This is a genomic window from Mesorhizobium sp. B2-4-1 (assembly GCF_006442185.1).
Lineage (GTDB): Bacteria > Pseudomonadota > Alphaproteobacteria > Rhizobiales > Rhizobiaceae > Mesorhizobium.
The window spans coordinates 387074-441800 of the sequence record NZ_VFVN01000002.1 but is presented as its reverse complement, the minus strand read 5'-3'; the positions used below and the strand labels follow the sequence as shown (position 1 = coordinate 441800).

At 63.3% G+C, this 54727-nt stretch carries 62 protein-coding genes and 2 tRNA genes (2 of these 64 cut by a window edge); 34 read left to right on the top strand and 30 right to left on the bottom strand.

The features are described from left to right. Positions 1–1559, top strand: the 3' portion of a protein-coding gene (locus tag FJ949_RS06795) for a molybdopterin oxidoreductase family protein (RefSeq protein WP_140494376.1). 550 nt of this gene lie to the left of the window's left edge; only the last 1559 of its 2109 coding nucleotides appear in the window; its start codon lies beyond the left edge, outside the window; the stop codon is at positions 1557–1559. Positions 1560–1584: 25 nt separating this feature from the next. On the opposite strand, the gene FJ949_RS06790 is transcribed toward FJ949_RS06795, so the two are convergent. Together FJ949_RS06790 and FJ949_RS06785 are read right to left on the bottom strand one after the other, a co-directional pair. Beyond that, positions 1585–2709 (bottom strand): NAD(P)/FAD-dependent oxidoreductase, encoded by a 1125-nt coding sequence (locus tag FJ949_RS06790; protein WP_140494374.1) that lies wholly within the window; start codon positions 2707–2709, stop codon positions 1585–1587. A 69-nt stretch (positions 2710–2778) separates the two neighbouring features. After that, positions 2779–3264, bottom strand: a complete 486-nt coding sequence (locus FJ949_RS06785) for an Lrp/AsnC family transcriptional regulator (protein WP_181165174.1) — start codon at positions 3262–3264, stop codon at positions 2779–2781. 96 nt (positions 3265–3360) lie between these two features. On the opposite strand from FJ949_RS06785, the gene FJ949_RS06780 reads away from it, so the two are divergent. The 3 genes from FJ949_RS06780 to FJ949_RS06770 are packed head-to-tail and all read left to right on the top strand — an operon-like array spanning position 3361 to position 6968. After that, the gene (locus FJ949_RS06780) at positions 3361–4569 is read left to right on the top strand and encodes a diaminopropionate ammonia-lyase (protein ID WP_140494370.1); all 1209 of its coding nucleotides are present in this window, start codon (positions 3361–3363) and stop codon (positions 4567–4569) included. After that, positions 4566–5792 (top strand): Zn-dependent hydrolase, encoded by a 1227-nt coding sequence (locus FJ949_RS06775; RefSeq protein ID WP_140494369.1) that lies wholly within the window; start codon positions 4566–4568, stop codon positions 5790–5792. The genes FJ949_RS06780 and FJ949_RS06775 overlap by 4 nt, the downstream gene beginning before the upstream one ends. A gap of 18 nt (positions 5793–5810) precedes the next feature. Then, a complete protein-coding gene (locus FJ949_RS06770) occupies positions 5811–6968 on the top strand; it encodes a M20 aminoacylase family protein (RefSeq protein WP_140494367.1) in 1158 nt (385 codons plus the stop codon). A 213-nt stretch (positions 6969–7181) separates the two neighbouring features. Here the strand turns inward: FJ949_RS06770 and FJ949_RS30255 are convergent, their stop codons facing one another. Continuing rightward, positions 7182–7322 (bottom strand): hypothetical protein, encoded by a 141-nt coding sequence (locus FJ949_RS30255; protein WP_181172055.1) that lies wholly within the window; start codon positions 7320–7322, stop codon positions 7182–7184. Between the two features lie 110 nt (positions 7323–7432). Between FJ949_RS30255 and FJ949_RS30250 the strand changes: the two genes are divergently transcribed. From FJ949_RS30250 to FJ949_RS06745, 6 genes are all read left to right on the top strand, one after another. Further along, positions 7433–7606 (top strand): hypothetical protein, encoded by a 174-nt coding sequence (locus tag FJ949_RS30250; RefSeq protein WP_181165130.1) that lies wholly within the window; start codon positions 7433–7435, stop codon positions 7604–7606. A 69-nt stretch (positions 7607–7675) separates the two neighbouring features. After that, a complete protein-coding gene (locus FJ949_RS06765) occupies positions 7676–9769 on the top strand; it encodes an ATP-dependent helicase (protein WP_140494365.1) in 2094 nt (697 codons plus the stop codon). A gap of 8 nt (positions 9770–9777) precedes the next feature. Further along, positions 9778–10551 (top strand): 4-hydroxy-tetrahydrodipicolinate reductase, encoded by a 774-nt coding sequence (dapB, locus tag FJ949_RS06760; protein WP_140494363.1) that lies wholly within the window; start codon positions 9778–9780, stop codon positions 10549–10551. 504 nt (positions 10552–11055) lie between these two features. Then, complete coding sequence (locus FJ949_RS06755; protein ID WP_140494361.1) at positions 11056–11259, top strand: DUF680 domain-containing protein; 204 nt, start codon at positions 11056–11058, stop codon at positions 11257–11259. Positions 11260–11303: 44 nt separating this feature from the next. Continuing rightward, positions 11304–11531, top strand: coding sequence for a DUF680 domain-containing protein (locus FJ949_RS06750; protein ID WP_140494359.1), 228 nt, complete (start codon positions 11304–11306; stop codon positions 11529–11531). Positions 11532–11721: 190 nt separating this feature from the next. Next, positions 11722–11961 carry a DUF680 domain-containing protein gene (locus FJ949_RS06745; protein WP_140494357.1) on the top strand — a complete coding sequence of 80 codons (240 nt, stop codon included), beginning with the start codon at positions 11722–11724 and terminating at the stop codon, positions 11959–11961. Between the two features lie 47 nt (positions 11962–12008). On the opposite strand, the gene FJ949_RS06740 is transcribed toward FJ949_RS06745, so the two are convergent. From FJ949_RS06740 to purM, 5 genes are all read right to left on the bottom strand, one after another. After that, on the bottom strand, positions 12009–12518 hold the full coding sequence (locus FJ949_RS06740) for a histidine phosphatase family protein (RefSeq protein ID WP_140494356.1): 510 nt from the start codon (positions 12516–12518) through the stop codon (positions 12009–12011). A gap of 51 nt (positions 12519–12569) precedes the next feature. Beyond that, positions 12570–12911 (bottom strand): type II toxin-antitoxin system HicB family antitoxin, encoded by a 342-nt coding sequence (locus FJ949_RS06735; protein WP_140494354.1) that lies wholly within the window; start codon positions 12909–12911, stop codon positions 12570–12572. Continuing rightward, positions 12908–13141: a type II toxin-antitoxin system HicA family toxin gene (locus FJ949_RS06730; protein WP_224646402.1), complete on the bottom strand. Its 234-nt coding sequence runs from the start codon at positions 13139–13141 to the stop codon at positions 12908–12910. Before FJ949_RS06730 ends, FJ949_RS06735 begins: the two co-directional genes overlap by 4 nt. An 81-nt stretch (positions 13142–13222) precedes the next feature. Continuing rightward, positions 13223–13936, bottom strand: coding sequence for a phosphoribosylglycinamide formyltransferase (gene purN, locus FJ949_RS06725; protein WP_140494350.1), 714 nt, complete (start codon positions 13934–13936; stop codon positions 13223–13225). Next, positions 13933–15009, bottom strand: coding sequence for a phosphoribosylformylglycinamidine cyclo-ligase (gene purM, locus FJ949_RS06720; RefSeq protein WP_140494348.1), 1077 nt, complete (start codon positions 15007–15009; stop codon positions 13933–13935). Before purM ends, purN begins: the two co-directional genes overlap by 4 nt. A 172-nt stretch (positions 15010–15181) precedes the next feature. Between purM and FJ949_RS06715 the strand changes: the two genes are divergently transcribed. The 3 genes from FJ949_RS06715 to hdaA are packed head-to-tail and all read left to right on the top strand — an operon-like array spanning position 15182 to position 17637. Beyond that, positions 15182–15739 (top strand): CDP-alcohol phosphatidyltransferase family protein, encoded by a 558-nt coding sequence (locus FJ949_RS06715; RefSeq protein ID WP_140495033.1) that lies wholly within the window; start codon positions 15182–15184, stop codon positions 15737–15739. Continuing rightward, the gene (locus FJ949_RS06710) at positions 15711–16898 is read left to right on the top strand and encodes an AI-2E family transporter (protein WP_140494346.1); all 1188 of its coding nucleotides are present in this window, start codon (positions 15711–15713) and stop codon (positions 16896–16898) included. The genes FJ949_RS06715 and FJ949_RS06710 overlap by 29 nt, the downstream gene beginning before the upstream one ends. Positions 16899–16932: 34 nt before the next feature. Next, positions 16933–17637, top strand: a complete 705-nt coding sequence (gene hdaA, locus FJ949_RS06705; RefSeq protein WP_140494345.1) for a DnaA regulatory inactivator HdaA — start codon at positions 16933–16935, stop codon at positions 17635–17637. Positions 17638–18033: 396 nt separating this feature from the next. On the opposite strand, the gene FJ949_RS06700 is transcribed toward hdaA, so the two are convergent. The 4 genes from FJ949_RS06700 to FJ949_RS06685 all read right to left on the bottom strand — a co-directional run bounded on the left by FJ949_RS06700 (position 18034) and on the right by FJ949_RS06685 (position 21111). Continuing rightward, positions 18034–19047, bottom strand: a complete 1014-nt coding sequence (locus tag FJ949_RS06700) for an ABC transporter substrate-binding protein (RefSeq protein WP_224646410.1) — start codon at positions 19045–19047, stop codon at positions 18034–18036. Between the two features lie 24 nt (positions 19048–19071). Continuing rightward, a complete protein-coding gene (locus tag FJ949_RS06695; RefSeq protein ID WP_140494342.1) occupies positions 19072–19860 on the bottom strand; it encodes an ABC transporter permease in 789 nt (262 codons plus the stop codon). Next, on the bottom strand, positions 19857–20726 hold the full coding sequence (locus tag FJ949_RS06690) for an ABC transporter ATP-binding protein (RefSeq protein WP_140494340.1): 870 nt from the start codon (positions 20724–20726) through the stop codon (positions 19857–19859). Before FJ949_RS06690 ends, FJ949_RS06695 begins: the two co-directional genes overlap by 4 nt. A gap of 308 nt (positions 20727–21034) precedes the next feature. Beyond that, a tRNA-Pro gene (locus FJ949_RS06685) sits at positions 21035–21111 on the bottom strand. Between the two features lie 141 nt (positions 21112–21252). Between FJ949_RS06685 and FJ949_RS06680 the strand changes: the two genes are divergently transcribed. The 5 genes from FJ949_RS06680 (at position 21253) to FJ949_RS06660 (ending at position 24555) form a co-directional block, all read left to right on the top strand. Next, positions 21253–21558 (top strand): ETC complex I subunit, encoded by a 306-nt coding sequence (locus FJ949_RS06680; RefSeq protein WP_140494338.1) that lies wholly within the window; start codon positions 21253–21255, stop codon positions 21556–21558. A 58-nt stretch (positions 21559–21616) separates the two neighbouring features. Continuing rightward, positions 21617–21693, top strand: a tRNA-Arg gene (locus FJ949_RS06675). Between the two features lie 289 nt (positions 21694–21982). Next, positions 21983–22207: a hypothetical protein gene (locus FJ949_RS06670; RefSeq protein ID WP_140494336.1), complete on the top strand. Its 225-nt coding sequence runs from the start codon at positions 21983–21985 to the stop codon at positions 22205–22207. A gap of 185 nt (positions 22208–22392) precedes the next feature. Continuing rightward, entirely contained in the window at positions 22393–23181 is a 789-nt protein-coding gene (locus tag FJ949_RS06665) for a GGDEF domain-containing protein (RefSeq protein WP_140494334.1), read from the top strand. Positions 23182–23334: 153 nt separating this feature from the next. Next, a complete protein-coding gene (locus FJ949_RS06660; RefSeq protein ID WP_140494332.1) occupies positions 23335–24555 on the top strand; it encodes an anion transporter in 1221 nt (406 codons plus the stop codon). Between the two features lie 103 nt (positions 24556–24658). On the opposite strand, the gene FJ949_RS06655 is transcribed toward FJ949_RS06660, so the two are convergent. From FJ949_RS06655 to FJ949_RS06635, 5 genes are all read right to left on the bottom strand, one after another. After that, complete coding sequence (locus tag FJ949_RS06655) at positions 24659–24979, bottom strand: cupredoxin family copper-binding protein (protein ID WP_140494330.1); 321 nt, start codon at positions 24977–24979, stop codon at positions 24659–24661. Beyond that, positions 24976–25500: a DUF4142 domain-containing protein gene (locus FJ949_RS06650; protein ID WP_140494328.1), complete on the bottom strand. Its 525-nt coding sequence runs from the start codon at positions 25498–25500 to the stop codon at positions 24976–24978. Before FJ949_RS06650 ends, FJ949_RS06655 begins: the two co-directional genes overlap by 4 nt. 116 nt (positions 25501–25616) lie before the next feature. Beyond that, on the bottom strand, positions 25617–26285 hold the full coding sequence (locus FJ949_RS06645) for an RNA polymerase sigma factor (protein WP_140494326.1): 669 nt from the start codon (positions 26283–26285) through the stop codon (positions 25617–25619). Between the two features lie 90 nt (positions 26286–26375). Then, positions 26376–27464, bottom strand: coding sequence for an HPP family protein (locus tag FJ949_RS06640; RefSeq protein WP_140494324.1), 1089 nt, complete (start codon positions 27462–27464; stop codon positions 26376–26378). Positions 27465–27676: 212 nt separating this feature from the next. Then, positions 27677–28861 carry a cystathionine beta-lyase gene (locus FJ949_RS06635; RefSeq protein WP_140494322.1) on the bottom strand — a complete coding sequence of 395 codons (1185 nt, stop codon included), beginning with the start codon at positions 28859–28861 and terminating at the stop codon, positions 27677–27679. Positions 28862–29452: 591 nt separating this feature from the next. Between FJ949_RS06635 and FJ949_RS06630 the strand changes: the two genes are divergently transcribed. The 5 genes from FJ949_RS06630 (at position 29453) to FJ949_RS06610 (ending at position 34493) form a co-directional block, all read left to right on the top strand. Next, positions 29453–30481, top strand: coding sequence for an amino acid ABC transporter substrate-binding protein (locus FJ949_RS06630; RefSeq protein ID WP_140494320.1), 1029 nt, complete (start codon positions 29453–29455; stop codon positions 30479–30481). 65 nt (positions 30482–30546) lie between these two features. Beyond that, positions 30547–31734, top strand: coding sequence for an amino acid ABC transporter permease (locus FJ949_RS06625; protein WP_140494318.1), 1188 nt, complete (start codon positions 30547–30549; stop codon positions 31732–31734). A 4-nt stretch (positions 31735–31738) separates the two neighbouring features. Further along, positions 31739–32896, top strand: a complete 1158-nt coding sequence (locus tag FJ949_RS06620; RefSeq protein WP_140494317.1) for an amino acid ABC transporter permease — start codon at positions 31739–31741, stop codon at positions 32894–32896. A gap of 15 nt (positions 32897–32911) precedes the next feature. Beyond that, positions 32912–33715 carry an amino acid ABC transporter ATP-binding protein gene (locus tag FJ949_RS06615; protein WP_140494315.1) on the top strand — a complete coding sequence of 268 codons (804 nt, stop codon included), beginning with the start codon at positions 32912–32914 and terminating at the stop codon, positions 33713–33715. A 115-nt stretch (positions 33716–33830) separates the two neighbouring features. Next, a complete protein-coding gene (locus tag FJ949_RS06610; protein ID WP_140494313.1) occupies positions 33831–34493 on the top strand; it encodes a TIGR02117 family protein in 663 nt (220 codons plus the stop codon). A gap of 34 nt (positions 34494–34527) precedes the next feature. Here the strand turns inward: FJ949_RS06610 and FJ949_RS06605 are convergent, their stop codons facing one another. Next, positions 34528–35751, bottom strand: coding sequence for an FAD-dependent monooxygenase (locus FJ949_RS06605; protein WP_140494312.1), 1224 nt, complete (start codon positions 35749–35751; stop codon positions 34528–34530). 18 nt (positions 35752–35769) lie between these two features. After that, the gene (locus FJ949_RS06600; RefSeq protein ID WP_140494310.1) at positions 35770–36015 is read right to left on the bottom strand and encodes a zinc-finger domain-containing protein; all 246 of its coding nucleotides are present in this window, start codon (positions 36013–36015) and stop codon (positions 35770–35772) included. A gap of 200 nt (positions 36016–36215) precedes the next feature. Here FJ949_RS06600 and FJ949_RS06595 point away from each other — a divergent pair, with 200 nt between their 5' ends. Next, positions 36216–38408, top strand: coding sequence for an RNA degradosome polyphosphate kinase (locus FJ949_RS06595; RefSeq protein ID WP_140494308.1), 2193 nt, complete (start codon positions 36216–36218; stop codon positions 38406–38408). Next, on the top strand, positions 38408–39943 hold the full coding sequence (gene ppx, locus FJ949_RS06590) for an exopolyphosphatase (RefSeq protein ID WP_140494306.1): 1536 nt from the start codon (positions 38408–38410) through the stop codon (positions 39941–39943). Before FJ949_RS06595 ends, ppx begins: the two co-directional genes overlap by 1 nt. A gap of 296 nt (positions 39944–40239) precedes the next feature. Here ppx and FJ949_RS06585 read toward each other — a convergent pair whose 3' ends face one another. The 4 genes from FJ949_RS06585 to FJ949_RS06570 form a co-directional block, all read right to left on the bottom strand. Further along, positions 40240–40644 carry a DoxX family protein gene (locus tag FJ949_RS06585; RefSeq protein WP_140494304.1) on the bottom strand — a complete coding sequence of 135 codons (405 nt, stop codon included), beginning with the start codon at positions 40642–40644 and terminating at the stop codon, positions 40240–40242. A gap of 171 nt (positions 40645–40815) precedes the next feature. Further along, positions 40816–41238: a DoxX family protein gene (locus FJ949_RS06580; RefSeq protein WP_140494302.1), complete on the bottom strand. Its 423-nt coding sequence runs from the start codon at positions 41236–41238 to the stop codon at positions 40816–40818. A gap of 179 nt (positions 41239–41417) precedes the next feature. Beyond that, positions 41418–42815 (bottom strand): class II fumarate hydratase, encoded by a 1398-nt coding sequence (gene fumC / locus FJ949_RS06575; RefSeq protein WP_140494300.1) that lies wholly within the window; start codon positions 42813–42815, stop codon positions 41418–41420. Positions 42816–43191: 376 nt separating this feature from the next. After that, the gene (locus FJ949_RS06570) at positions 43192–43974 is read right to left on the bottom strand and encodes an NIPSNAP family protein (RefSeq protein ID WP_140494298.1); all 783 of its coding nucleotides are present in this window, start codon (positions 43972–43974) and stop codon (positions 43192–43194) included. Between the two features lie 119 nt (positions 43975–44093). On the opposite strand from FJ949_RS06570, the gene FJ949_RS06565 reads away from it, so the two are divergent. The 8 genes from FJ949_RS06565 (at position 44094) to FJ949_RS06535 (ending at position 48916) form a co-directional block, all read left to right on the top strand. Further along, complete coding sequence (locus FJ949_RS06565; RefSeq protein WP_140494296.1) at positions 44094–44759, top strand: TetR/AcrR family transcriptional regulator; 666 nt, start codon at positions 44094–44096, stop codon at positions 44757–44759. A gap of 113 nt (positions 44760–44872) precedes the next feature. Then, the gene (locus FJ949_RS06560; protein WP_140494294.1) at positions 44873–46006 is read left to right on the top strand and encodes a metallophosphoesterase; all 1134 of its coding nucleotides are present in this window, start codon (positions 44873–44875) and stop codon (positions 46004–46006) included. Positions 46007–46495: 489 nt separating this feature from the next. Further along, positions 46496–46705 (top strand): cold-shock protein, encoded by a 210-nt coding sequence (locus FJ949_RS06555; protein ID WP_010915421.1) that lies wholly within the window; start codon positions 46496–46498, stop codon positions 46703–46705. Positions 46706–47039: 334 nt separating this feature from the next. Continuing rightward, the gene (locus tag FJ949_RS06550; RefSeq protein WP_140494292.1) at positions 47040–47267 is read left to right on the top strand and encodes a hypothetical protein; all 228 of its coding nucleotides are present in this window, start codon (positions 47040–47042) and stop codon (positions 47265–47267) included. Then, entirely contained in the window at positions 47267–47671 is a 405-nt protein-coding gene (locus FJ949_RS06545) for a hypothetical protein (protein ID WP_140494290.1), read from the top strand. The genes FJ949_RS06550 and FJ949_RS06545 overlap by 1 nt, the downstream gene beginning before the upstream one ends. 1 nt (position 47672) lies before the next feature. Further along, positions 47673–47840, top strand: a complete 168-nt coding sequence (locus FJ949_RS30245; RefSeq protein WP_181172054.1) for a hypothetical protein — start codon at positions 47673–47675, stop codon at positions 47838–47840. 51 nt (positions 47841–47891) lie between these two features. After that, complete coding sequence (locus FJ949_RS06540; protein ID WP_140494288.1) at positions 47892–48227, top strand: YkgJ family cysteine cluster protein; 336 nt, start codon at positions 47892–47894, stop codon at positions 48225–48227. A 77-nt stretch (positions 48228–48304) separates the two neighbouring features. Beyond that, a complete protein-coding gene (locus FJ949_RS06535; protein WP_140494286.1) occupies positions 48305–48916 on the top strand; it encodes a LysE family translocator in 612 nt (203 codons plus the stop codon). Positions 48917–49016: 100 nt separating this feature from the next. Here FJ949_RS06535 and FJ949_RS06530 read toward each other — a convergent pair whose 3' ends face one another. The 4 genes from FJ949_RS06530 to FJ949_RS06515 all read right to left on the bottom strand — a co-directional run bounded on the left by FJ949_RS06530 (position 49017) and on the right by FJ949_RS06515 (position 51287). Continuing rightward, complete coding sequence (locus FJ949_RS06530) at positions 49017–49295, bottom strand: hypothetical protein (protein ID WP_140494284.1); 279 nt, start codon at positions 49293–49295, stop codon at positions 49017–49019. Positions 49296–49401: 106 nt separating this feature from the next. Further along, positions 49402–49776, bottom strand: a complete 375-nt coding sequence (locus FJ949_RS06525) for a nuclear transport factor 2 family protein (protein WP_140494282.1) — start codon at positions 49774–49776, stop codon at positions 49402–49404. A 17-nt stretch (positions 49777–49793) separates the two neighbouring features. Further along, positions 49794–50240: an OsmC family protein gene (locus FJ949_RS06520; RefSeq protein WP_140494280.1), complete on the bottom strand. Its 447-nt coding sequence runs from the start codon at positions 50238–50240 to the stop codon at positions 49794–49796. Positions 50241–50276: 36 nt separating this feature from the next. Beyond that, complete coding sequence (locus tag FJ949_RS06515) at positions 50277–51287, bottom strand: NAD(P)-dependent alcohol dehydrogenase (RefSeq protein ID WP_140494278.1); 1011 nt, start codon at positions 51285–51287, stop codon at positions 50277–50279. Positions 51288–51384: 97 nt separating this feature from the next. On the opposite strand from FJ949_RS06515, the gene FJ949_RS06510 reads away from it, so the two are divergent. Beyond that, positions 51385–51996 (top strand): TetR/AcrR family transcriptional regulator, encoded by a 612-nt coding sequence (locus FJ949_RS06510; protein ID WP_140494276.1) that lies wholly within the window; start codon positions 51385–51387, stop codon positions 51994–51996. 100 nt (positions 51997–52096) lie between these two features. Here FJ949_RS06510 and groL read toward each other — a convergent pair whose 3' ends face one another. The 3 genes from groL to FJ949_RS06495 form a co-directional block, all read right to left on the bottom strand. Next, positions 52097–53752 (bottom strand): chaperonin GroEL, encoded by a 1656-nt coding sequence (gene groL / locus FJ949_RS06505; RefSeq protein ID WP_140494274.1) that lies wholly within the window; start codon positions 53750–53752, stop codon positions 52097–52099. Between the two features lie 69 nt (positions 53753–53821). Further along, a complete protein-coding gene (gene groES / locus FJ949_RS06500) occupies positions 53822–54118 on the bottom strand; it encodes a co-chaperone GroES (protein ID WP_006203049.1) in 297 nt (98 codons plus the stop codon). Between the two features lie 393 nt (positions 54119–54511). Next, on the bottom strand, positions 54512–54727 hold the end of the coding sequence (locus FJ949_RS06495; protein WP_181165128.1) for a TetR/AcrR family transcriptional regulator. Its footprint extends 411 nt past the window's final position; only the last 216 of its 627 coding nucleotides appear in the window; the start codon falls outside the window, past its right edge; its stop codon occupies positions 54512–54514.

Sequence of the window (54727 nt, the reverse complement as noted above, 5' to 3'; positions counted from 1 at the left end):
AGGTCAACGTCATGACCCACGCCATCAAGGCACGCAAGGAGCGCGGTGCCAGGATCGTGGTCATCGACGTCTATGAGAACGCCACGATGAAGCAGGCCGATATGGGCCTTGTCCTGAAGCCTGGCACCGATGGCGCGCTGGCTTGCGCGGTCATGCATGTGCTGTTCAGGGAAGGCTTGGCCGACCGCGCCTATCTCGAGAAATACACCGATGACCCGAAAGGTCTGGAAGCGCATCTGCGCACGCGCTCACCCGAATGGGCGGCCGCGATCACTGGACTGACTGTGGCCGAGATCGAGAACTTTGCCCGTCTCGTCGGCATGACCAGGAAAACCTATTTCCGCCTCGGCTACGGCTTTGCCCGCCAGCGCAACGGCGCGGTCAACATGCATGCCGCCTCCTGCATCGCCGCCGTCACCGGCGCCTGGCAATATGAGGGCGGCGGCGCCTTCCATTCCAATTCCGGCATCTTCAAGCTCAACCAGGAGGTGCTGGAGGGCACGCGCATGCGCGATCCCTCGATCCGCTTTCTCGACCATTCGCGCATCGGCCCGGTGCTGACGGGGGCGCCGGATGCGCTCTATGGCGGGCCGCCGGTGACGGCGCTGCTCATCCAGAACACCAACCCGGCCAATGTCGCGCCCGAGCAGCGACTGGTGAAGCAGGGTTTCTTGCGTGAGGATCTGTTCACCTGCGTGCACGAGCAGTTCATGACCGACACGGCCAAGCTCGCCGACGTCGTGCTGCCGGCAACGATGTTCGTCGAGCATGACGACATCTACAAGGGCGGCGGCAACCAGCACATCACGCTCGGCCCGAAGCTGATCGAGCCGCCGGAAGGGCCGCGCACCAACCATTTCGTCATCGAGCAATTGGCTGAGCGCCTCGGAGTCGCCGACAGGCCGGGCTTCGGCCTCACCGAACAGCAGCATATCGACATCATCCTGGGCAAGCGCGGGTTGGGCAGCTTTGCCAGCCTGAAGGAGCAGAAATGGGTCGACCTGCAGCCGGATTTCGAAACCGCGCATTTCACCAAGGGCTTCGGCCATGCGGACGGCAAATTCCGCTTCCGCGCCGATTGGACCGGACAAGCCGCCCCCAATAGGCCGCCGAAAAGCATGGGCCTGTTCGGCCCGGTGGAGCAGTTGCCGCAATTTCCTGATCATGTCGACCTGATCGAGGTTGCCGACGAGGCGCATCCGTTCCGGCTGGCTACGTCGCCGGCACGCAACTTCCTCAACTCGACCTTTTCCGAAACGCCGGTGTCGAGGGCCAAGGAGGGCCGGCCGGAATTGCTCTTGCATCCCGACGATGCCGCCGCACACGGTTTGGCAGAGGGCGACCGTGTCGAACTCGGCAATGCGCGCGGCGAAGTGGTGTTGCATGCAAAGCTGTTCGACGGCATCAAGCGCGGCGTGGTGATTGCCGAAGGCATCTGGCCGAACAGCGCGCATGAGCGCGGCGAGGGCATCAACGTGCTGACTGGCGCCGACGCGCCCGCACCCTATGGCGGCGCGGCATTCCACGACAACAAGGTGTGGCTGCGCAAGGCGGGGTGATCGCCAGCTCACACCGGCAGGGCTTCTACGTCCTTTTTCTGTTCTGCCGGAGACGGATGTCGTCGGCGATCGCCTGGGCTTCGATTCCGATTTCGCGCAGCAGGCCGGTGACCGAATTGTGGAAGCCGACGAGATAAAGACCGAGTTCCGAAGCGCGCGCATTGACGCCGCTGGCGCCAGGCTCGACGCCGGGCTGGAGGAATTTGGCATAGGCTGGGCGGTAGCCGGTGGCGAAGATGATCGCGTCGAAGTCGCTGTGCCGACCATCGACGAAACGGGCGCCGCCCTCTGATATCTCGGCAATGTCGGGCGCGACCTTGATCGCGCCTTCGCGGATCTTACCGATGGTGCCGACATCGATCACCGGGATGCGCGACGCCAGGGATATCTGCTCCAGCAATCCCTGCTTGGGCCGTTTGAGCCCATATTTCTCCAGCCTGCCCAACACCAGATCGAGGATGATAGGAAAGACGGCGTCATTGACGCGTCGCGGCCCCAGGCGCGTCGCCATGCCGACGACCTGGATGGGCACCCCGAGCAGTTCGCGCGGCACGATATGGACGCCGCCGCGCACGGAGATCGCCGGATGCGCGCCGCCTTCTGCCAGGTCGAGCGCGATCTCGGCGCCGGTGTTGCCCATGCCGATGACCAGCACCGACTGGCCGGCAAACGGCGTGTTGTTGCGGTAATCCGCGCTGTGCAGACTTTTGCCCTTGAAACTGCCGGCGCCGGCGAATGCCGGCATCAGCGGCTCGGCATTGTATCCCGAGGCAATCACCACATGGGAAGCGCGTACGGTGCCTGATGTCGCTTCGACGCCCCAGCTTCTGCCCTGCCGGCGGATCGCACGCACCGCTTCTCCAAAGCGGGGCCGCAGATCGAAGCGTTGCGCATAGGTATCGAGGTATTCGACGAACAGATCACGTGGCACATAGCGCGGATAATGCCTGGGGAAGGGCACGAAGGGCAGGGATGAATAGCGCTTGGTCGTGTGCAGGTGGACGCGCTCGTAGTGGCGCCGCCAGGCGGGAGCGGGCTGCTGCTCTTTTTCAAGCAGGATGAAGTCGACCCCGGCCTGCCGCAGGCACGCGGCAACGGCCAGGCCCGCCGGCCCGGCACCGATGATCGCAACCGGGGTGGTGTCGTGCAAGCGCGCCTCCCGCCGCTAATTCGCGATGCGGAGAATGGCGAAAGCATGCCAGACATGCAACCTGATCGCTCATCCCGGCAGCGGCACCGTCAGGCCGACCTTGACGCGGTCCATGGCCACGAAGGTGCGGAATTTGCGGACATTGTTGCTGTTGAAGAACAGGCGCCGCGTCAGCGCCTCATAGGCGCTCATGTCGGCCACCGTGATGGCCAGGATGAAGTCGGCCTCGCCTGTCACATAGTAGCACTGCTGGACTTCCGGCGCCGCCAGGAATTGCCGCTTGGCCGCGTCGATCAGTTCGGTGCGTTCGCTTTCGAGTTCGACCTCGACGAAGATGGTGATGGGCTGGCCGACCGCCGCCGGTTCGATGACCGCGACATTGGCCGCGATGACGCCGGTCTGTTGCATGCGCTTGATACGGCGCTGCACCGCCGGCGCCGACAGGTTCACGGCCTCGCCGATCAGTCGCTGCGGCGTCGTGTTGTCCTTCTGCAGCACGGCGAGAATGGCGAGGTCGAAACTGTCGAGCGAGGCTGGCAAAGCGGGCAATGGCATGTCCTGAAGAAACAAACTTGCATTTCGGCACCTTGAATACAGCGCTTTTTGCGCCTGCCTTGCAATATAGTCTCGTCGTCAGCCAAGGAGGCCTTGATGTTCCTGCTCAACCGCAATGCCTTGCACGGCAGCCCACTCGATCCGGTCGACGCCGAAACGCTCGGGGTTGCGGGGGCCGACGCGGCCGAGCGTTTCCTGTCCCATCGCGACAATCATCAGGAGACGCCGCTGCATGCGCTGCCGGCGCTGGCCTCCGAACTGGGCATTGGCGCCATCCACCTCAAGGATGAGGGTTTTCGCCTCGGCCTCGGTAGCTTCAAGGCGCTTGGGGGCGCTTATGCCGTCGTTCATCTGGTGCTGGAGGAAGCCGGCCGCCGGCTTGGCAGGCCGCTCGGCATCGCCGATCTCGATCAGCCCGATGTCAGGGCGGTCGCCGCCACCATGACGATGGCTTGCGCGACCGACGGCAATCACGGCCGCTCGGTGGCACAGGGCGCGCGGCTTGTCGGCGCGAGGGCGGCGATCTTCGTCCATGCCGGCGTCAGCGACGAGCGCATCACGGCTATCGCCCGCTACGGCGCCGAGATGATCCGCGTCGACGGCAACTACGATGATTCGGTCAGGCAAGCCGCACGCGTCGCGGCGGACAAGGGCTGGACCGTCGTGTCCGATACGTCGTGGCCGGGCTATGAGCGCATTCCAGGCCTCGTCATGCAAGGCTACACCGCGATCATGCGCGAGGCGCTGCGCCAGCTCGGCGAACCGCCCACCCACGTCTTCGTCCAGGCCGGGGTCGGCGGCATTGCCGCTGCCCTGGCTGGCCATCTCGCCATCGTGCTCGGTAATGCCAGGCCGGTCTTCACCGTGGTCGAGCCCGCACGTGCCGCTTGTATCCTGGGCGCCGCCAGGGCTGGCCATCCTGTCAAGATCGCGCATGGCGAAGCGACTGTCATGGCGATGCTCGAATGCTACGAGGCGTCGCCTGTCGCCTGGCGCGTGCTGGCGCGTGCCGCCGATGCCTTCATGACCGTCGACGAGGAGGATGCGGTCGCTGTGATGCGGAGGCTTGCGCGGCCGGCCGGCGGCGATCCGGCCATCGTTGCCGGCGAAAGCGGCGGGGTCGGCCTGGCCGGACTGATCCGGGCGCTGGCCGACAACAAGGCCGAACTCGGCCTCGACCGGCTCTCGCGGGTGCTGGTCGTCAACACCGAAGGCGCAACCGATCCCAGGCGTTATGCCGAACTCGTCGGCGTGGCCGCCGCGGACGTGCTTGCGGGCAAGGTACTTTCTGGAGCAACGCCATGATCTCGGTCGACGCGCGGCGGCTGCTTGGCCGTATTCGGGACCTCGGCGCCATCGGCCGCGACGGCGAGGGCCGGCTGGTGCGGCTTGCCGCCTCGGACGCCGACCGGCAGGGCCGCGACCGCTTCGTCGGCTGGTTGCGCGAGGCGGGGCTCGAAGTCGCCATCGACCGCATGGGCAATATCTTCGGCATCTGGCGGACGCCTGGGAATGCCGGGCAGGCGCCGATCCTGATAGGCTCGCATATCGATACGGTCATAGATGCCGGCATTTATGACGGCTGCTACGGCGTGCTGGCCGGGCTGGAGGCAATCGAGACACTGAAGGCGTCAGGCTTTGTCCTGTCGCGCCCGTTGGCCGTCGCCGCCTTCACCAATGAGGAAGGCGTGCGCTATTCCCCCGACATGATGGGCTCGCTGGTTCATGCCGGCGGTGTTGCGATCGACGAGGCGCTGGCGGCCGTGGGGACGGACGGCAGCGTGCTCGGGCAGGAACTGGCGCGCATCGGCTATGCCGGCGACGAGCAGCCGGGCTTCCTCAAGCCGCATACCTATCTCGAACTGCATATCGAGCAGGGCCCGGTGCTGGAGCGCGAAGGCGCGCCGATCGGCGCGGTGGAAAACCTGCAAGGCATCTGCTGGCAGCGCATCACCATCGACGGGGTCGCCAACCATGCCGGCACCACGCCGATGTCGATGCGCAGCGACGCCGGCCATGCGGCCGCCCGTGTCGTCGCCTTCCTGCACGATCGTGCCAAGGCTTCGAACACGCCGACCGTCGCCACCGTCGGCACGATGCGTTTCGAGCCCAACGCCATCAACGTCATTCCCTCGCGAGCGGTCTTCACCATCGACCTGCGCGATCCTTTCGAGCACCGGCTGCAGGCGGAGGAAGCAGCACTCGCCGCTCACCTCGAAGAACTCGCCGCCGCCGAAGGCGTGACGATCTCGGTCGAGCGGCTGGCGCGCTTCGAGCCGGTGATCTTCGACAGCCGCATCGTGGAGCTGATCGAGGCCGCTGCCATCAGTCGCGGGCTGGTTTCGAAGCGCATGACGTCCGGCGCCGGCCATGATGCGCAGATGATGGCGCGTATCGCACCTGCCGCGATGATCTTCGTGCCGAGCGCCGGCGGCATCAGCCATAATCCGCGCGAATACACCGAGGATACCGAGCTCGTCGCCGGCGCCAACATTCTGCTCGATGTCGTCACCCGACTTGCAACCTAGTTTGAGAGGGGCGGAGAAATGGCCAAAATCGATCTCGATGCCTTGAAGCAGGAGATGACCGGCTGGCGGCGCGATCTGCATGCCCATCCGGAATTCGGGTTCGAGGAAAAGCGCACCGCGGCCTTCGTCGCTGCCAAACTGCGCGAATTCGGCCTCGACGATGTGACCGAGGGCGTCGGCGGCACCGGCGTCGTCGGCACGCTGAAGCGCGGCAGCGGCAACAGGGCGATCGCGCTCAGGGCCGATATGGATGCCCTGCGCATCACCGAGCAATCGGCTGTGGCCTATGGCTCGCAAAATCCCGGAATCATGCACGCCTGCGGCCATGACGGCCACACCACCATGCTGCTCGGCGCGGCGAAGCTGCTGGCCGGGGAGGGCGGGTTCAACGGCACGGTGCGCTTCATCTTTCAGCCGGCCGAGGAGTGGGGCAGGGGCGCGCTGGCCATGCTCGACGATGGGTTGATGCGCCGCTTTCCCTTCGATGAGATTTTCGGCCTGCACAATCTGCCCGGATTGCCGATTGGCCATTTCGAAACCCGCCCCGGCCCGATGATGTCGGCCGAGGATATCTTCGAGATTGTTCTGAGAGGCCGCGGCGGCCACGCTGCCGGGCCGCAGGACGGCCGGGAGACACTGGTCGCCGCTTGCGCGCTGGTCACCAATCTGCAAACCATCGTCTCGCGCCGGCTGAGCCCGGCCGACATATCGGTGGTCTCGGTAACCGAGCTGATCACCGACGGCACCCGCAACGCGCTGCCCGGCCTTGCCCGTATCCTGGGAGACGCCCGCAGCTTTCGCCCCGAGGTCAGCGCCGAGATCGAGAAGCAGATGCGCACCATCGCCGCCGGCACCGCCGCCGCCTACAACGTCACCGCCGAGGTCGCCTACAGCAGGGAATTCGTGCCGCTGCACAACGACGCCGAATTGGTCGACGAGGCCTTTGCAGCCGCCGGAAACGTGTTCGCGCCCGAAGGCGTCGCCGTCGCCCGCGAGCCGATGACCGGCTCTGAGGATTTTGCCCGTTTCCTCGCTCACGTGCCCGGTTGCTTCGTCTTCCTCGGCAATGGCGACACGGCGCCGCTGCACAATCCGAGCTACGACTTCAACGATGACGGCCTGCTGTTCGGCACGAATTTCCATGCCGCGGTCGTCAGACGGCGATTGGGAGCATGAACGGCGCGGTCGTTCCGGAATTTGGCGGGAAGCCAAAGGGGTGGAATCCCCATGACGCTACGGCAAGACTCAGCTAACATCCATATTGCGGCGGACCTGATATCCGCCTGGCCGGCGCTATCAGGCACCTCCCAAGCGGCGCCGGCCGTCCTTTCCAGGCTGTGCTTTGTGCTGTCCCGCCGTGGTCCGCGGCGTTGCTGCACGCATGTCAACTCATTTGCCGGTCTTACCGGCTACAGGATTGCCGTCGGCGTGCGGGTTTTCCGCTGCCGGAGCCTTGGTTGGCGGGACGTTGTTGTCGCAGGCCAACACGGCCAGAACGATCAGCAGAAGGCCTAGGGAGAGCTTCTTCATCGCTACCTCCTCTCGTCTGACAACGAGACGACTTCCGTTTGGTTGCGACGATCAAGCCGAGGAACAAAAGCTCATGTCTCCGGTTGGATCAGGCAAAGGAGGACTGCTGGATGATCCGTCTGCTCTTGGCCTGCACCATCGCCTTCGTCACTTACCGCCTCGCGCGCAAGCTGATCGAGGACGTACCCGACACCGTCGATCCCCTGTTGCTGCCAGTCCCGAAGAATGATCGGGAGACATTGCGCAGGCAGTCGGCGGCGATGGGTGTCGATCCGGAACGCTGACCTGTCGACCTTGAGCTCGCCGCGCCGCTTCCTTGTTGCGAACAAAGCGGAAACGATGCTTGATGGGCGATGAACCTTGCCGCTCATGATTCGACATTTCGGGAACCGACCGACCAGCCTGCTTATCTCGCAAGGCTGAACGATGCCCAACGCCAGGCTGTCGAGCATGGCGACGGCAGGATCGCCGGACCGCTGCTGGTCATTGCCGGCGCCGGCTCGGGCAAGACCAACACGCTGGCGCATCGCGTAGCCCATCTCATCGTCAAGGGCGCTGATCCGCGCCGCATCCTGCTGATGACGTTTTCACGTCGCGCCGCCTCCGAAATGGCCCGGCGCGTCGAGCGCATCGCTGGCGAGGTGCTCGGCCGTGACGCCTCGATCGTCACTGACGCGCTGACCTGGGCCGGCACCTTCCATGGCATCGGTGCACGGCTCCTGCGCGATTACGCGCAGGAGATCGGCCTCGATCCGGCGTTCACCATCCACGATCGCGAGGATTCGGCCGACCTGATGAACCTAGTGCGCCACGAACTCGGCTTCTCGAAGACGGAAGCGCGCTTTCCCACCAAGGGCACCTGCCTTGCCATTTATTCGCGCGCCGTCAACGCGCAGGCGCCGCTCGGCGAGGTGCTGGGCTCCGCCTTTCCGTGGTGCGCCGGCTGGGCCGAACAGCTGAAGCAGCTGTTCGCCGGCTATGTCGAGGCCAAGCAGGCGCAGAACGTGCTCGATTACGATGACCTGCTGCTCTACTGGGCACAGATGACCGCGGAACCGGAAATTGCGACGCATCTGGGCGGGCGCTTCGACCATGTGCTGGTCGACGAATACCAGGATACCAACCGGCTGCAGGCCTCGATCCTCATGGCGCTCAAACCCGATGGCGCCGGGCTGACGGTGGTCGGCGACGATGCGCAATCGATCTATTCGTTCCGCGCCGCCGAGGTGCGCAATATCCTGGACTTCCCAAACCAATTCGCGCAGGCCGCCGATGTGGTGATGCTGGAGCGCAACTACCGCTCGACCGAAACCATTTTGGCCGCCGCCAATGCGGTGATCGGCGAGGCTTCGGAACGCTTCACCAAAAACCTGTGGTCGGAACGCAAATCCGCCGCCAAGCCGAGGCTGGTGACTGTACGCGACGAGGTCGAACAGGCCAATTTCGTCTGCGAGGCCATCCTGGCCGAGCGCGAGGCCGGCACGGCGCTGAAATCGCAGGCGGTACTGTTTCGCGCCTCGCATCACAGCGGGCCGCTGGAAATCGAGCTGACGCGGCGCAACATTCCCTTCGTCAAGTTCGGTGGGCTGAAATTCCTCGATGCCGCTCACGTCAAGGATGTGCTGGCGGTGCTGCGCTTTGCCGAAAACCCGCGCGACCGCGTCGCCGGATTTCGCGTGCTGCAGCTTTTGCCGGGCATCGGCCCCTCGGCCGCCGCGCAAGTCGTGGAGACGATGACATCGGCGCTGGACGAGGCGATGGGCCTTGCCGGCTGGCGGCCGCCGCAGCGCGCGGCGGATGACTGGCCGGGCTTCGTCTCGCTCTACTCCGGCCTGCGTGCCGGCGCCAAATGGCCGGCCGATCTCGAACAGGTCAGGCTCTGGTACGAGCCGCATCTCGAGCGCATCCACGAGGACGCAACCACGCGCCGGGCCGACCTTCTGCAGCTCGAGCAGATCGGATCCGGCTACGCTTCGCGCGAACGGTTCCTGACCGAGCTGACGCTCGATCCGCCGGACGCGACCAGTGACCAGGCCGGGCCGCCGCACCGCGACGAGGATTATTTGATCCTGTCGACCATCCACTCGGCCAAGGGCCAGGAGTGGAAGAACGTGTTTGTGCTCAACACTGTGGATGGCTGCATTCCGGCCGATCTCGGTGTTGGTACCAGGGAAGATATCGAGGAGGAGCGCCGGCTGCTTTACGTGGCGATGACAAGGGCCAAGGACAGCCTCAACCTGGTCATGCCGCAGCGCTTCTTTGCGCATGGCCAGGCGGCGCGCGGCGACCGCCATGTCTATGCCTCGCGCACGCGCTTCATCCCGGCCTCCCTCCTTGCGGCATTCGAACAGACGGTATGGCCGGCAGCGCAAGCAGCGCCGGGCAGGGCGCCCCGGCCGGAGATACGCGTCGACATTGGCGCGCGCATGCGCGGCATGTGGAAATAGTCGCGGCGATGGCGCCAGTCAGGATCGCAATTGCCGGTGCGCTCGGCCGCATGGGGCGCCAGATGGCGGACGCCGTGCAGGCCGACTCGCGGCTGGCGCTTACTGCCCGCTTTGATCGACCGGGCGTCGTCGGCGATGGCCTGGTCAGTCGCGACGAGGCGCTCGGCCTGGCCGATGTGGTCGTCGATTTCACCACGCCGGCGGCATCGGCCGATCTGGCGAGAGCCTGCGCCGGCCGTCGCGGGCCTGCCATGGTCATTGGCTCGACCGGTTTCGATGACGCTGAATTGGCAGCCATCGCCGATGCCGCGAAAACCGTTGTCATCGTACGCTCCGGGAGCTTTTCGCTTGGGCTCAACATGCTGGTCGGATTGGTCGAGCAGGCGGCGAGAGCGCTCGGTCCCGCGGACTGGGATGCAGAGATTTTAGAGGCGCATCACCGCCACAAGATCGATGCGCCATCGGGCACCGCCCTGATGCTCGGCCAAGCCATTGCCGACGGACGCGGCGTCGAACTCAATGCGATGGCGAGGCGTGTTCGCGACGGTGTCACCGGTGTGCGGCCTGCCGGCGAGATCGGCTTCGCGGTGCTGCGCGGCGGCAGCATCGTCGGCGAGCACAGCGTCAGCTTCTGCACCGAGGGCGAGACCGTGACCCTGTCGCATGCGGCCGACGACCGCCTCATGTTCGCCCGTGGCGCCATCGCCGCAGCCCTCTGGGTGACCGGGCGACCGCCCGGTCAATACGGCATGCGCGACGTCCTTGGCTTTGGCGCTTCCTGACGGGCCAGAACCCGCCGCTTTCCATTTCTCCAGTCGGCAAAATGACTGAAAGCTTGCGCCTGCCGCGACCGGAGGCGAAGCCTCCGCGTGGAGAATGCGGCGCGCCTCTTGGCGCGTCCTTCAGCCCGTTTGCAAGCGACAATGTCGACCCAGCCGCAAAGCAAACGCCCGGATGCGGCCACTTGCGCGGGCCTTACGTAGATAAGACCGAACCGTTCGGTTCGATTTATGTTGACGGACCGTACATCAAACGGTGAACGTACGCTCTGCGCAAACGGGTGGGCTCAATGGAGTTTTCTCAATAAACCATTGGTTCAACAAGATAAAATTGTGCAGCCAGCGATGTCGTTTCAATTTCAAGGGCCGTCCCACAGCTTTTTTGGCACATTTTCGTGACTGGAAACGACAACACCGCAGACCCATCTCGGGGTGGTCCGAGCGACGCGAAATCCTCCCAAGGGCACGCCACTAGACGGACAGAACAAACATACTGGAGTAACCAAAATGACCAAGATCGCTCTTACCGCCGCTGCCATCCTCGTTGCCACGGGCACCGCTTTCGCCGGCAGCGACAATTATGGTTCGGCCAACGCCAATCAGCCCGCCGCCGCTGTCGACCATTCCGTCACCGCTTCGATCTCGAAGACGAATGGAACCGTCCAGGCCCCGGCTTCGCAGGGCGCCGACCGCAACCTTTTCGGCCGCTAATCGCGACTGCCGACATCAACCACCTTGAACTCAGGAGTAAAGAAATGACCAAGATCGCTCTTACCGCCGCCGCCATTCTCATTGCCACGGGCAGCGCCTTTGCCGGCAGCGACAATTATGGTTCCAACAATGTCAACCAGCCGGTTGCCAACCAGTCGACCTCCAACATCGACACCACGCATACCGGCTCGATCACCAAGTCCATAAAGGCGCAGGGCGACGCGAATGCCAACGTGCCGGCTCAGTCTGGCCAGGGCATCTGGGGCCGTTGATTCTGTAAGTCTTCGACCACAAAGAGCGGTGGGCCTGGCCCGCCGCTCTTGTTTTTTGCGCATGACCAATCCTCCAAGCTCGGCAGAAAACAATCCGAGCCCAGGAATAAAACAGGAGTGCCTGGGGTCTTGTCCTTAGCGGAACCGTCCTCCCAAGACGCCGCCTAACGGATGAATCCAGGAGATTGAAATGAACAAGATCGCCCTCGCCACCGCCGCCATCCTCGTTGCGACCGGCAGCGCCTTTGCCGGCAGCGACCATTATGGCTCCGACAATGCCAACCAGCCCGTCGCCCCGATGGCGGGCGTGGACCACCTTGTCACCGGCGCGCTCAAGGATACGGGCATGGCCGGCCACGAGACAGGCGATGCCAAGACGAAGCCCACTACCGACTGGCCCGAACCCGGCCAGGGCATCTGGGGCAATTAACGTCCCGGACACGCAGCGGCCTTGGCTGCCAGCTTAACCCCGGATTTCTAGCGCAGATCCTTCGGACGCAGGCAATGCGTCAGCCGCGCGGACGACAGGTTGGACCAGTCGCCCTGGAAAACGAGGCGCGCAAAGGCTGCCGTTGGGAATTTTCCTTCGAGCCTCCTGCGCGCCTTGGCCTCTGACCCTGGCCCGGCAAGCTGTTTCGCCAGATATTGCAGACCGGGATTGTGGCCGACCACCAGCAAGCTGTCGTTCGACGGATCGGCTTGACGAATCTGGCTCAGAATATCCGTCGCTGAGGCTTCATAAAGCGCCTCGGAGAACGCGACTCGTGGATGCGCTGGCAACTCCGCGTCCACCAGCCGCCAGGTCTCACGGGTGCGCAGCGCCGGCGATACCAGCGCCTGGTCCGGCAGCCACCCGCGCGTCGCGAGTTCGCGCCCTATCAATTGGGCCGCCTTCAATCCGCGTTCGGCGAGCGGCCGGTCGAAATCGGGGAGGTTGGGATCGTCCCAACTCGACTTGGCGTGGCGCAGCACAAACAACTGTTTCACGATACTCCCGGTCGAATGGCGGATGCAGATGGAGGCAGGACAGCTGCTGGTTCAGGCAATTTGCTTTTCGGCGGCCTCGCGCAAGACTTCTTCTCCCCACTGGTTCAGGCTCTTGCCTGCGAGTTCCGCTGCCATTGCAACTTTTGAATGAACCGAGGGGTCAACGCGCAACATGAGATTGCCGGAATAAGGTCTTTGCGGCGACTTACCGATTTTCGCGCAAGTTTCGACATAGTCGTCCACGGCTTCATGGAAGGCGGCTTTTAGCCCCGCGACAGTTTCTGAATGGAAGGATACGCCGTCTCGAATACCGGCAATACGGCCGAAGAAAATCTCGTCATCGTCATCATAGTCAACACGGGCCGAATAGCCCTTGTAGGTCATCGCATTCATGGCTTCACTCCGATCCTCAACAAGAATTGGCGAGCATCCCGTACTTGATATCGCTTTGCTTCCTTTGAAGGGTGCGGCCGGTGGAACGTCTCGACTTCGCTCTTAAGGACAAAACCCACGCGTGAGCCGCTTCCTTCGATCACCTGGCAACCAACGGCGACCAGCAAGGCTTCGACGGCAATCCATTCGATACTGCCCGAAACTGGATCGGTGAATATCGCTTTGAGCACGCGCCTATGCTTGCTGTTCATGCAAGCATGAGATAAGCGGGTGCGCCAAAGTTTGCAATCAAATTATGACTGCAAAAATGCCTACGGCGTGATCCGCGCCAATTGCTCGAAATCGATTTCCTCGCGCAGCGGGCTCGGTGCAATGATCATCGAGGTTGCATTGTCGGCATCGTCGGCGAAGCGGGCAAACACGGTGCGGCCATTTTCCATCCGGGCCTTGCCCTCGGCGACCAGCCCCAGCGCCAGCGGATAGAGCTGGTGTTCGACCTTGAGCACCCGTGCGGCCAGCATGTCGGCATTGTCGCCGACCATTACCGGCACCGCCGCCTGTGCGATGATCGGGCCGTCATCCATCTCGGACGTGACGAAATGCACCGTGCAGCCATGAATGCGCATGCCCGCCGCCAGCGCGCGCGCATGTGTGTCGAGCCCCTTGAAGGCCGGCAACAGCGCGGGGTGGATGTTGATCATGCGGCCTTGCCATTTCTGGACGAGGCCGGTCGTCAAAATGCGCATGTAGCCGGCCAGCGCCACGATCTCGGCGTTGAAGGCCGTGAGCGCGGCCTCGATCGCGGCGTCATGCGCCTGCTTGCTGGCATGGTCGGCCCGGGAAATCACCTGGGTGGCGATGCCGCGCGCCCTCGCCATGCCGAGGCCGGCGGCATCCGCCTTGTCGGAGATAACGCCGACGATTTCGGCGGGGAAAGCCGGGTCGCTGGCGGCGGCGATCAGCGCCGTCATGTTGGAACCGCGCCCCGAGATCAGAACGACAGTGCGTTTCTTCTGCGCACTCATAGACCGATCGAACCCCGATAGATGACGCCGGCGTCGCGGCGCGGCACGATCCGGCCGATCGGCGTCACCGTCTCGCCGGCTTCCTGCAAGACGGCAGCGACCTGCGCCGCCTGGCCGGACGCCACCGCCAGGATCATGCCGATGCCGCAGTTGAAGGTGCGCATCATCTCTTCGGGCGCCACACCGCCGGTTTTGGCCAGCCATGAGAACACAGGCGGCACGTCGATGGCGTCGAGATCGAGCTCGGCCGAGAACTCCTTCGGCAGAACGCGCGGAATGTTTTCGGGGAAGCCGCCGCCGGTGATATGGGCCAGCGCCTTGATGCCGTGCGTGTTGCGGATCGCCTTCAGGATCGATTTCACATAGATCCGGGTCGGCTCGAGCAGCGCCTCGGCCAATGTGGCCTCGTCATTGAAGGGAGCCGGATCGGTCCATGCCAGGCCGCTGGTCGCAACGATGCGGCGCACCAGCGAAAAGCCGTTCGAATGCAGGCCCGACGAACCCAGCCCCAGCAGCACGTCGCCCTCGACGATGTCGTCGGTGGGCAGAAGCTGGCCGCGCTCGGCCGCGCCCACGGCAAAACCGGCAAGGTCATAGTCCTTGCCGTGATACATGCCCGGCATTTCCGCCGTCTCGCCGCCGATCAGCGCGCAGCCGGCCTGCCGGCAGCCCGCGGCGATGCCGCCGACGATCGCCGCACCCTGGTCCGGATCGAGCTTGCCGGTGGCGAAATAGTCGAGGAAGAACAGTGGTTCGGCACCCTGCACGACGATGTCGTTGACGCACATGGCGACGAGGTCGATGCCGATCGTGTCGTGCTTGCCGGCGTCGATGGCGATCTTCAGCTTGGTGCCGACGCCGTCATTTGCAGCGACCAGCACCGGGTCGGTAAAGCCGGCGGCCTTGAGGTCGAACAAGCCGCCGAAACCGCCGATCTCGCCATCGGCGCCCGGCCGGCGCGTCGCCTTGACCAGCGGTTTGATCTTCTCGACCATGAGATTGCCGGCATCGATGTCGACGCCAGCCTCGGCATAGGTGAGCCCGTTCTTACGCTTGACTGTATCGCGCTTCATATCTGGCTTGTCGCTGTTTCCTTTGCGGCTCTTCGCATGAACGGTTTCGGTCCGCAAGGAAAACGGCGCTGAAACTGCCGCTCCCCACCAGGGGAAGCTCGGCAGCTTCTCTCTTGCGCCCATCCCCCATCTCCATCATCTATCGTTCAGACAGAAGCGACGGGACATGCGCTTGACCATCCCCAACCTGATCACAATCATGCGCCTTGTCCTGGTGCCTGCCGTGGTGCTGGCCATGCTCCAGGCGCGCTGGGATTGGGCCTTTGCCGGGTTCCTCGTTGCCGGCATCTCGGACGGCGTCGACGGCTTCATCGCCCGCCGGTTCAACCAGCATTCCAAGCTCGGCGCCTATCTCGATCCGGTAGCCGACAAGCTGCTTCTGGTTTCCGTGTTCGTCGTGCTGGGCTTCATCGGGCAATTGCCGCTGTGGCTGGTCGTCACCATGGTGTCGCGCGACGCGCTGATCATTTGCGCGGTGCTGTTGTCCACCGTGATGGCCCACCCCGTCGAGATGAAGCCGCTCCTCGTCTCCAAGGTCAACACCGCCATCCAGATTGTACTGGCGGCGCTGGTGCTGGGTGAGCTTGCTTTTTCGATCCATCTCGATCCACTTCGTCCCGCCCTCATAATGCTGTCCGGGGTCTTGACCGTGGCTTCGGCCGCAGCCTATCTCGTGGCTTGGCTGAGGCATATGAGCGGCTATGGCGAAGGCTCCACCCCGGGCACCTGACAAAGAAGCTGCGGCGAGCGCGCCGGCGGCCGCCGGTGATGATCCATCCGCCGGATTCCGCCGGCAGATCTTCTTCTGGCTTGCCGGCGTAGCCGCGCTCGCGCTTTTCCTCTATGTTTTCAGCGCCATCCTCTTGCCCTTCGTGGCCGGCATGGTGCTCGCCTATTTCCTCGATCCCGTGGCCGACCGGCTGCAGCGGCTCGGCCTCAGCCGTTTCATGGCAACGGTGGTCATCCTCATCACCTTCCTTGTCGTGCTGGTGCTGGCCTTTGTCATCCTCATCCCGGTGCTGGCGACGCAGATGGCCGATTTTGCCGGCAAGTTGCCTGAGTACCTGACGCGGCTGCAGAGCCTGATCACCTCGTTCGATCCGAAATGGCTGGAACAGAAATTCGGCGTCAACGCCAATGGCCTGCGCGACGGATTGAACTCACTGCTGACATCCGGCTTCGGTCTGCTGACGACCGTGTTCACCTCGATATGGAGTTCGGGCGTGGCGCTGGTCTCGGTGATCAGCCTGTTCGTGGTGACGCCGGTGGTCGCCTTCTACATGCTGCTCGACTGGGACCGCATGGTGGCGGTGATCGACAGCTGGGTGCCGCGGGACAATGTCGCCACGGTGCGCGCCATCGCCAGGGACATCAACACGGCAACGGCCGGCTTCGTGCGCGGGCAGGGCACGCTGTGCCTGGTGCTGGGCGCCATGTATGCCACTGGCCTGACGCTAACCGGTCTCAATTTCGGCATCCTCATCGGCCTGTTCGCCGGGCTGATCTCCTTCATCCCCTATGTCGGCTCGCTGACCGGACTGGTGCTGGCCGTCGGCGTTGCCTTCGTCCAGTTCTGGCCGGACTGGACCATGGTCGTAGCGGTCGCGGTGGTGTTCTTCATCGGCCAGTTCATCGAGGGCAATATCTTGCAGCCGCGGCTGGTCGGCAAAAGCGTCGGCTTGCATCCGGTGTGGCTGATGTTCGCGCTGTTTGCCTTCGGCGCGCTGTTTGGCTTCGTCGGCCTGCTGATTGCGGTGCCTGCATCGGCCGCGGTCGCGGTCCTGGTGCGCTTTGCCATTGCGCGTTATCTGGAATCGCCGCTCTACAAGGGTCACGGCAAGGCCGTGCCGCCATTGCCGGCCGATCGTCGCAAAGGCATCAATCCATGATCCGGCCTGGTCGGGTCGCGCGGCTGAGCCTGGCATGAGCGACCAGAGGGCCGACCCGCCGCGCCAGCTGCCGCTCGATCTCGGCCATGGCACCGGCTATTCGCGAGACGAACTCGTCGTCTCCGGCACCAACAACCAGGCAGTGGCGCTGGTCGACCGCTGGCCGGACTGGCCCTCGCCGGTGGTCGTGCTGGCCGGTCCGGCCGGTTCCGGCAAGACCCATCTGGCCTCGATCTGGCGGGCACGGGCGGATGCCGTTCAGGTCGACGCGCACCGCATCGGCGACAGCATTGTAAATCTCGGTGCCCGGCCGGCGCTGATCGACGACGTCGATACCGGCACAGTCGACCAGCAAGGGCTGTTTCATCTGATCAATGCGGTGCGCGGCAGCGGCTCGCATTTGCTTTTGACGGCGCGCCGCTTTCCCTCGGCCTGGGGCGTCACGCTGCCGGATCTGGCGTCGCGGCTGAAGGCGGCGGCAACCGTCGAGATCCACGAACCCGACGATCTCCTGCTGGCAGGTGTCATCACCAAGCTGTTCGCCGACCGCCAGGTCGAGGTCGAGCCGCATGTCGTGCAATATCTGGTGCGCCGCATCGAGCGCTCCCTGGCGACGGCCATGCGCGTGGTGGAGCGGCTGGACCGCGCCGCGCTCGAACGCAAGACGTCGATCACCCGGGCGCTGGCGGCTGAAACCGTCAGCGCCATGGACGAGGGGCAGGGCGAGTTCGAGGTTTAGGGCGCGATGGTCGGCCGGCCAGCAAACGGTGGTTCCATGTCCCTTTAGCCGTCCCATTTCGGGAAACAGAAGCTGGCACCGATCTTGCGATACAAGCTTGCCGGCTGACCCCGGTCCTGATTGCGTTCCAAATCAGGTTGTAGGCTCGCCGGGAGTGGGGCGGTTGGGGTTCTCGCCCGGCGAGCTTACCTTCATGTGACTTCAGTCACCCTCACTCTTGCTGCGCGTTCGGCTGGCCCGCGCAATGCCAAGCTAGGTGAGAGAAGAACGGGTATTCGTCAATTGACGGATACCCAAAATGGCGACGGGGCCACCGAGTCGCTGAAATGCCGGCGCTCGGTGAACTCCGTGGCTGAGGCGAACGAGCCATATGCCCGCTGCTTGACGTTGATCTCGTCAGTTGGCCTTCTTCGCCTTGTTCACATAGTCGTTCGTGTACGTCTGCGTGATATCGATCTTGGCGTTGGCCACATCGGGCGAACCGAGAGAGAAAACGTCGAGCACGGCCTGCGCGCCTTTTGGATCCATGAGCCCGGTGGTCGAATACATGGGGATCGCATTTTTCAACGCGGCCAGATAGGCGTCCTTGTCGCTGCCGATCAGATTGTCGGGGATCTGGGCCATGATCTCTTCGGCGCTGTGGGAGTGAATGTAATCCAGCGTGGCAAGCATGGCATTGGTCAATCCCTGCGTTGCTTGGGGATGCGCGGCCATCCATTCCGGCCGGGTGTAAAGCGCTCCGCCGGGATAGTCGCCTCCGAATACCGCCTCGGTATCCTTCTGGGTGCGCGTGTCCGCCAGGATGGTCAGGTCCTTATGCCTGGCCTGAAGCACGGTGACGGCCGGATCGAGCGTCACCACGGCGTCGATCTGCCCTTGCTCCATGGCGGCGACGGCGGTAGCGCCCAGCCCAACGCCGATCACGGCGGCGGATGTCGGGTCGATGCCGTTCTTCTGCAGAAGGAACTTCAGGAAGAAGTCGGTCGAGGAACCGGGAGCGGTCACGCCGACCTTTTTGCCAGCAAGGTCCTTCACTGACTTGATCTTGCCGGTCTGGTCCGGCGCCACCGCCAGCACCAGTCCCGGGAACTGGTCGTAAACGACGAAGGATTGCAGGCGCTGGTTCTTGGCGGCCAATTTCACCGTGTGATCGAAATAGCCGGACACCACATCCGCGCTGCCACCCAATACTGCGGTCAGCGATTGAGAACCACCCTTGAAATCGACGAGGTCTGCATCGATGCCGGCTTTTTCGTAAGCGCCGATCTGTTTGGCGAGCACGGTCGGCATATAGCAGAGGCATGACGCTCCGCCGATCGAAATGGTGACCTTTTCGGCGGCCCCCGCGTCTGTGGCCACCGCGAGCAATACGACGGCGGCGGCCGCCAGTTTCGAAATGATCCTCATGATCTCCTCCTTGAGCTGGATTGGGCCCTATCGGCCTGGTTTCGAGAATTCAGGCCGCCAGACAAGCAGCCTTTTTTCGATCAGCGTGACGATCCAGTCGATCAAGAGCACAAAAGCGGCGAGGACGAACATTCCGGCAAAGACGCCCGCCACGTCGAACACGCCCTCGGCCTGCTGTATCAGATAGCCTAGTCCGCCGGCCGCACCGAGATATTCGCCGACCACGGCGCCGACCACGGCAAATCCGACGGAGATATGGAGCGATGAAAACACCCAGGACAATGCCGATGGCATATAGACGTGGCGCAGCAATTGCCGTTCGTTCATGCCGAGCATTCGGGCATTGGCCAGCACCGTCGTGTTCACCTCCCTCACGCCCTGGTAGACATTGAAGAAGACGATGAAGAAAACCAGCGTCACGCCCAAGGCAACCTTGGACCAGATGCCGAGGCCAAACCAAAGCGTGAAGATCGGCGCCAGCACGACGCGGGGAAGCGCATTGGCCGCCTTTACATAGGGATCGAAGACGGCCGCAAGTCTCGGCTTGCGGGCAAACCAGAAGCCGATCGCGATCGCTGCCAGCGAGCCGATGGCGAAGGCCAGCATGGACTCCCACAGCGTGATCCACAGATGATGCCAGATCGTCCCGGTGGCAAACCACCTCCATATCTGGCCTGCCACCGCCAATGGGGTCGAGAAGAAGAAGGAAATATTGTTCGGATCGCCGATCAGGTGCGTCGTCGACGCTGCCTGCCAGAGCGCGATGACGATGACGGCCACGGTTAGCTGTGCGAAAAGCAGCGTCGTCCTTTTCATCGGATCGCTCCTTCTTCAATCTCGCCGTAAGCCTTGAGCACTTCCTTCTTCAGCATGTGCCAGATGTCGCGATGCAATTCCTGGAAGCGCGGTTCCAGCCTGATTTCCGAAATATCGCGTGGACGCGCCAGCGGGATTGGAAAGTCGCCGATGATGCGTGCCGAGGGACCGGCTGACATCACCACCACGCGATCAGCCAGCGCGATCGCTTCTTCGAGGTCGTGGGTGACGAACATCACCGCCTTGCGGTCGTCCGACCACAGCTTGAGCAAAAGGCCGCCCATGATCAGCCGCGTCTGTGCGTCGAGCGGTCCGAAGGGTTCGTCCATGAGGATGATCTTGGGGTCGCGGATCAGCACCTGCGCAAGAGCAACGCGCTTTTTCTGGCCGCCTGAAAGCATGTGAGGGTAGCGCTCGCAGAAAGCAGCCAGGCCGACGCGTCCGAGCCATGCTCGCGCGCGTTCCTTTGCTTCGGAAGAGGGCACGCCTGCCACTTCCAGCCCGATGGCCACATTGTCCAGAGCGGTCTTCCAGGGCATCAATGCATCCTGCTGGAAGAGGTAGCCAGCCTGTCTGTTGAGACCGCGAAGCGGGGCGCCGAACACACGGACGCTGCCTGCCGAAGGCTCGAGAAGCCCTGCGCCGGCATTCAGCAGCGTTGACTTGCCGCAGCCCGTCGGCCCAATGATCGCCACGAATTCCTGGTCGCCGACTTTCAGATCGGCGCGGGCGACCGCCTGGAAGCTACGCCCGGCCGCCAATGCGAAATCTATGGTCACTCCATCGAGATCGACCGCGATCCCGGTTCCGGCTGGCGGCTGTCTGAATTTTGTCTCCGTGCCGCCCGTGGCGGTTTCCGTCGTCATGCCGAATGCCGCCCTGCGCCGAGACGGGTGGGTGTCCAACTGTCGCTCATGGTTCCTCCGTGAGGCTTTAGCGGAGACCGTCGATGTCCGATGGGCATCTGTTGCCCCGCACCGTGTCGTGTTCCGGCTCACAATAGTCGATGCGGTGGAGCAGGCAACTTTGCCGTCCGCGGCTTTTTGTTGGGACCGTGACATGCAGCAGCAAAGACCACTGGGCGCGCGCGGAGATTGCCGACAGCCCCATTCTGCACCCGACACATTGCCATTCGCAGGCGCCAACGGCCCTCGATTGCCTGTTCTGTGAAAGGTGGTCGGAGTGGAGAGATTCGAACTCCCGACCCTCTGGTCCCAAACCAGATGCGCTACCAGGCTGCGCTACACTCCGAACGGTCTGTTGCCTATTCATTTCAGTGTTGCATGGCAAGTGCAAAAACCTGCAAGTGCAAAAACCTTGCCGCCGTCGGCATTGCGCAGTAATGACGGGCGAAGAGGCGGCCATGCTGCCTTGCACAGCAATGAGGTGGTCATGTCCGCGCGCATTTTCAGTCCAGCCAAAACCGCGATGCAGTCCGGCACGGCCAAGACCGGCCATTGGGTGCTGGAATTCGATCCCGAGATGCGCAAGAAAATCGACCCGCTGATGGGCTACACCACTTCCGGCGACATGAGGAGCCAGATCAAGCTGACCTTCGACACGCGTGAAGAGGCCGTGGCCTATGCCGAGAAGGAAGGGCTCGCCTACCGCGTCGAGGAGCCGAAAGAGCCCAAGCGCCGCCAGATTTCCTATGCGGAAAATTTCCGCTATGACCGCAGGACGCCCTGGACGCATTGACCGGCAAAGCCCGGGCGGGCGCCAGCGCAGACATCTTACCGGCTCCGAGCCGGCCAGCGGTCCCGTAGCTCAGCTGGATAGAGCACCGGCCTTCTAAGCCGATGGTCACAGGTTCGAATCCTGTCGGGATCGCCAATAATTTCAAGGGCTTAGCTGCTCCGGACGTGAGGAATTTCAACGCGGGCAGGAATCCGGTCGGAACTTTTCATCCCTTTTTGTCTTCCCGAATGCGCTTGCCGGCGCGACGGCGGCACGCCGCCGCCGTGGCGCCCTTTCCGTATTATTTCGTGACCTTGTCGCGCGGGAACCTTCGCAAGGATCACGCGTTCGGGGCCTTGTATTCGCGGTCCCTCATAAAAGTAAGCATTCGGGCTGCGAATGGCGGGCAAAACAAGCATGGGTTGGGGAAGGAGAAAACCGCGTCATGTCGAAACGTGAAATTGGAACGTCGCCCGCCTTGGGGCGACGTATCGCCGAGCTCAAAGCCAAGATGCAAACCGCCCGGATTTCCGACCATGAGCTGAAGACCTTCCATAAGGTTGCCGCCATCATGGGAGCGGGCGAAGGCTCTCTAGGCCTGGATGCCGACGATCTGATCGCGGCATCCTTTGTTGCAGAGACGCTGGGCGAATCGGCGCCCAACGGCTGACGGCAGGATCCTCCTGTCGTAGGTCCGGATCGATCATCCGGACAAATCTTCGAGACGCAGGCCGGAGGCGGCCGCCGGTCCGGCGGCCGTAACCCTGCAACCTCTGCCGTCGAATTGGAGGGAAAGTCTTATCGTTTTGTTTGCGTTGGCGCGTCATAGTAGACGCGGCTAACGGAGTTGAAGAGATGAAGCTCGACCTGTCGCCGACGAGTTGGGGCAGGGTGATCGCCGTCACCGCCGCCGGCACGGCGTTCTTCATTGGCGTGGCGTTTTTCGTCGATTCGTTCAATTTCCCGTATCTTTCGCCCGAAGCTGTGTGGCGGGCTCAGCTGACCGACATTCTGTTGCCCCTGGTGCTGGGTGGATCGTTTCTCTTCTTCCTGATGTGGAAGATACGCCAGTTGGCCATTGCCCAGCGCGATCTCACCGTCGTTGCCGCCACCGACAGCCTGACGGCGGTGCTCAACCGCGGCGCTTTCTCCATGCTGGTCGAAGCCTATCTCGAACAGGTCCGCAAACAGGCGTCGGCCAATTCCGGTGCGCTGCTGATCATCGACGCCGATCACTTCAAATCGATCAATGACCGGCTTGGGCATGACTGCGGCGACCAGGCGCTCAAACTGATCGCGCAGACGATCAAGGATCAGCTCCGCGGCACCGACATCGTCGGCCGCATCGGCGGCGAGGAATTCGGCGTGTTTCTTCCCGGCGTCGATCCCTCGCAATCCTGGCTGGTTGCCGAAAGCATCCGCCGGCGAATTCGCGAGGTGGAATTTTCGCCGGGCGGCCGGTCCTGTCCGCTTTCCGTGAGCATTGGCGGTACCGCCTTTAACGGGCCGACCACCTATGAGGAGATATTCTCGGCAGCCGACAGGCGGCTCTATGCCGCCAAGTCAAATGGACGCGACCAGGTCAGTTTCGATCCGATGGTTTCCCAGCAAACGCCGCCAGCCGCGACAATCACGGTTCATTGAGGCGGATCCGGCCAGCCACCGGCGCCGGGGGCGCGTCGCTGGGGATTTCTGCAGCCATCACGCAGAAGGTATTTTCGCTTTGCGCGCCGCCCGCTAAAGGTGGTGGCCACAGCTCCGGCCGGGGCTGAATGCATCGGGCAGGGCCTTCTTCGCATGACATTGATGGGCGCGGCGGCACTGCTGATCCTGGTCCTGACCTATGCCGGCGTCGCCGTCGGCCGCATACCAGGCCTGCGCCTCGATCGGGCGGGGATCGCACTGCTCGGCGGGGCCGCGATGATAGCCATCGGGGCGATCAGCCTGGAGGATGCCTACCGCGCCATCAATTTCGACACCATCACGCTTTTGCTCGGCATGATGATCGTAGTGGCGCATCTGAAGGTCTCGGGCGCCTTTCGCGGCCTCGGTGCCATCGCGATCGAGCATGCGCATGCGCCGTTCATGCTTTTGGTTATGGTGACCCTGCTGACCGGCCTGCTGTCGGCCTTCCTGGTCAATGACGCCATCTGTCTTGTCATGGCGCCGATCGTCGTTCACGTCACCCGCGCCATCAAACGCAATCCGGTTCCTTACCTCATCGCGACCGCCACCGCGTCAAATTGCGGCAGTGTCGCCACCATCACCGGCAATCCGCAAAACATGGTCATCGGTGCGCTGTCGGGCATCTCCTATCCGGCCTTTTCAGCGGCTCTGGCTCCGGTTGCCCTGTTCGGTCTCGTCGCGGTCATCGCCATTGTTCGCATCGTCTACCGCACCGAATTCGCGCGCAACGGCGAATTGACGCCGCAGGTCTCGCGCGGCCGCATGCATCGCCGCCAGGTGCTGAAAGCGGTGGTGGTTTGCATCGGACTGGCCGTTACCTTCTTCGCCGGTGTGCCTGTCGCCAAGGCGGCGCTCATCGGCGGCGCCATCCTCCTGCTCACCCGCGCCATCAAACCAGAGCGCATCTATCGCGAAATCGACGGGCCATTGCTGTTCATGTTCGCCGGCCTGTTCATCGTGGTTGCCGGCGCCGAAAGAACGCTGCTGACACCGGACATCGTCGCATCGGCCAAGAACCTCGGGCTGGACGACGTCTGGCGCCTGTCGGGCTTCACCGCCTTGCTCTCCAACATAATGAGCAACGTGCCGGCCGTGCTGGCGCTGCGGCCCTTCATCCCCGGCCTGGAAAACCCCGAGCGCGCCTGGCTGGTCGTCGCCATGAGCTCGACGCTGGCCGGCAATTTCACGCTCCTGGGTTCCGTCGCCAATCTGATCGTTGCCGAGCAGGCGCGCGCCGCCGGCACGTCGCTGTCGTTCGGCGCTTTCTTCAAAGTCGGCCTGCCATTGACGCTGCTGACGCTGGCGGCTGGCACGGCATGGCTGGCGCTCTGATCCCTGGCGCGACTGTTCCGTGCTGAATTGCTCCGGAGTGACGGGTGCTCCGGAGTGACGGGGCTTGGTATTTGCGGCCAAGTCCCGCCACCGGCCCAGATTTTCAGGGCGCCACTACCAATCGGCCTTTCATGTTGGGATGGAAGCGGCAGAAATAATCAACCGCTCCCGCCGTCTTGAGGGTCAGTTTTCCCTTCGCCTTCGGCGGGATCATCACCTCCCAGCCGCCCTTCACCGTGGCCGTGTGGGCGAATGCGTCCTTGTTCACCCACTCGATCGTGTCGCCGACCCTGGCCTCGACGCTTGCGGGCGAGAAGACGAGCTTGTCGATCGTCACCTCGATCGTCGCTGCCGGCGCCGGGCCGGCGGCAAGCACCAGCGCCAGCCAGGCAAGGAGCGGTCGGATCAGCACGGCCGCTTTCATTTCAACATGCCGGCGACATGTTCGGCATGCTGCTCATGCCCCTGGAAGATCTTGAGGCCGGTTTCGAGCAGGCTCTTCAGCTCGGCATTGCTGGCCGACGGAATGAGCAGGGTTTCGAGCGCTCCATTGACCTGCTTGTGGTAGGCCACCTCGTTTTCGATATAGGCCTTGTCGAAGGCAGCCCCTTTCAGCTTGGCGAGCTTGGCATGTTCCTCTTTCGCCGCCTTGGTCAGCGCCTGGCTGGTGGCATTGTCTTCCGGCTTCACCTTGAGCTTCTTGAGCAGGTCGAGCGCCTGCTTGTTCACCGCTTCGTGGTCGCGCTCCATGTCCTTGGCGAAATCGACGACTTCCTTGTTCTTGGATTTCTTGATTGCCTGCTTGGCCGCCTCGATGTCGATCATGTCGGCTGTGTAGGCGATGTGGGCGATCTGCGGGTCGGTCGGCTTGTCGGCAGCTTGCGCGAATGGGGCAGCGCCAAGCAGCAAGAGGGCGGCAAGCGCTGCGGTGTGTCTGATAAGCATGGCATCTCCTTCCGCCCGACAGCCTGGGCAGCGGGCTTCATCTGGGTTGACATTCATTGGATGAGGATGGCGCGGAAACGTTCCCGACAAATCGGCGAAAGATCTGGCTTTGAAGATCACCCCTCGAATCCGAGCCGCTTCATCACGGCCTGCGTCAGCCGTTCGCAGCGCCGGCCGGCGAAGGGGAAGGCGTCGAGCAGCACCGGCCCGATCTCGTCGTCCAGCGCCTTACGCAGCAAAGCGCGGGCGCGGTGCAGTCTCGTCTTGACGGTCTCTGGCCGCACGCCGAGCAGGTCGGCGGTCTCCTCGATGCTCAGCCCCTCGATGACGCGGGCTACGAAAACCGCGCGATAGGCGTCGGGCAGGCTGTCGGTCGCCCGCTCGACAAGCCCGAGGATCTGCCGCTGCGCCATCGTCCGCTCCGGATCGTCGCTTGGGTTGAGAGGAAACCGGATGATCTGCGCTTCCGGGTTTTCAGGCATGGCCACGGTTCGCCGTCCTTTGCGAAGCCGCCCGAGCGCCTCGTTGATGACGATGCGCGACAGCCAGGTGGAAAGCGAAGCATCGCCGCGATAGGTGCCGAGATTGGTAAAGGCCCTGACATAGGCCTCCTGCACGATGTCCTCGGCCTCGCCGTCGTTGCGCACCATGCCGCGCGCCAGTCGGTAGAGCCGCTGGTTGTTCAGCTTCATGATCTTGCGAAAGGCATCGCTGTCGCGGGCGAGCGCGCGGGCCACGAGCCGAAGCTCGTCCGTCGCTGTTGATGTTGCCGTCAGCGCGGGCATGTGTCCTCCATCGATCCTTGCACGAAAGATTGGATGCAGGTTTCGAAAAAAGGTTCCCGAAAAATCACGCCGGGCCGATCGCCTGGCTACCTATGCTAGCACTTTGGCCGGCTCCGTGCCGGTGTTTTGCATCCGCGCCGTCGCGGCCAGCAGATCAGTTTGCGTGATCAGCCCGAGGATGTGGTTTTTATCGTCGACGATGATGACGGCGTGACTGCGCCCGTCGGTCAGCACTGGCAGCAGCGCCATGGCGTTCGAGCCGGCAGTTGCGGTTGCCGCCGGCGAGATCACGGTTCCGACCGTGCCGGCCGCCAGTGTCAGTTCCCGCAAGCCCACGGTTCCGGCCAGCCTTGCCTCGGCATCCACCACCGGCAAGGTTCGTATGTTGTGGTCAAGCAGCAATTGGCGCGCAGCGGCGGCTGGCGTGTGCTCGTCCACCGAGATGACGTCGCGCGACATGATGTCTTGGCACCGCAACGTCGCATGCTCGCGCACCATGGCCTGCAATTCGACCTGCCGCAGCAGCCGGTCGAGATCGCCCCGATCGATGTCGAAGGTCTCGTCGAGCGCTCCAAGCGCGGCGTCGATGTCCTCGGAGCGAAAACCGACACGCAATTGCGCCGGCGGATCGATGGTGCCGTGACTGTTTACCGGCGCCGGGGCCGGCACGTGCGGGTAGTTGCGCCGGGCCAGCTTGTGGAAGCCGTAGCCAAGCGCCACCAGCAGCATCGAATTGACCGCCACCGGCACGAAAGGAAAAAGGAAGCCGGCGCTGATCACGGCTGGGCCGCCGAACACCGCGGTCAATGCCGCCGCACCCCCGGGTGGATGCAGGCAGCGCGTGAACGACATTGCGGCGATCGCCAGCGCTACCGCAATACCGGTGGCGAGCACCGGCTGGTGCACGAATTGCACCACGATCACGCCGACAAGCGCCGAGATCGTGTTGCCGCCGATGATCGACCAGGGCTGCGCCAGCGGGCTGGCGGGCACCGCGAACAACAGCACCGCCGATGCTCCCATTGGCGCCACCAGCAGCGGCACATGTGGGCCGCTACCCAGTGTGAGTCCGCTGATCGCGCCAGTCAGCGCAATGCCGATCATCGCACCGACGCAGGCGATGATGCGTTCGCGCAGCGTCGCGCCGGCAAGAATGGGAACAAAGAGGCGGAACGCCATGGGCAGGCTCTTGGTGCGGTGGCTGGGGAATGATTTCCGCTGCCGCAATGAAGCGGAAGCCGGCAATTTGGAAGTCAAACAAATCCGCAAAACTGCGGATGGGGAGAATAATATTGCCGAAATGGCCGGACCGGGGCGCCGCGTGCGGCCCCCGTTTGCTCAATCGCGTCAAGGCCTTGCGGGCGTTGCTGGTATCGGTCCGAGAGGTCGCGTCAGGCCGCTGCGGCGGCGGTGAGCCCGCGAAGAATATCGGTCATGAGGTCCTCGACATCCTCGAGGCCGATCTGGAGACGAATCAACGGCCCTTCATAGGGGCCCTTGGCAACGACGCGGTCGCCGAGCCAGACCGGCACGGCAAGGCTCTCGTAACCGCCCCAGGAGTAGCCGAGACCGAAGATCCGCAATGCGTCGAGGAACGCGTGCTGCTGTTTCTGGCCGCCGCCGGCAAGCACGATGGAGAAGATGCCGCTGGAGCCGGAAAAGTCACGCTTCCACAGCGCGTGGTCGGGATGGCTGGGAAGGCCAGGGTGGAGCACGCGCGCGACGCCCTTCTGGCCCTCCAGCCATGCCGCGATGGCGAGCGCGCTGCGCTGATGGTGATCGAGGCGCACGCCCATGGTGCGCAAGCCGCGCAGCACCTGGTAGACGTCGTCGGGTCCGGCGCAGCAGCCAAGCGTGCAGAAGCTTTCATACAGCTGTTTCCAGCAGGCCTCGGTGGCCGACACCGTACCCAGCAGCACGTCCGAATGACCGGCGGGATATTTCGTCGCCGCATGGATCGAGATGTCGACGCCATGGTCGAGCGGACGGAAATAAAGCGGCGTCGCCCAGGTATTGTCCATCATGACGATGGCACCGGCGGCGTGCGCGGCCTTCGCGATGGCTGGTATGTCCTGCACCTCGAACGTGTTTGAGGCCGGCGATTCCGTGAACACCACCTTGGTGTTCGGCTTGATCAAGGCGGCGATGCCCGCGCCGATGCCGGGAGCATAATACTCGACCTCGACGCCGAGCCGCTTCAGCATCGTGTCGGAGAAGTTGCGCGTCGGATGATAGACGCTGTCGACGATCAGCAGGTGGTCGCCCGCCGAAACGAAGGCAAGCAGCGGCACCGTCACCGCCGCCAGGCCCGACGGGACCACGATCGTGCCGGCCGACCCCTCCAGCGCGTCTATGGCCTGGGCCAAGGCGTCGGTGGTCGGTGTGCCGCGCGTGCCGTAGGTGTATTTCTGGTCCCGTCCAGCCATCGAGGCGGCATTGCGGAACAGCACCGTGGAGGCGTGCACGACAGGCGGATTGACGAAGCCGAAATAGTCGTGCGGGTTGTTGCCCGAATGGGCAAGCCGCGTGTTGATGCCCATTTTGCCAGTCACCGGCTCGTTGCCGTCTTTTGCCATTCGTCGTCGCCTTTTTTGGTAAGCCGCTAGCCATAGTGCGGCGACATGGACCGCGCAACAGCCGGCTTTCGCCAGGACCCCGACTTCGAATGTGCCAATTGCCGAGCCGCCGCAGGCCGACTGCAAGCGGTAATGCCGCGGCCAGAAAGCCCGCCGCCGGCAGCGGCATGCGTCGCCTGATAGCGCAAAGCGCACCTCACCATGACCCAGATCCAGCCAGAGGGCGCAGACATCGGCACGCAACCGGCCGGCAGAGCACAGTAACGCAGAGTAATCGGGCGGATGGATTTTTTGCGGACAGAGCGCAGCCTGGCGTAGGGCGAGCTTCGCCGGCTTTATTCGCGCTTGTGACTAAATTGCGGGCGCGTTTGTCTGCGATTCAGGCAATTGCGGCAAACGATTTTCAAACCCATCTGAATTCGGTCATTTTCCTTGACCTCACAGGAATTATCGCCTTCGATGCTGTTCGTGAATGGGAGGCGGCGCGTCGACTGCGATGCGGAGTTCCGGAAATGGGCCGGAACGAAAAGCTGCGTTCACGCGGGAAAAAAAGATCAGGTTTGCCTGAAAACAGAAAAGGGTCTGTGGGTCATGAAACACATTGCAATCGGCATCCTTGGAGCCGCCGCGCTTGGAGCCGTGGCTTCAACGGCTTCAGCCACCACGCTCGACACGGTCAAGCAGAAGGGCTTCATCCAGTGCGGCGTCTCGACGGGCCTGGCCGGCTTCTCGGCGCCGGACGACAAGGGTGACTGGCAAGGCATCGATGCCGATTTCTGCCGCGCCGTGGCGGCCGCCGTCTTCGGTGACGGCTCCAAGGTCAAGTTCACGCCGCTCAGCGCCAAGGAGCGCTTCACCGCGCTGCAGTCGGGCGAGATCGACATCCTGTCGCGCAACACCACCTGGACCATTAACCGCGACACGGCACTTGGCCTGAACTTCATCGGCACCACCTACTATGACGGCCAGGGCTTCATGATCAACGCCAAGAAGCTGCCGGGCGTCAATTCGGCGCTTCAGCTGTCCGGCGCCGCCGTCTGCGTGCAGAGCGGCACCACCACCGAGCTCAACCTCGCCGACTACTTCAAGGCGAACAAGATGGAGTACAATCCGGTCGTTTTCGAGAAGCTCGAAGAGGTCAACGCAGCCTATGACGCCGGCCGCTGCGACGTCTACACCACAGACCAGTCGGGCCTTTACGGCATCCGCCTGACGCTGGGTGCGCCGGCCGATCACGTCGTGCTGCCGGAGATCATCTCCAAGGAGCCGCTCGGACCGGCGGTGCGCCAGGGCGATGACCAGTGGTACCATATCGTCAAGTGGACCTATTTCGCGCTGCTCGACGCCGAGGAACTCGGCATCACCAAGGCCAATGTCGACGAGATGAAGAACTCGGCCAGCCCTGAGATCAAGCGCGTGCTTGGCCAGGAAGCCGACACCAAGATCGGCACCGATCTCGGCGTCTCCAACGACTGGGTCGTCAACATCGTCAAGGCGGTCGGCAATTACGGCGAAATGTTCGATCGCAATGTCGGCTCGGGCAGCCCGCTGAAGATCGCCCGCGGCATCAACGCGCTGTGGACCAAGGGCGGCCTGCAATACGCTCCGCCGATCCGCTGATCGAAATGTGATCCGGAAGGCAGAACCATCTGCCTTCCGGTTTCTCTTTCACAGGGGACGGTGATATGGCATCGCAGGAAGTCCTTCGCGAGGACACAAGTCGCGGCTCCTTTATCAACGACCCGAAAGTCCGCAGTCTCTTCTTCCAGACACTGGTCGTCGTCGTTCTGTTCGGCTCTGTCTGGTGGATCGTGCAGAACGTCATCGACAATCTGCAGCGTCTTCACATCGCCTCTGGTTTCGGCTTTCTCAGGGGCCGCGCCGGATTCGACATCTCGGACACGCCGATCGCCTACACGTCGGATTCGACCTATGGTCGCGCCATCATTGTCGGCCTGATCAACACCATCATCGTCGCCGTGGCCGGCATCGTCACCGCGACCATTATCGGTTTCGTCATCGGCATCGGCCGGCTGTCGCAGAATTGGCTGATCCGCAAGATCTGCACGGTCTATGTCGAGATCTTCCGCAACATCCCGCCGCTGCTGGTCATCTTCTTCTGGTATTCGGGCGTGCTGGCCGTGTTGCCGCCGCCGCGCGAGAGCTATAACCTGCCTTTCGGTTCCTTCCTCAACCAGCGCGGCTTCTATTTTCCGCGCGCCGTCTGGGGCGAGGGCTCCTGGCTGATATTCGTGGCGCTCATCGTGGGCATCGCCATGGCCTGGTTCGTCGCCCGCAAGGCGCGCCAGCGGCAGATGGCAACGGGGCAGCAGTTTCCCGTGTTCTGGACATCCGTGGCGCTCATCGTCGGCCTGCCGCTGCTCGCCTATGCGCTGAGCGGCTTTCCGCTGAGCTTCGATTTTCCGAAACAGTCGACCTTCAACCTGACCGGCGGCTTCCAGGTCAAGCCGGAGTTCCTGTCGCTCTATCTGGCGCTGTCCTGCTACACGGCGGCCTTCATCGCCGAGATCGTGCGGGCCGGCATCAGGGGTGTCAGCAAGGGCCAGACCGAGGCCGCCGCGGCACTTGGGCTGCGGTCGGGATCGATCCTGCGGCTGGTCGTGGTGCCGCAGGCCATGCGCATCGTCATCCCGCCGTTGACCAGCCAGTATCTCAACCTGACCAAGAACTCCTCGCTGGCCATCGCCATCGGCTATCCGGACCTGACGGCGACCGCCGGCACGGTGCTCAACCAGACAGGCCAGGCGGTCGAGGGCGTGCTGATCATGATGATCGCCTATCTCATACTCAGTCTGGTGACCTCCGCCGTGATGAACGTGGTCAATGCCAGAATGGCGTTGGTGGAAAGGTAGGGCCATGCAGGAACACGACATGTCCTGGGTGCGCACCGAAATGGTCCTGGCGGAGCCGGCGCCGATCAGCGAGCGTGGCCTGTATGCCTGGGTCCGCAAGAACCTCGTCGGTTCGGTCGGCGACACCATCCTCACCGTACTCGGCATCATCATCGTCGCCTGGGTCCTGCCGCAGGTCATCAACTGGGCCTTCATCAATGCCCAGTGGACCGGGCCGGACCGGACCGTCTGCGCGACCGTGGCGCAAGGCGGCATCCAGCCCGATGGCTGGAGCGGTGCCTGCTGGGCCTTCGTCAACGCCAAGTTCGGCCAGTTCATGTTCGGCACCTATCCGGTCGAGGAGCGCTGGCGGCCGATCCTGGTCGCCATACTGTTCGCGGCGCTGCTGGTGCCGATGCTGATCCCCAGCGTGCCGCGCAAGGGCCTGAACGCCATCCTGCTTTTCCTCGTGCTGCCGATCGTTGCTTTCTTCCTCCTGGTCGGCGGCGTGTTCGGCCTGCCGCATGTCGAGACGTCGCGGTGGGGCGGGCTGCTGATCACGCTCAGCCTGTCCTTCGTCGGCATCGCCGTGTCGCTGCCGCTGGGCACCGTGCTGGCGCTCGGCCGGCGCTCCAAGATGCCGATCGTCAAGATGCTGTGCATCATCTTCATTGAAGCTGTGCGCGGCATCCCGCTGATCACAGTGCTGTTCTTCGTCAGCGTCATGCTGCCGCTTTTCCTGCCCGCCGGCGTCACCTTCGACAAGTATCTGAGGGCATTGATCGGCGTGTCGCTGTTTGCCGCCGCCTATATGGCGGAAGTGGTGCGCGGCGGCCTGCAGGCGATCCCCAAGGGCCAATATGAGGGCGCCGATTCGCTCGGCCTCGGCTATTGGCAGAAGATGGGACTGATCGTGCTGCCGCAGGCGCTGAAGCTGGTCATTCCCGGCATCGTCAACACGTTCATCGGCATGTTCAAGGACACCAGCCTGGTCCTCATCATTTCGATGTTCGACCTGCTCGGCGTCGTCAAGCAGAACTTCTCGGACGCCAACTGGGCGACGCCGCAGACCGCGAAATCCGGTCTCGTGTTCGCCGCCTTCGTGTTTTGGCTGTTCTGCTTCGGCATGTCGCGCTATTCAATGTATACGGAACGCCGGCTCGACACCGGTTACAAACGATAAAAAGGGGATTGGTTCATGGCCACCGAAAACGCCGTCAGCGCGGAAGAGATCAAGGTCAATGCCGCGAAGATGCACATCTCGACCACCGATGTCGCCATCGACATCATCGCCATGCACAAATGGTATGGCGAGTTCCATGTGCTGAAGGACATCAACCTCAAGGTGATGCGCGGCGAGCGCATCGTCATCTGCGGCCCGTCCGGCTCCGGCAAGTCCACCATGATCCGCTGCATCAACCGGCTCGAAGAACACCAGAAGGGCAAGATCTTCGTCGACGGCAAGGAATTGACCAACGATCTCAAGAAGATCGACGAGGTGCGCCGAGAGGTCGGCATGGTGTTCCAGCACTTCAACCTGTTTCCCCACCTGACCATCCTGGAGAACTGCACGCTGGCGCCGATCTGGGTGCGCAAGACGCCGAAGAAACAGGCCGAGGAGATGGCCATGCATTTCCTCAAGCGCGTCAAGATCCCCGAGCAGGCCAACAAATATCCGGGCCAGCTCTCCGGCGGCCAGCAGCAGCGCGTGGCGATCGCTCGTTCGCTGTGCATGAACCCGCGCATCATGCTGTTCGATGAGCCGACCTCGGCACTCGACCCGGAAATGATCAAGGAAGTGCTGGAGACCATGGTTAGCCTTGCCGAGGAAGGCATGACCATGCTGTGCGTCACCCACGAGATGGGCTTTGCGCGGAAAGTCGCCAACCGGGTGATCTTCATGGATCAGGGCCAGATCGTCGAGCAGAACACGCCGGCCGAGTTCTTCGATCACCCGCGCCACGAGCGCACGAAGCTGTTCCTGTCGCAGATATTGCACTGAGCGCTGCTTCGTCGAAATGGAAGGAGCCCGGCCGCGCCACGGTCGGGCTTTTTCACATTTGGCCGATCGGATCGTTTCGATTGAAACGTGATGGAATCGCAAGAACTATGCCCGGATGAGAAAACGCCTTCGTTTCCTGGCCGTGCTGGTTGCCGCGGTGGTGCTGGTCGCGGCACTCGGCACGCTGGTGCCGCGGCCACTCTGGCCGGCTGCCGCGGCCGGCGAGGGCGCCAGGCACATTCTGGTGCTGAGCAATCCGATCCACACCGACATCGCCATTCCCGTCGATGATGGCGTGCGCCGGCGCTTTCGCTTCCTCGCCGCTGCCGGCCAGCCTTCCGACGCGCCCGAGGTGCGCTACATCGTCTTCGGCTGGGGCGGCCGCGCCTTCTACCTGGAGACGCCGACCTGGTCGCAGCTGAAGGCGATGCCCGTATTCAAGGCCCTGACGGTTGACGCTTCAGTGATGCATGTCGAGGTCGCCGGCAATATCTCCGGACCCGACGTCGCCGGTTTCGACATCCCGGAAGACCGCTTTGCGGCATTGCTCGACTTCATCGATGCGAGTTTTCAGCAAGGACCAGGCGGGCCGATCGTCATCGCAGGGGCCGCCTATTCCAATTTCGACCGCTTCTATGAGGCGAACGGCCATTTCAATGCGCTGGCCGGCTGCAACACCTGGACCGCGGCCGCCTTGCGAACCGCCGGCCTGCGCACCGGTTGGTGGAACCCGTTGCCGGTCTCGCTCGGGTGGTCGTTGAGGCTGTATAATTGGTAGGTCGCGCAGATAACGCCAACGCCTCGTTCGAGTTCTAGGCCCGCCACCCATAAAGCCAGTCCAAATCCGCGGCGAGCTTCTCCGGCGCCCGCATTTTCAGGAAAAGGTTGCGCGCCAACGCCACCGGACCCCAGGCATGCCAGGCAAGGCGGTTGAGGGCGCCGCGACGTGCCACTCTCACGACGCGCGGCCGGCGCAGGCCTTCCCAGATTTGAAGACTTCCGGCGAGATCGGCAGGGGAGGCGGCCATGACGTCGGCAAGCGTGGCGGCATCCTCGATGGCCATCGCGGCGCCCTGTGCCGCGAACGGCGTCATGGCATGCGCCGCGTCGCCGACCAGTGCGATGCGGCCCGACCTTACCCATGGCGGCTTCTGATCGACCGTATGGACCGGCCAGGCCGCCCAAGGGCCGGCCAACTCCGCAAGCCTTGCCAGCGCCGGCGCGGTGCGGCGCATGGCGCCGGCCAGGATTGCGGGATCGGCATGGCCGGACCAGCCTTCGGCGATACGCTCGCCCCTGGTGAAAGCGACGAGATTGATGGCGCTGCCCTTGCTGACGGGATAGGCGACCATGTGAAAGCCGGGATGCAGGAAGGTGGTGACGCAGTCCGGCGCACCGATCTCTGCAAAAGCTTGCCCGGCAGGACTGTCTGCGCTGACGGTTGCCCGCCAGGCCAGTTCGCCGGAGAAGTGGCTTTTCGCAAGCCTGGTTTTCCTTCCTTGGTCGGCAAGTCCGCGCATCGACGACCAGACGCCATCGGCGCCGACCAGAAGGAAACCTTCCGCCGCGACGAGCCTGCCACCCACATCGGCTGCCGCGGTGACGCCTGAACTGCTGATCGTGACGCTGCCAAGGCGCGCACCAGTAGTGAGATGAACATCGGGCATGGCAGCCACGCGCGCCATCAGCGCGTTTTGCAGGTCCGCTCGATGCGCCACGAGGTAGGGCGCACCCCAGCGCGCCTCGCCGGCTCGTCCAAAAGGTACGCGCGCCAGTTCGCCCAAGGTTGCCGCATCCTTCAGCACCACGGCTTCCGGCCTGACGGCATTGGGAAGAAGTGCGTCGAGTACGCCGAGCTCACGCAGGATGCGTGTCGCGTTGGGCGAAAGCTGGATGCCGGCGCCCGCCGCTTCTAGGCGCTGCGCCTGTTCGAAGATCCGTACGGGATAGCCCCGCTCGGCGAAAGCCAACGCCGCGGTCAGCCCGGCAATACCCGCCCCGGCGATGATGACTTGCCGGGACTGTGCGTCTGCCATTGGCCGGGCCGCTGGAAGTCAGGCGGCCTGGTCGATGTAGAGGCAGCCGGCCGGCAGCGTTTCCATCGCCGTCAGCTTCGGCGAATAGCGGTAGAGCGTCGAGCAGTAGGGGCAGACCTTCTCATTGTCGTCGCCCATATCGAGAAACACATGCGGATGGTCGAAAGGCGGGTTGGCGCCGGTGCACATGAATTCCTTGACTCCGATATCGATCGCCGGATGGCCCGCATCGTTCTGGAAATGGGGAATGGAACCGCCTGCCATCGTCGTCTCCTTTAGCGCAGTCTGCTCAGCGTTTGGATCATAACCGGCCTGTTTGCAAGTTCGATGAAATGAAACTGTCGCAAAAGCCTGTCAGAGGATAAGTTAAGCCGGTTAACCGGCTGGAGCATCGCGGCCAGGCGCAACAGCCTGGGCGCCGCCCGAAAGCGGCGAAGCAACCAGACGTGGGAAGAGCAGGAACCATGAACGAACTGAAGCCGGTCCAGAGCGAGTTCATCAATGCGGAAGCGGCAAGCCCGGAAGGCAATCCGGATCGTTTCGTCAATCGCGAGTTCTCCTGGTTGCAGTTCAACCGCCGCGTGCTCGAGGAATCGCAGAACACAAACCATCCGCTGCTGGAGAGGGTACGTTTCCTGTCGATCTCCGCGGCCAATCTCGATGAGTTCTTCATGGTGCGCGTCGCCGGCCTGGCCGGCCAGGTTCGCGAAGGCATCGTGTTGAGAAGTCCGGACGGGCGTACCCCCGAACAGCAGCTCGAACAGCTGCTGCGCGAGGTCGAACGGTTGCAGGAAGACCAGCAGAAAAGCCTTTCGGCGCTGACCGTGCTGCTCAACAAGGAAGGCATCGAGAGCATCACCCGCGACGCGCTGACCAAGGACGAGAAGGCCTGGCTGGAGGAGCACTTCCAGGACCAGGTGTTTCCTGTTCTCACGCCATTGTCGATCGACCCGGCGCATCCGTTCCCGTTTATCCCCAATCTCGGCTTCTCGATGGCGCTGCAGCTTCGCCATCGCAAGAACGGCGAGGAGATGAGCGCGCTCTTGCGCCTGCCGGTGGCGCTGAAGCGTTTCATCCGTTTGCCGGACCGCAAGCACCATGTCCGCTTCATCCCGCTGGAAGAGGCGGTCGGCCTTTACATCGGCAAGTTGTTCCCGGGTTACGAGGTCAAGGGCTCCGGCACGTTCCGCATCATTCGCGACAGCGACATCGAGGTCGAGGAGGAATCGGAAGATCTCGTGCGCCTGTTCGAGACCGCGCTAAAGCGCCGCCGCCGCGGCTCCGTCATTCGCATCGAGTTCGACATGCTCATGCCGGCCGAACTGCGCGAATTCGTCGCCGGCGAACTCGGCGTTTCGTCGAGCCGCATCAGCGTCCTGACCGGCCCGCTGGCGCTCAGCCAGATTTCGGAGATCGTCGCCGTTGCCCGCGACGACCTCAAATTCACGCCCTACAATCCGCGTTTCCCCGAGCGCATCCGCGAGCATGGCGGCGATTGCTTCGCCGCTATCCGCGAGAAGGACATCATCGTCCACCACCCCTACGAATCCTTCGACGTGGTGGTGCAGTTCCTGCGCCAGGCGATGGCCGACCCGGAAGTGGTGGCGATCAAGCAGACGCTTTACCGAACCTCCAACGACAGCCCGATCGTGCGTGCGCTGGTCGACGCCGCCGAGGCCGGCAAGTCGGTGACGGCACTGGTCGAGCTCAAGGCTCGCTTCGACGAGGAGGCCAACATCCGCTGGGCGCGCGACCTCGAGCGCGCCGGCGTCCAGGTCGTGTTCGGCTTCCTCGAGCTCAAGACCCACGCCAAGATGTCGCTGGTGGTGCGGCGCGAGGACGGCAAGCTGCGCAATTATGTGCATCTGGGCACCGGCAATTACCATCCGGTGACCGCGCGCATCTACACCGACCTGTCCTTCTTCACCACCGATGCAACGATCGCACGCGATGTCGCCCAGCTTTTCAACTTCATCACCGGCTATGCCGAGCCGACCGCCGAAATGCGGCTGGCGATCTCGCCCTTCACGCTGAGGAACCGTATCCTGCAGCACATTTCCGATGAGGTCGCCCACGCACTCGAGGGACGGCCGGCACGCATCTGGATGAAGATGAACGCCCTTGTCGATCCGATCATCATCGACGCGCTCTACGACGCCAGCCGAGCGGGCGTCGAGATCGACCTCGTCGTGCGCGGCATATGCTGCCTGCGGCCGCAGGTGCCGGGCCTGTCGGAAAACATCAGGGTCAAGTCGATCGTCGGCCGTTTCCTCGAGCACAGCCGCATCTATTGCTTCGGCAATGGCCACGGCCTGCCGTCGGACGAGGCGGTGGTCTACATCTCCTCGGCCGACCTCATGCCGCGCAATCTCGACCGTCGCGTCGAGACCATGGTGCCGATCACCAACCCAACTGTGCATGAACAGGTGCTGGGCCAGATCATGCTCGGCAACATCATGGACAATCAGCAAAGTTTCGACGTATTGGCTGATGGAACCTCCCGGCGCGTCGTGCTCGAGGAGGGCGAGGAGCCGTTCAACGCACAGGAATATTTCATGACCAATCCGAGCCTGTCGGGACGGGGTGATGCGCTGAAATCGCATGCGCCGAAGCGCATCGCGCAATTCAAGCGCCGCAAGAAGAACGCCGCCGCCTGATGCTGTCCGATTCCCAGGGCCGGCTGCAGGATCGCCGACCGCTGTCCATCATCGACATCGGCTCGAATTCGATCCGCCTTGTCGTCTATGAGGGGCTGGCGCGCTCGCCGACCATGCTGTTCAACGAAAAGATGCTGGCGGGCCTCGGCCGCGGCATCGTGTCGACGGGAAAGCTCGACCCCGAGGGCGTGACACGGTCGATGGAGGAGTTCCGCCGTTTCCGCGCGCTCTCCGACCAGGCCGGTGCCGAGCACATGTACGTGCTGGCGACCGCGGCCGCCCGCGAGGCCGTCAACGGCCCCGATTTCATCCACCGCGCCGAAGACGTGCTCAAGACCGAGATCCGCGTGATCAGCGGCCGCGAGGAAGCCTACTATTCCGCGCTCGGCGTCATCTGCGGCTTTCATCCGGCCAACGGTATCGCGGGTGACCTCGGCGGCGGCAGCCTTGAACTGGTCGACGTCAATGGCGAAGCGATCGGCGACGGCATAACGTTGCCGCTGGGCGGCCTGCGCCTCCAGGATATGGCCAAGAACTCCCTCACGCAGGCAGCGAAAATCGTGCGCGACGAGCTGGGGCGGGCGAAGCTGCTGAAAGGCGGGCAAGGCAGGCCTTTCTATGCCGTCGGCGGCACCTGGCGAAATCTCGCCCGGCTGCACATGGAGATGACCAACTATCCGCTTGGCGTCATGCACCACTACGAGATCGGCGTCGAAAGTGCCGCCAATTTCCTGCGGCAAGTGGCCAAAGGCGAGATCGAGAAGATCAAAGGCATCGAGGGCGTTTCGAAGAACCGCCGCTCGCTGCTGCCTTACGGTGCCATCGTGCTGCAGGAGATCATGGCGGCGATGCAGCCGTCGAAGATCATCGTCTCGGCGCTCGGCGTGCGCGAAGGCTTCCTCTATTCCCTGCTCGACCAGGCCGAGCAGAAGGCCGATCCGCTGATCTCGGCATCGGAGGAACTCGCCCGGCTGCGCTCGCGCTCGGTCACCCATGCGCATGAACTCGTCGACTGGACGGCCAAGACCTTTGCCGCTTTCGGCATCGACGAGACCGAGGACGAGGCGCGCTACCGCCACGCCGCGGCATTGCTGGCCGACATCGGTTGGCGCGCGCATCCCGAATATCGCGGCAAGCAATCGCTCAATATCATCGCCCACGCCTCCTTTTTCGGCGTCGACCACCCTGGCCGCGCCTATCTGGCGATGGCCAACGCCTATCGGCACGACGGCATCTTCAACGAAGCCATCGCGCCCGAGATCAAGGCGCTCGCGACACCGCGCTATCTGGAGCGGGCGCGGGTGCTGGCGGCATCGATGCGCGTCGTCTACCTGCTGACCGCCTCGATGCCCGGCGTCATGCCGAGACTGAAATGGGAGCAGCGCGGCAATGGCGTGCTGGCGCTGGTCTTGCCGGCATCTCTGGCAGATCTCTATGGCGAGCGGCCCGCCGGGCGCTTGGCGCAACTGGCGCGAATTACCGGCCGCCTCCTGGTACTGGCGGTCGAAGGCGGGCCGAGCGTTTCGGTGAAATAGGTACGGCCAACTCCATCGCGCCACTTGTTCAGCGGCTTCGCGTTTGAAGACCGGCTTCCCCCACTCCGTCTTGGCTTCGCCAAGCCACCTCTCCCCCGTCCGGAGGGAGAGGAGGGGCGCCAAGATTGGCGAACGCGAGCCCTTCCTCTACCCCGTCGATCGGGGAAGAGGTGTCGAGCGCAGCTCGACGGAGGGGGGTCGACTTGGCTCGGGCGTCGACTTGGCTCGGGCATCGAGAGTTCAACCCGGGGCATATGTCTGGTTGGTTCCGGGCCTGCCCTTGGATTTAGGCGATATCAAACCGCAGCCCGCCCGTCGACCGACCAGGCGCCGGCGCCGGCCATGGCGAGCGCCAGAAAGCCGCCCGATATCGCGATGTCCTTCATCAGCATCTGCTGGTGCAGGAAGGCAAGCGTCGCATCATCGGCGCCCTGGCCGTAATGGCCGATGAAGCCGGCAACGATGCAGAAGGCGGCCAAAAGCAGAGCCACGATCCGGGTCTGGAAGCCGATGAGTATCAGCAGGCCAGCGATCAGCTCGAACAGGCCCGTGCCCCACGCGGCGAGCCCCGGGAGCGGCAGGCCAAGGCCGGCGAAATAGCCCGATGTGCCGGCAATGTCGGCGAGCGCATGGAAGCCTGACGGTACGAACAGCGCGGCAAGCAGCAGCCGCGAAGCCAGAAGCAGTGCGTTGCGAGGCATGGTCACCTCCGTTGTCGGTTGGCCGGTTTGGGCCTTTACCCACCCGGACCGATCGATCCTACCACCGATGCCCCGGCAAATCCGGGCGCTGAATTGAGGCTTCTGGACCGACAACGAAACAGTGGCGCGGAAAATTCCGCGCCACTGCTGTCAAAGACGGGGGAGGGAAGTTCAGCCGCGCTTGGCGTCGACCGAATAGGCGCCGGCGCCTGAGGAAGCCAGCACGAGGAAGCCGCCGGTGATCGCCAGGTTCTTCATGAAGTTGATCATCTGCATCTGGTCGGCCCAGCCGGTGTGGGCGACCAGGGCCGTGGCGACGGTGAAGATCGCCAGCACCCAGGCGGCAATCCGGGTCTGGAAGCCGACGAGAATGGCCAGACCGCCGAGCAGTTCGATGAGGCCGACGACGATGGCCGTCACGGTCGGCAAGGGCAGGCCGAGGCCGCCGAAATAGGCCGCGGTGCCGGAAAGGGCGCTGAGCTTGCCGAAACCGGAAAGCAGGAAAATGACCGCGAGCAGGATGCGGCCGAGCAGGATCGTGACAGAACTGTTGGACGCGGTGCCGGTGCCGGCGAAGGAAGTGTTGGTGGACATGGTGGCTCTCCGAATGGGGTTGATCGCCCGTCAGATAGACCATGCTGACTGTTCACCAAAGCCGCCTGTCTGGCGACACATTGTTCACAGGACATACGTTTCCGTGAACCGGTGAAAAACGGAAATTCGTGCCGGTCGATGTGGTGGCGGGAGCATATTTTCCCGCCGAAAAAGTGCCTTCACCCCGGATGGGTCATATCTTCCGGCCGCACGATCCGGTCGTAGTCGGCTTCGCTGACCAGCCCGGTGGCCAGCGCTTCCTCGCGCAGCGTGGTGCCGTTCTTGTGCGCGGTCTTGGCGATCTTGGCGGCGCTGTCGTAGCCGATGGTGGGCGCAAGCGCCGTCACCAGCATCAGCGAGCGGTCGAGGGCCGCCTTGATGTTGTCTTCCCGCGCCTCGATGCCGACGACGCAATTGTCGGTGAAGGAGACCGAAGCGTCGGCGAGCAACTGCACCGACTGCAGGAAGTTGTAGGCCATCAGCGGGTTATAGACGTTGAGCTCGAAATGGCCCTGGCTGCCGGCGAAGGTGAGGGCTGCATTGTTACCGAACACCTGCACGCAGACCTGGGTCATCGCTTCGCACTGCGTCGGGTTGACCTTGCCCGGCATGATCGAGGAACCCGGCTCGTTTTCCGGCAACGACAGCTCGCCAAGTCCCGAGCGGGGCCCTGAACCGAGGAAGCGGATGTCGTTGGCGATCTTGAACAGCGCGGCGGCAGCGGCGTTGATGGCACCGTGCGAGAATACCATGGAATCATGGGCGGCGAGCGCCTCGAACTTGTTCGGCGCTGTGACGAAGGCGATGCCGGTGATGGCGGCGATGCGGTCGGCCACCCGCTCGGCGAAGCCGACGGGCGCGTTGAGGCCGGTGCCGACGGCGGTGCCGCCCTGCGCCAGTTCCTGCAGGCCGGGCAACGTCAGCTCGATGCGCTTGATCGACGAAGCGACCTGCGCGGCGTAGCCCGAGAATTCCTGGCCCAGCGTAAGCGGGGTGGCGTCTTGCGTGTGGGTGCGGCCGATCTTGATGATATGGTTGAACTCTCTGCTCTTGGCGGCGAGCGCCTTGTGCAGGTGCTTCAGCGCCGGCAACAGGTCATGCACGATGCGTTCGGCGCAGGCGATGTGCATGGCGGTCGGGTAGGTGTCGTTCGACGACTGGCTCATATTCACGTGGTCGTTAGGGTGCACCGGCTTCTTGGAGCCCATGACGCCGCCCAGCATCTCGATCGCCCGGTTGGAGATCACCTCGTTGGCGTTCATGTTGGACTGCGTACCCGAGCCGGTCTGCCAGACCACCAGCGGGAAATGGTCGTTGAGCTTGCCGTCGATGACTTCTTGAGAGGCTTCGACGATCGCCTTGCCGATCGCCGGATCGAGCCGCTTCAGCTCCATATTGGCTTCCGCCGCCGCCCGCTTGACGATGCCGAGCGCGCGCACGACGGAGGCCGGCTGCTTTTCCCAACCGATCTTGAAATTGCCGAGCGAACGCTGCGCCTGCGCGCCCCAATAGCGGTCGGCGGCGACCTCGATGGCACCGAACGTATCGGTTTCGGTTCTGGTCTTGGCAGCGCTCACGGCAAGTCTCCGGTCTGTCGATTTGGGCAACGGCGTATCGCGTTGCACAAAACGCATCAAGCGGAGATTGCGGGCGGTGAAGATGCAAATCGGTTGAAGACAGAGCCAATCTCTCCGCTCGTGGGGAGATGCCCGGCAGGGCGGCGGGGGCGCGAAGGAACGCTATCTGTCGTCATTCAACTGCGTTCAGGTTAGAACAAGCGCGGAAGTGCAATCGAATGAGAGATCGGCGGGACAGCGCCCCCCTCTGGCCTGCCGGCCATCTCCCCCACGAGGGGGGAGATCGGCTGTCCACTCACTCCGCCGTATACCCGCCGTCCACCGCAAAGACGCCGCCCCGCCTCTGATCAGACGCCGTCTCCGGGCGGACTGGAGATCAGCAACAAAGCCGCGAGCGCGATGTCGCCGACAGGCGCACGGTTTCGGTTGGTCTGGCCAGGTCATGTCGGACGGCGTGCGAGAAGGCCTGCCATGCAGGTGAGGCGGCAAGCGCGGTTTCATGCTGGGCCTGCGCTTCTTCGCCATCAAAACCCATCACACTGATGAAAACATTCTCACTCGCTCGCACCGGCAGGCGTGGAAAGCTGTTTTCCGCATGCTCCGTGACGAAAGCGGCGAGCAGCCGCGCACCGGGTGACGCCGTCATCGGCGCCAGCTTGGCCTCGAAGCGGCTGGCGAACGCGGCCTCTGCGCCCGGCCGCAAATGATAAATCCGAATCACGACCATCCCTGACAGCGGCGTGCTTCTGCCTGGCTTTTCGTCGGCAGCCAAGCCCGCGCGCAATGCGCCGGAGAGATCGAAGCCAGCCCCGGTCCACGCAGGTTTGAGCAGCAGCACATCGTCGGAATCGATCATCGTGGCGTTGGCGGCATTGCGGTGCGCTGCCCATTCCGGACCGTCATAGAAGGCGCTCAGGGCACGTTTGCGCGCCTCCATGTCCTCGAAACCGCGCAGCCAGACGAACATGTCGGGGCGATCGAGATCCCGGAATTGGCCGATGATGGTCATCCCGGCCTCTTCCTGGCCTTCGATCAGCTTGCCGTCAAAGAGGTCGATAAGGGTATCGCGTTTGCCGGGTTTCAGCGTGTACTGCCGCAGTTCGACGACCGGGGAGGCGAGCGCTGCTGTCTCCGATGTGGCACTCAGGGGCAGGCTCATAAGCTCGTCTCCGAAAACAGGGTGATCATCCTGTTTTATAAAACAGACCGGTTGTCCTGTTTTGTCAATCTGCTAGCTTCTTTTTCTTCCCTCCTGGAGGGGCACGGTGGAGATTCCCGATGACAGGGCATGCCCAGAAGCGCACCAATGATCCCGAAGGCATGCGCAACAGAGTGCTCGATGCCGCGCAGGAGTCCTTTCAGGTACGCGGCTATCACGCGTCCAGTCTCGGCGATCTGATGGCGGCGGCGGGTGTCAGCGGCGGCGCGTTGCATCATCATTTCCCGACCAAGAAAGCGTTGGCGCTGGCGGTGATCGAAGAGCGTGTGGCCGCGGCGGTCGAAGAGACATGGATGGCGCCTTTGCGGGCGGCCGCTTCGGCGCGCGAAGGCGTGGGTGCAGCCTTCGAAGCCGTGGCGGCGGAACTTGAGCAACAAGGCTTCGTGCGCGGCTGTCCCCTCAACAACCTTGCACATGAACTGTCGCTCGTCGATGCCGAATTGCGCGCCGCCCTTGCCGGCATTTTTGCCGGCTGGCGCCAGGCGATCGCCGACAAGGTCCGGGCTGATCAGCAGGCGGGCAGGGAGCAGGACACCGACCCGCAGCGTTTCGCCGCCCTGGCCGTCGCGGCCTATTCCGGCGCGATGTCGATGGCCAAGACGGCGCAGGATGCCGGCATGTTGCGCGATTGCCTGGCGGGGCTGGAGCAGAATGTCGCCCAAGCTTCGCCCATGGCCGCAACGAGGCGGCGTCGCAGGATATTGCTGCCACCGGGAAACCTTTGATGCCGAGGACGGGAACGATCCCTACAACTCAGTTCCGTTCTGGGGGAGGGCAGCAGCCGTGGACCGGGCGCTGAACTTTACTGCTGACCGGTGTCCGTGCTGAACTTCAACCCATGATGAAGCGCTTCTCACCCAAATCGGTATCACGACGCCGTTTTCTGGCGCGGGCCGCCGGTCTTGCCACGGCCCTTGCGCTTCCACGCCCGGCGCTCGGCCAGACCGGGCAGCGCATTCAGCCTGTCGACGCCACCTTCCTGTTCATCGCCGATGTCCATGCCTGCCGCATGGCCAGCGGCTTGAGTCCCAATTGCCAGCAGGAAGGCAAGACCGACGCTGCCTTGCTGCGCAATGTGGCGGCTCTGAACGGCATTGGCGACAAGACATGGCCCGTCGAGATCGGCGGCGTCCCGACGGGCCTACGCTCCGCCGGCAGCCGAATCGGCACGCCGCTCGGCCTCGTCATCGGCGGCGACATGACCGACGATGGCGGTGGTCAGATCACCCAGCCGAGTGAAGGCACGCAATTGCTGCAATTCAGCCAGCGTTACCAGCAAGGCATGGGGCCTGACCGCGTGCATGTTCCAGTCTATGTCGGGCTCGGCAATCATGACCTCGACCAAAACGGCCCGCGGCATCACGTTGACTGGTACCGGCGCGAAATGCGCGACTATGTCGAAGTCAATCACCGTGCCGGCGTGTTCTTCAAGCCACCGGTTCCAGCCACCGACTACGATGTCGAGACCGACTGCTATGCGTGGGACTGGGGCGGGCTGCATCTCGTCCAGACCCACCGTTTCGCTGGCGACACCGGCCATGGCGCGGACAGCAGCCTGCCCTGGCTGAAGCAGGATTTGGCGACCTATGCGGCGGACGGCCGCCCGGTCATCCTGTTTCAGCATTATGGCTGGGATAATTTTTCGACTGAGCGATGGGATCCCGCCAAAAAGGCGTTCGACGACGACGGCAAGGGGCCGCCGCATTGGTGGAGCGATGCGGACCGTCAGGCACTGCTTGCGGCCCTGAAAGGCTACAACGTGATTGCCATCTTCCATGGCCATCAGCACGAGGTGCCGATGATCTATCAGCGCGACGGCCTTGATCTCTTCAAGCCAAAGGCGGCCTATATGGGCGGGTTCGCACTGGCGCGGGTCACCAATGATGGCATGGATGTCGTGCTGGGCGAAGCCAGCGACGATCACGGCGGGGTCACATTCACCAACGCCTTCAGCAAACCGTTCCAGACATGAAAGCCCGCAGCGGCCTTTTCGTCCCGGACGCTGACTGACGTCGACCTGGCAGTGCGCTCGGGCCTCGGCCTCCGCTACGAGATGCCGCCGATGATGACCGCCGCGATGTAGGGGCCGAAAGAAAACGCCCCTCGCACCTTTTATCGTGCGGGGGGCGTCTTTGCCGTTCGCTTTTCCTTCGATTGCTCTCGTGAATTGCTGACGACAACCATGAAACGTGCTTCGACCGAAATGGCTCCCGGCGTCCAGATTTTTTTAGGGCCGCTTTGTTCAGTGCCCGATTGGCGTGAACCGTCGCGGCGGGTGAGCCAAGAATTGACATGGCCGTTTAAATAGCTTACAAGACCTTTGTCGATATTTGTTGACTGACTTTTGTTATCCGCGCTTTGCAGCGCGCCTTTGACGAACTTCCCACATCAAAAATCGAGACAAACGACGTTGTGCATCCGCATGACGGCGAACGAGTATTTGCCATGGAAAGGGTTCGTCATGAGCACCGGCACAGTTAAATGGTTCAACGCCACCAAAGGTTTTGGTTTTATTCAGCCTGACGACGGCTCTGCCGACGTTTTCGTCCACATCTCGGCCGTAGAGCGCGCCGGCATGCGTGACATCGTCGAGGGCCAGAAGCTCGGTTACGAGATGGTCCGCGACAACAAGTCCGGCAAGATGTCGGCCGACCAGTTGAAGGCGGCCTGAAAAAGGATTCAGCCTTCCCGGTGACCACGGATGTACTGGCACTGGTGAATGGCGAATTCGGGCGCATGGCGGCGGAAACCTGAGTTTTCGCACGCTGCGTGCCGGAGCGTCCTGTGCATCCACTGGATGCGCGACGCTCTCATGGAAGGTCAGGCGGTGCCTGGCCTTTTTCACTTTGTGGGTCTCGCCGTCGAAAATGCGCTGCGCGTCGGCCTGAACGTGCTAAGGGACGCTCCAGCAAATTGAATCCGCCGCCCCAATGCTTTTGTGCGTGGGTCCTGACTGAAGACCGGTCTTGCCCTATCGGCACGAGACTCCTGACAGGAGAAAGATTTTGACCGCCAATTCGAAAACAGCTGCTGATCAGGCAGTGCCCTTGTTCAGCAAGACGCAAACCCAGTCGATGTCGCTCAACCGCATCATTTCCGAACGCGATGCCCTCACCGAGGCGCGTGAAGCCAAGACCGCGCGTTTGCGCGAACTGCGCCTGGAAAAAGAGGCAGATGAAATGGCTGCGGCGGCCGCACAGGCGGCGTTGCCGAAACGGGCCGGAAGACGCTGATGGCGACGAAGCGTGTGCCGGCGACACCCATCGCCGCTGATGCGACCATCGCCGACATGGTCGAAACATTGGACAAGCCAGTCGAATATGTCCGGCGTGTGCTGGAAAAACTCGAACGCTGCAAGCGCGTCCATGGCGATGCACAGGTGCGCGTCGGCGTGCGGGGCCGCGCCGAGTGCCCGAACTATTTGATCGAATATGTCCGCCAAGACGCCAAGACCCGCGAGCCGGTGACCCATCAGGACGCCGCCTACAGCGGCAGCACGCATCGCGAACTGGCGCCGCATCACATCGCGGAGGCGAGGAACTGGTCGCCTGAGGAAATGAACATAACGGCGGTTTCGGCCCTGATCGGCCGTTTGCGCAGTCCGCGCGCACCATCGCGCTTCGCCGACGAGGACTGAGATGGCCATAAAATTCTCCGCCAAGGACCAACCGCCGGCGCCCGCCGCCGCTGCAAAGCCGGTCAAGCCGGGTGCCGCGCCGAAGGCGGATGCCGCTGCCGAGGCCGCGACCGATCTATTCAAGTCGCCGACCGAGGCGCCGTCGCGCAAGGCAGGCAAGAAGAAATAGCGCCTTGCCGCAAGACGCCGACCGCAATCTGCTGTGCAGGGACCGTTCTCGTTGGTGACCGTGGCAAGCCTTTCATCGCCCCAACGAGGCACCGTCCCGGCATTTGATTGCCAGAGCTGCGGCGCCTGTTGCTCCTACTCGGCCGAGTGGCCGCGCTTTTCCACCGAGGACGACGCGCACCTCGACCGTATCCCGGACAAGTATGTCGCGACCGATCTGTCGGGTATGCGTTGCGAGGGCCCGCGCTGTTCGGCCCTCTGTGGCGAAGTGGGCAAGGCAACCGCTTGCGGCATCTACGAGCTGCGCCCGGATGTCTGCCGCGCCTGCATGCCCGGCGACGAGGATTGCCTGATGGCGCGTCGGGCGCACGGGCTGCCTGTCCTCTGATCTGACGGCGCCGCGGCTTGTGCACGGGGATTTCGCTGCTACGCTGCCCGCCGGGCAGCACAGCGGAGGACCAAATCGTGAGCATCGAATTCTTGTTGACGTCGCTGATCGTGGTGGCTTCGCCCGGCACCGGCGTCCTCTACACGCTGAGCGCCGGGCTTTCCCGCGGCGCCCGCGCCTCAATCGTCGCCGCTTTCGGCTGCACGCTCGGCATCATCCCGCATATGGCTGCCGCCATCACCGGCCTCGCCGCGCTCCTGCACACCAGCGCGGTCGCCTTCGAGACGCTGAAATATCTGGGCGTCGCCTACCTCCTTTACATGGCCTGGAACACGCTGAAGGAGAGGGGTGGTCTGAACGTCGAGGACAATGTCGCGCCGCGCTCCACCGGCAAGGTGATTGCGAGAGGCATCCTCGTCAATGTGCTCAACCCGAAGCTGTCGATCTTCTTCTTTGCCTTCCTGCCGCAGTTCGTCAGCACGACCGAGCCGCACGCGCTGTCGAAGATGCTGGAACTGAGCAGCGTCTTCATGCTTTTGACCTTCGTCATCTTCGTCGGCTATGGCATCTTCGCCGCCTCGATCCGCAGCCATGTCGCGTCGCGGCCGAGGGTGCTGACCTGGATGCGCCGCACGTTCGCCGGCGCTTTCGTCATGCTCGGCGCCAAGCTTGCGCTGGCGGACAGGTAGAATTCGTTCGCCTCGCCTTGGCACGAAATCGATGCCGAACAATGAGAAGGCGAGCCTTGGCCCGCCTTCTTTTGTTCTTCAACTCCGGACTAGCCGGCAATCATTTGTTCGCGCCGCCGAGCGCCTTCAATTTTTCGCAGAACGGGGCATACGGCTTGCTCATCGCCGCATCCTGACATTCCTTCATCATCATGGCTTGGTCGTCCTTGGACATTTTTGCCCAGGCGGCTTTCATCTCGGCGTCGGATTTCATCGTCTTCATGCTCGCATCGGTGAAGAACGGTTCCATCATCTTGGGCGAGTCGAGCGCTCCGGCAAGTGCCGTGCCGCTGAGAACGGTCAACGCGAGTGCTCCAAAGCAGGCGGTTCTGATGTTCATGACATTAGTCCTCCCTATGGTCTTTCTCGATCGTCGAATGGCGGTCGGACTCTATTCCTAGCACAAACCGATGTGTATTAGGAGTAACTCATATGGTGAAGCCGGCCTATCCCTTGACGTAGCCCATCGCCTCGACGATCCGCCCGCCCTCGACGCGCATCAGATTGACGCCGCGCAGCGAATTGCCGTCCGCCATCCAGTAGCGCCAGCGGATCGTCGCCCGCTCGCCGGCGACGAAGGTCTCCTCGATGTCGAAGCGCGTGCCGGGCTGGGTCGCGATCGCCGTCCATAGCCCGACGCAGGCCGCCTTGCCGGCATGGCGCGCACCGTCCGGTGCCGGCACGGTGTTTTCAATCACGCAGTCCTCGCCCACCAACTCGGCAAGCGCCGACGGATCGTGCAACTGGAACACATCGTTGAAGCGCCGCATGATCTCGGCTGTCCGCCGCGACTCTGGATGACCGTCCATGATGCTGCTCATCTCGTACTTCTCCTGATTCATTGTTGCGCGGCGGTACCCACGAGGGTCGCCTTGAGGTTGATCTGGGCCACGCCGGCCAGCGCGCGCGAAACGAGACAGCTCGCCTTGGCGGACTGGGCAAGGCGCTCGAACTGGTCTTCGGCGAGCCCCGTGACCTCCACCGCCGTTTCAAGGTCGATGCGGGTGATGGTCGGCCCGGCCTCGGTCGCTCCGAGGTGCACCCTGGCGATGGTGCGGATGTCCCGGGGAACATGACCTCCCTGGCCAAGGATGAAGGTCAGCGCCATCGAGAAACAGCCGGCATGCGCGGCCGCGATCAGTTCTTCCGGGTTGGTGCCGGGGCCGTTCTCGAAACGCGACGGAAAGGAATAGGCGCCTTCGAACACACCGCTGCCGAGCCGCAGCCGGCCTGAACCTTCCCTCAGCGTGCCTTGCCACTCGGCCGAAGCTTCACGAATTGTCATTGCTGTTCTCCCTTCTGGTTCGATCGATATGAAAGATCAGGCTCCGTCGATGACGACCTTCCCGAAGACGTCGCCCTGCTGGAAATAGCGGTAGGCGTCGCGGGCCTCGGCGAAGGGGAAGACCTTGTCGATGACCGGTCTCAACCGGTGCGCCGAGACGGCGTTGAGCATCGTTTCGAGGTTTGCGCGGCTGCCGACGAACAGACGGCCGATTGTGACGAGGCTGCGCTGATAGACGGCGCCGGGGATCTGCACCGTTGCGCCCTTCGCATCCTGAATGGTGAGCAGCACGATGCGCCCATAAAGCGCGCTGGCGATCAGCGACTGCGCGAAGGTCGGCGGGCCGCCGGTTTCGACGGTAAGGTCGATACCGCCGGTTTCGCCACGCACCATCGCCCCCCATTCCGGCATGTCGGTCGAGGAGACGACGAGGTCGGCCCCCATCGCCCGCAGCTTGCCGACCTTCTCGGCGCGAGAGGTGACGGCGACGACGCGGCAGCCGAGCAGCTTGGCGAACTGCAACGCGAACAGCGAGACGCCGCCCGAGCCTATGACTAGAACCCATTGGCCGGGCTTGGGAATCTCCGCCCCGGTCAGTGCGTTCCAGGCTGTCAGGCCGGCGCAGCTCAGCGTTGCCGCCTCGCGCCAGTCGAGATGCTCGGGAACTCGCACCGCCCATTGCTCGTCAAGCACGGCGTACTCGCCGAGCATGCCATCCAGCGTGCAGCCGAGCTGGTCGATCAGTCCGGCATTGATGCGGCCATCGATCCAGCGGGCGAAATAGCTGCCGGTGACACGGTCGCCGACGGCAAAGCGTGTGACATCATCGCCGATGGCGACGACCTCGCCGGCGCCGTCGCTGAGCGGAACGATCCCGCGGCGCGGTGTCAGGGGGTAGGTGCCATTGAGGATCATCGTATCGCGTCGGTTGAGCGAGGTGGCGCGCACCCGCACCACGATCTCCTGGGGACTTGGCTCCGGTCGCACCTCTTCCCGCATCACCAGACATTCGGTTCCGCCCAAACCCTCAAGACGATAGCTGCGCATTTCGGCTCTCGATTATATAGACTGATCTACATATTATGTAGACCAGTTGTCATATTTCTGGCAAGGCTTATAAGGATCTCTCCTGACAGAGGTTGACATGGCGAACGATACGAGAGCCCGCATACTCGAAACGACCGGATTGCTGCTCAGGCGGCGCGGCTATCACGGCACTTCGCTCAATGACATACTGAGCGCCAGCGGCGCCCCGCGCGGCTCGCTCTATTTCCACTTTCCCGGTGGCAAGGATCAGCTGGTCGTCGAAGTGACGCGCGCCAGCGTGGCCGAGGTGACTGAGAGGCTTGGCGCCGAGCTGGCGGCGGAAAGCGATCCGGCGGTTGCCGTTCACCACATTTACCAGTCGGTCGCTCGCATGCTGGAGGACAACGAATTCTCGCTCGGCTGCCCGATCGCGCCGGTCGTGCTCGATGCGCCGAACGACGTGCCGGACTTGGAGGAAATCTGCCGCTCCGCTTTCGAGCAGTGGATCGGCCTGCTGCGCCAGGCGTTTGTCAGGGCAGGGGTGGTCGAGCGCCGCGCACGGGCGCTGGCGCTGTTGGTCGAGTCCTCGCTGGAAGGCCTGATGGTGATTGCCCGCGCCACCCGCGATCGCTCATCGATCAACGTCGTGGCCGATGAGGTGGCTACCCTGATCGAGCAGGCAGTCCTCGCCGGCAAGGCGACGCGGCAAGCGGAGAGCACTGCTGTCTGACGCTGGTTCCAACCGACCACGCTGAAGCAAAGCCTGAATGTGCAAAGAAAAGGGCGGCATCGCTGCCGCCCTTTCCGCATGCATAAAGCAGATGGCTGGATTAGAAGTCCATGCCGCCCATACCGCCCATGCCGCCGCCGCCCATGCCGCCAGGCATGCCGCCGCCAGCCGACTCCTTCTTCGGAGCCTCCGCGATCATGGCTTCGGTGGTGACCAGCAGGCCGGCGACCGAGGCCGCGTCCTGGAGAGCCGTACGCACGACCTTGACCGGATCGACGATACCCATGGCGATCATGTCGCCATATTCGCCGGTCTGGGCGTTGTAGCCGAAGGTCGCGCCCTTGTTCTCGAGGATCTTGCCAGCAACGATCGATGCTTCCGCACCGGCGTTGGCAGCGATCTGACGGGCCGGGGCCTGCAGTGCGCGGCGAACGATGTTGATGCCGGCGGCCTGGTCGGAGTTGACGCCGGTGGCCTTGAGGTTGCCCGAAGCGCGCAGCAGGGCCACGCCACCGCCGGCAACGATGCCTTCTTCTACGGCCGCGCGGGTCGCGTTGAGGGCGTCATCGACGCGGTCCTTCTTTTCCTTCACTTCCACTTCGGTCGCACCGCCGACGCGGATAACGGCAACACCGCCGGCGAGCTTGGCCAGACGCTCCTGCAGCTTCTCCTTGTCGTAGTCCGAGGTGGTCTCCTCGATCTGCTGCTTGATCTGGGCAACGCGGCCCTGGATCTCGGCCTTCTTGCCGGCGCCGTCGACGATGGTGGTGTTCTCCTTCGAGATCGACACCTTCTTGGCGCGGCCGAGCATGTTGAGGCCGACATTCTCGAGCTTGATGCCGAGGTCTTCGGAGATGACCTGGCCACCGGTGAGGATGGCGATGTCTTCCAGCATGGCCTTGCGGCGATCACCGAAGCCCGGAGCCTTGACGGCGGCGATCTTCAGGCCACCGCGCAGCTTGTTGACGACCAGCGTGGCCAAGGCCTCGCCTTCGACGTCTTCCGAGATGATGAGCAGCGGCTTGGAGGTCTGCACGACCGCTTCCAGGACCGGCAGCATGGCCTGCAGGTTGGAGAGCTTCTTCTCGTGGAGCAGGATGTAGGCGTCCTCGAGATCGGCAACCATCTTATCGGGGTTGGTGACGAAGTAGGGCGAGAGATAGCCGCGGTCGAACTGCATGCCTTCGACGACTTCCAGCTCGGTCTCGGCGGTCTTGGCTTCCTCGACGGTGATGACGCCTTCGTTGCCGACCTTCTGCATCGCTTCCGCGATCATCTTGCCGACCGACTCGTCGCCATTGGCCGAGATGGTGCCGACCTGGGCGACTTCCTCGGAGGTCTTGATCTTCTTGGCGGCCTTGCCGAGAGCTGCGACCACTTCGGTCACGGCCAGGTCGATGCCGCGCTTCAGGTCCATCGGGTTCATGCCGGCGGCAACCGCCTTGTGGCCTTCCTGGACGATCGATTGCGCCAGAACGGTCGCGGTCGTGGTGCCGTCGCCGGCGATGTCGTTGGTCTTCGAAGCGACTTCGCGGACCATCTGCGCGCCCATGTTCTCGAACTTGTCCTCAAGTTCGATTTCCTTGGCGACGGTGACGCCGTCCTTGGTGATGCGCGGTGCGCCGAACGACTTGTCGATGACGACGTTGCGGCCCTTGGGGCCGAGCGTGACCTTCACCGCGTCGGCGAGGATGTTGACGCCGCGCAGCATGCGCTCACGGGCGTCGCGGGAGAATTTTACGTCTTTGGCAGCCATGTTCAACTCCTGGCAGGGGCTCGGATCGAGCCCGAAGATTTAAGATTCAGTTGATGGAAAGGCCGATATTCAGCCGATGATGCCCATGATGTCGGATTCCTTCATGATCAGAAGGTCTTCGCCATTGAGCTTGACTTCGGTGCCCGACCACTTGCCGAACAGGATGCGGTCGCCAGCCTTGACGTCCAGGGGCACGAGCTTGCCAGCTTCGTCGCGGGCGCCGGAGCCGACGGCGATGATCTCGCCTTCCTGCGGCTTTTCCTTCGCCGTGTCGGGGATGATGATCCCGCCGGCGGTCTTGGATTCGGATTCGACCCGGCGTACGACCACGCGGTCATGAAGCGGGCGGAACTTCGACTTTGCCATGTTTTCTTCCTCGATGAGAACGGTGAGAAACAGTTCCTCCGTCCGGCGAAGCCGGACAATCTACAAAGCCCGGCGGTACCGGACCTGTGGTTAGCACTCACCCAGGGCGAGTGCTAACGTGGCGGTGAAATAGGCTGCTGGCTGGCGAGAGTCAAGGCGCGCGCGAGCGGGCAGCGGCGCGAAATTTTGTTTTCCGCGAAAGCCCGCTCGCAGAACGTGCCAGTTGCCGCTGGCCTTTCATGCGAAATGCGCCGGTTCCTCCCGCAATCGACGGCAAAACAAGGCGCGGAGGGGTGCTCTGCCGCTATCGGTCAGAGATCCTGCCGCCCGATACTTCGATACGCAAGACGTGTCGATGTCACGGGAGAGGGGCGCGAAAGCCGCCGCCGAAAACTACAGAAACAATCTCAGCTGCGTATGGATGATGGACCTGTAGTCGTCGATCGTGCGGCGGCCTTCCTTCTCGTCCTGCGTCAGCGCTAGCCGCACGACGCCGCCGGCAAGCTGGAAGATCAGGAACACCACACGCGCGAAGTCTTCGCGCCGGTCGGGCCGCAGCATCGGAGCGACGTGGTCGCAGAACATCTTGGCCTGGTGCCTTGTCTCAGC

Coding starts and splice junctions, on each gene's coding strand:
- FJ949_RS06560 (WP_140494294.1), top strand. CDS start 44,873: ATGATGAAGCGCTTCTCACCCAAATCGGTATCACGACGCCGTTTTCTG.
- FJ949_RS06775 (WP_140494369.1), top strand. CDS start 4,566: ATGATCTCGGTCGACGCGCGGCGGCTGCTTGGCCGTATTCGGGACCTC.
- FJ949_RS06555 (WP_010915421.1), top strand. CDS start 46,496: ATGAGCACCGGCACAGTTAAATGGTTCAACGCCACCAAAGGTTTTGGT.
- FJ949_RS06515 (WP_140494278.1), bottom strand. CDS start 51,287: ATGCGCAGCTATCGTCTTGAGGGTTTGGGCGGAACCGAATGTCTGGTG.
- FJ949_RS06745 (WP_140494357.1), top strand. CDS start 11,722: ATGAACAAGATCGCCCTCGCCACCGCCGCCATCCTCGTTGCGACCGGC.
- FJ949_RS06655 (WP_140494330.1), bottom strand. CDS start 24,979: ATGAAAGCGGCCGTGCTGATCCGACCGCTCCTTGCCTGGCTGGCGCTG.
- FJ949_RS06530 (WP_140494284.1), bottom strand. CDS start 49,295: ATGAACATCAGAACCGCCTGCTTTGGAGCACTCGCGTTGACCGTTCTC.
- FJ949_RS06640 (WP_140494324.1), bottom strand. CDS start 27,464: ATGGCGTTCCGCCTCTTTGTTCCCATTCTTGCCGGCGCGACGCTGCGC.
- FJ949_RS06690 (WP_140494340.1), bottom strand. CDS start 20,726: ATGACGACGGAAACCGCCACGGGCGGCACGGAGACAAAATTCAGACAG.
- ppx (WP_140494306.1), top strand. CDS start 38,408: ATGCTGTCCGATTCCCAGGGCCGGCTGCAGGATCGCCGACCGCTGTCC.
- FJ949_RS06710 (WP_140494346.1), top strand. CDS start 15,711: ATGGCGAAGGCTCCACCCCGGGCACCTGACAAAGAAGCTGCGGCGAGC.
- FJ949_RS06525 (WP_140494282.1), bottom strand. CDS start 49,776: ATGAGCAGCATCATGGACGGTCATCCAGAGTCGCGGCGGACAGCCGAG.
- FJ949_RS06785 (WP_181165174.1), bottom strand. CDS start 3,264: ATGCCATTGCCCGCTTTGCCAGCCTCGCTCGACAGTTTCGACCTCGCC.
- FJ949_RS30245 (WP_181172054.1), top strand. CDS start 47,673: ATGGCCATAAAATTCTCCGCCAAGGACCAACCGCCGGCGCCCGCCGCC.
- FJ949_RS30250 (WP_181165130.1), top strand. CDS start 7,433: ATGATCCGTCTGCTCTTGGCCTGCACCATCGCCTTCGTCACTTACCGC.
- FJ949_RS06780 (WP_140494370.1), top strand. CDS start 3,361: ATGTTCCTGCTCAACCGCAATGCCTTGCACGGCAGCCCACTCGATCCG.
- FJ949_RS06750 (WP_140494359.1), top strand. CDS start 11,304: ATGACCAAGATCGCTCTTACCGCCGCCGCCATTCTCATTGCCACGGGC.
- FJ949_RS06600 (WP_140494310.1), bottom strand. CDS start 36,015: ATGGCAGGCGGTTCCATTCCCCATTTCCAGAACGATGCGGGCCATCCG.
- FJ949_RS30255 (WP_181172055.1), bottom strand. CDS start 7,322: ATGAAGAAGCTCTCCCTAGGCCTTCTGCTGATCGTTCTGGCCGTGTTG.
- FJ949_RS06615 (WP_140494315.1), top strand. CDS start 32,912: ATGGCCACCGAAAACGCCGTCAGCGCGGAAGAGATCAAGGTCAATGCC.
- FJ949_RS06735 (WP_140494354.1), bottom strand. CDS start 12,911: ATGAATGCGATGACCTACAAGGGCTATTCGGCCCGTGTTGACTATGAT.
- FJ949_RS06610 (WP_140494313.1), top strand. CDS start 33,831: ATGAGAAAACGCCTTCGTTTCCTGGCCGTGCTGGTTGCCGCGGTGGTG.
- FJ949_RS06630 (WP_140494320.1), top strand. CDS start 29,453: ATGAAACACATTGCAATCGGCATCCTTGGAGCCGCCGCGCTTGGAGCC.
- purM (WP_140494348.1), bottom strand. CDS start 15,009: ATGAAGCGCGATACAGTCAAGCGTAAGAACGGGCTCACCTATGCCGAG.
- FJ949_RS06625 (WP_140494318.1), top strand. CDS start 30,547: ATGGCATCGCAGGAAGTCCTTCGCGAGGACACAAGTCGCGGCTCCTTT.
- hdaA (WP_140494345.1), top strand. CDS start 16,933: ATGAGCGACCAGAGGGCCGACCCGCCGCGCCAGCTGCCGCTCGATCTC.
- FJ949_RS06635 (WP_140494322.1), bottom strand. CDS start 28,861: ATGGCAAAAGACGGCAACGAGCCGGTGACTGGCAAAATGGGCATCAAC.
- dapB (WP_140494363.1), top strand. CDS start 9,778: ATGGCGCCAGTCAGGATCGCAATTGCCGGTGCGCTCGGCCGCATGGGG.
- FJ949_RS06645 (WP_140494326.1), bottom strand. CDS start 26,285: ATGCCCGCGCTGACGGCAACATCAACAGCGACGGACGAGCTTCGGCTC.
- groES (WP_006203049.1), bottom strand. CDS start 54,118: ATGGCAAAGTCGAAGTTCCGCCCGCTTCATGACCGCGTGGTCGTACGC.
- FJ949_RS06680 (WP_140494338.1), top strand. CDS start 21,253: ATGTCCGCGCGCATTTTCAGTCCAGCCAAAACCGCGATGCAGTCCGGC.
- purN (WP_140494350.1), bottom strand. CDS start 13,936: ATGAGTGCGCAGAAGAAACGCACTGTCGTTCTGATCTCGGGGCGCGGT.
- FJ949_RS06665 (WP_140494334.1), top strand. CDS start 22,393: ATGAAGCTCGACCTGTCGCCGACGAGTTGGGGCAGGGTGATCGCCGTC.
- FJ949_RS06565 (WP_140494296.1), top strand. CDS start 44,094: ATGACAGGGCATGCCCAGAAGCGCACCAATGATCCCGAAGGCATGCGC.
- groL (WP_140494274.1), bottom strand. CDS start 53,752: ATGGCTGCCAAAGACGTAAAATTCTCCCGCGACGCCCGTGAGCGCATG.
- FJ949_RS06755 (WP_140494361.1), top strand. CDS start 11,056: ATGACCAAGATCGCTCTTACCGCCGCTGCCATCCTCGTTGCCACGGGC.
- FJ949_RS06605 (WP_140494312.1), bottom strand. CDS start 35,751: ATGGCAGACGCACAGTCCCGGCAAGTCATCATCGCCGGGGCGGGTATT.
- FJ949_RS06545 (WP_140494290.1), top strand. CDS start 47,267: ATGGCGACGAAGCGTGTGCCGGCGACACCCATCGCCGCTGATGCGACC.
- FJ949_RS06695 (WP_140494342.1), bottom strand. CDS start 19,860: ATGAAAAGGACGACGCTGCTTTTCGCACAGCTAACCGTGGCCGTCATC.
- FJ949_RS06510 (WP_140494276.1), top strand. CDS start 51,385: ATGGCGAACGATACGAGAGCCCGCATACTCGAAACGACCGGATTGCTG.
- FJ949_RS06595 (WP_140494308.1), top strand. CDS start 36,216: ATGAACGAACTGAAGCCGGTCCAGAGCGAGTTCATCAATGCGGAAGCG.
- FJ949_RS06585 (WP_140494304.1), bottom strand. CDS start 40,644: ATGCCTCGCAACGCACTGCTTCTGGCTTCGCGGCTGCTGCTTGCCGCG.
- FJ949_RS06670 (WP_140494336.1), top strand. CDS start 21,983: ATGTCGAAACGTGAAATTGGAACGTCGCCCGCCTTGGGGCGACGTATC.
- FJ949_RS06650 (WP_140494328.1), bottom strand. CDS start 25,500: ATGCTTATCAGACACACCGCAGCGCTTGCCGCCCTCTTGCTGCTTGGC.
- FJ949_RS06765 (WP_140494365.1), top strand. CDS start 7,676: ATGAACCTTGCCGCTCATGATTCGACATTTCGGGAACCGACCGACCAG.
- FJ949_RS06570 (WP_140494298.1), bottom strand. CDS start 43,974: ATGAGCCTGCCCCTGAGTGCCACATCGGAGACAGCAGCGCTCGCCTCC.
- FJ949_RS06520 (WP_140494280.1), bottom strand. CDS start 50,240: ATGACAATTCGTGAAGCTTCGGCCGAGTGGCAAGGCACGCTGAGGGAA.
- FJ949_RS06770 (WP_140494367.1), top strand. CDS start 5,811: ATGGCCAAAATCGATCTCGATGCCTTGAAGCAGGAGATGACCGGCTGG.
- FJ949_RS06580 (WP_140494302.1), bottom strand. CDS start 41,238: ATGTCCACCAACACTTCCTTCGCCGGCACCGGCACCGCGTCCAACAGT.
- FJ949_RS06620 (WP_140494317.1), top strand. CDS start 31,739: ATGCAGGAACACGACATGTCCTGGGTGCGCACCGAAATGGTCCTGGCG.
- FJ949_RS06660 (WP_140494332.1), top strand. CDS start 23,335: ATGACATTGATGGGCGCGGCGGCACTGCTGATCCTGGTCCTGACCTAT.